At 49.2% G+C, this 41,156-nt stretch carries 42 protein-coding genes and 1 pseudogene (1 of these 43 only partly in view); 24 read left to right on the top strand and 19 right to left on the bottom strand.

The genetic code is table 11. The annotated features are described in order from the left end of the window. Positions 1-1,510, top strand: a pseudogene (locus AACT35_RS05590) (mannose-1-phosphate guanylyltransferase); the annotation flags it as partial. Here AACT35_RS05590 and AACT35_RS05585 read toward each other — a convergent pair. From AACT35_RS05585 to pyrH, 3 genes are all read right to left on the bottom strand, one after another. After that, positions 1,507-1,782 (bottom strand): DUF6439 family protein, encoded by a 276-nt coding sequence (locus AACT35_RS05585; protein WP_065716154.1) that lies wholly within the window; start codon positions 1,780-1,782, stop codon positions 1,507-1,509. The pseudogene AACT35_RS05590 and the gene AACT35_RS05585 sit on opposite strands and share 4 nt — an antisense overlap. A 65-nt stretch (positions 1,783-1,847) precedes the next feature. Further along, complete coding sequence (gene frr / locus AACT35_RS05580) at positions 1,848-2,396, bottom strand: ribosome recycling factor (protein ID WP_012306579.1); 549 nt, start codon at positions 2,394-2,396, stop codon at positions 1,848-1,850. Then, complete coding sequence (pyrH, locus tag AACT35_RS05575) at positions 2,383-3,105, bottom strand: UMP kinase (protein ID WP_012306580.1); 723 nt, start codon at positions 3,103-3,105, stop codon at positions 2,383-2,385. The genes frr and pyrH overlap by 14 nt, the downstream gene beginning before the upstream one ends. 173 nt (positions 3,106-3,278) lie before the next feature. On the opposite strand from pyrH, the gene pgeF reads away from it, so the two are divergent. Next, a complete protein-coding gene (pgeF, locus tag AACT35_RS05570) occupies positions 3,279-4,067 on the top strand; it encodes a peptidoglycan editing factor PgeF (RefSeq protein WP_099241136.1) in 789 nt (262 codons plus the stop codon). A 141-nt stretch (positions 4,068-4,208) separates the two neighbouring features. Here the strand turns inward: pgeF and AACT35_RS05565 are convergent, their stop codons facing one another. The 3 genes from AACT35_RS05565 to AACT35_RS05555 form a co-directional block, all read right to left on the bottom strand. Continuing rightward, positions 4,209-5,189: a 30S ribosomal protein S1 gene (locus AACT35_RS05565; RefSeq protein WP_012306582.1), complete on the bottom strand. Its 981-nt coding sequence runs from the start codon at positions 5,187-5,189 to the stop codon at positions 4,209-4,211. A 433-nt stretch (positions 5,190-5,622) separates the two neighbouring features. Then, positions 5,623-6,168, bottom strand: a complete 546-nt coding sequence (gene nrdR / locus AACT35_RS05560) for a transcriptional regulator NrdR (RefSeq protein WP_099241154.1) — start codon at positions 6,166-6,168, stop codon at positions 5,623-5,625. 182 nt (positions 6,169-6,350) lie between these two features. Next, complete coding sequence (locus AACT35_RS05555) at positions 6,351-6,446, bottom strand: photosystem II reaction center protein T (RefSeq protein ID WP_012306584.1); 96 nt, start codon at positions 6,444-6,446, stop codon at positions 6,351-6,353. A gap of 192 nt (positions 6,447-6,638) precedes the next feature. Here AACT35_RS05555 and AACT35_RS05550 point away from each other — a divergent pair, with 192 nt between their 5' ends. Further along, positions 6,639-7,562, top strand: coding sequence for an RluA family pseudouridine synthase (locus AACT35_RS05550; protein ID WP_099241135.1), 924 nt, complete (start codon positions 6,639-6,641; stop codon positions 7,560-7,562). Between the two features lie 476 nt (positions 7,563-8,038). Here the strand turns inward: AACT35_RS05550 and AACT35_RS05545 are convergent, their stop codons facing one another. Then, positions 8,039-9,451 carry a hypothetical protein gene (locus tag AACT35_RS05545; RefSeq protein WP_099241133.1) on the bottom strand — a complete coding sequence of 471 codons (1,413 nt, stop codon included), beginning with the start codon at positions 9,449-9,451 and terminating at the stop codon, positions 8,039-8,041. A 5-nt stretch (positions 9,452-9,456) separates the two neighbouring features. Here AACT35_RS05545 and AACT35_RS05540 point away from each other — a divergent pair, with 5 nt between their 5' ends. The 3 genes from AACT35_RS05540 to AACT35_RS05530 all read left to right on the top strand — a co-directional run bounded on the left by AACT35_RS05540 (position 9,457) and on the right by AACT35_RS05530 (position 12,691). Then, positions 9,457-11,250, top strand: coding sequence for an RNA-directed DNA polymerase (locus tag AACT35_RS05540; protein WP_216820583.1), 1,794 nt, complete (start codon positions 9,457-9,459; stop codon positions 11,248-11,250). Between the two features lie 31 nt (positions 11,251-11,281). After that, complete coding sequence (locus tag AACT35_RS05535; protein ID WP_099241131.1) at positions 11,282-11,998, top strand: 3'-5' exonuclease; 717 nt, start codon at positions 11,282-11,284, stop codon at positions 11,996-11,998. Positions 11,999-12,289: 291 nt separating this feature from the next. Continuing rightward, complete coding sequence (locus tag AACT35_RS05530; RefSeq protein WP_071932317.1) at positions 12,290-12,691, top strand: GFA family protein; 402 nt, start codon at positions 12,290-12,292, stop codon at positions 12,689-12,691. Between the two features lie 70 nt (positions 12,692-12,761). On the opposite strand, the gene AACT35_RS05525 is transcribed toward AACT35_RS05530, so the two are convergent. Further along, on the bottom strand, positions 12,762-14,375 hold the full coding sequence (locus AACT35_RS05525; RefSeq protein ID WP_099241130.1) for a S8 family serine peptidase: 1,614 nt from the start codon (positions 14,373-14,375) through the stop codon (positions 12,762-12,764). 119 nt (positions 14,376-14,494) lie between these two features. On the opposite strand from AACT35_RS05525, the gene AACT35_RS05520 reads away from it, so the two are divergent. Then, on the top strand, positions 14,495-16,081 hold the full coding sequence (locus AACT35_RS05520; RefSeq protein ID WP_099241129.1) for a glucose-6-phosphate isomerase: 1,587 nt from the start codon (positions 14,495-14,497) through the stop codon (positions 16,079-16,081). A gap of 23 nt (positions 16,082-16,104) precedes the next feature. Here AACT35_RS05520 and AACT35_RS05515 read toward each other — a convergent pair whose 3' ends face one another. After that, positions 16,105-16,695, bottom strand: coding sequence for a DUF4334 domain-containing protein (locus AACT35_RS05515; RefSeq protein WP_254048094.1), 591 nt, complete (start codon positions 16,693-16,695; stop codon positions 16,105-16,107). 111 nt (positions 16,696-16,806) lie between these two features. Between AACT35_RS05515 and AACT35_RS05510 the strand changes: the two genes are divergently transcribed. After that, on the top strand, positions 16,807-17,445 hold the full coding sequence (locus AACT35_RS05510) for a Uma2 family endonuclease (protein ID WP_339374591.1): 639 nt from the start codon (positions 16,807-16,809) through the stop codon (positions 17,443-17,445). Here AACT35_RS05510 and AACT35_RS05505 read toward each other — a convergent pair. Next, positions 17,442-18,500, bottom strand: coding sequence for a M42 family metallopeptidase (locus AACT35_RS05505; RefSeq protein WP_099241152.1), 1,059 nt, complete (start codon positions 18,498-18,500; stop codon positions 17,442-17,444). The genes AACT35_RS05510 and AACT35_RS05505 overlap by 4 nt on opposite strands. Before the next feature lie 148 nt (positions 18,501-18,648). Then, positions 18,649-19,113 carry a glutathione peroxidase gene (locus AACT35_RS05500; protein WP_065710384.1) on the bottom strand — a complete coding sequence of 155 codons (465 nt, stop codon included), beginning with the start codon at positions 19,111-19,113 and terminating at the stop codon, positions 18,649-18,651. Between the two features lie 141 nt (positions 19,114-19,254). On the opposite strand from AACT35_RS05500, the gene AACT35_RS05495 reads away from it, so the two are divergent. Then, positions 19,255-20,244, top strand: a complete 990-nt coding sequence (locus AACT35_RS05495) for an NAD-dependent epimerase/dehydratase family protein (RefSeq protein ID WP_065710385.1) — start codon at positions 19,255-19,257, stop codon at positions 20,242-20,244. Here AACT35_RS05495 and AACT35_RS05490 read toward each other — a convergent pair. Next, positions 20,241-21,614: an SGNH/GDSL hydrolase family protein gene (locus AACT35_RS05490; RefSeq protein WP_099241127.1), complete on the bottom strand. Its 1,374-nt coding sequence runs from the start codon at positions 21,612-21,614 to the stop codon at positions 20,241-20,243. The two genes, AACT35_RS05495 and AACT35_RS05490, sit on opposite strands and share 4 nt — an antisense overlap. Positions 21,615-21,756: 142 nt before the next feature. Between AACT35_RS05490 and AACT35_RS05485 the strand changes: the two genes are divergently transcribed. Both AACT35_RS05485 and AACT35_RS05480 read left to right on the top strand, forming a co-directional pair. Then, entirely contained in the window at positions 21,757-22,230 is a 474-nt protein-coding gene (locus AACT35_RS05485; RefSeq protein WP_065716169.1) for a low molecular weight protein-tyrosine-phosphatase, read from the top strand. 32 nt (positions 22,231-22,262) lie between these two features. Further along, positions 22,263-23,225, top strand: coding sequence for a CAP domain-containing protein (locus tag AACT35_RS05480; protein ID WP_099241126.1), 963 nt, complete (start codon positions 22,263-22,265; stop codon positions 23,223-23,225). Positions 23,226-23,344: 119 nt separating this feature from the next. Here AACT35_RS05480 and btpA read toward each other — a convergent pair whose 3' ends face one another. After that, a complete protein-coding gene (btpA, locus tag AACT35_RS05475; RefSeq protein ID WP_012306602.1) occupies positions 23,345-24,178 on the bottom strand; it encodes a photosystem I biogenesis protein BtpA in 834 nt (277 codons plus the stop codon). A gap of 237 nt (positions 24,179-24,415) precedes the next feature. On the opposite strand from btpA, the gene AACT35_RS05470 reads away from it, so the two are divergent. After that, positions 24,416-25,393 (top strand): cysteine synthase A, encoded by a 978-nt coding sequence (locus AACT35_RS05470; RefSeq protein ID WP_099241125.1) that lies wholly within the window; start codon positions 24,416-24,418, stop codon positions 25,391-25,393. 279 nt (positions 25,394-25,672) lie between these two features. Continuing rightward, positions 25,673-26,929 (top strand): hypothetical protein, encoded by a 1,257-nt coding sequence (locus AACT35_RS05465; RefSeq protein ID WP_099241124.1) that lies wholly within the window; start codon positions 25,673-25,675, stop codon positions 26,927-26,929. A gap of 7 nt (positions 26,930-26,936) precedes the next feature. Here AACT35_RS05465 and radA read toward each other — a convergent pair whose 3' ends face one another. Next, a complete protein-coding gene (radA, locus tag AACT35_RS05460; RefSeq protein ID WP_099241123.1) occupies positions 26,937-28,358 on the bottom strand; it encodes a DNA repair protein RadA in 1,422 nt (473 codons plus the stop codon). 221 nt (positions 28,359-28,579) lie between these two features. On the opposite strand from radA, the gene rpaB reads away from it, so the two are divergent. Both rpaB and recJ read left to right on the top strand, forming a co-directional pair. Next, complete coding sequence (gene rpaB, locus AACT35_RS05455) at positions 28,580-29,308, top strand: response regulator transcription factor RpaB (protein WP_012306606.1); 729 nt, start codon at positions 28,580-28,582, stop codon at positions 29,306-29,308. A 163-nt stretch (positions 29,309-29,471) separates the two neighbouring features. Beyond that, complete coding sequence (gene recJ / locus AACT35_RS05450) at positions 29,472-31,472, top strand: single-stranded-DNA-specific exonuclease RecJ (protein ID WP_099241122.1); 2,001 nt, start codon at positions 29,472-29,474, stop codon at positions 31,470-31,472. 70 nt (positions 31,473-31,542) lie between these two features. Here the strand turns inward: recJ and psb30 are convergent, their stop codons facing one another. Then, on the bottom strand, positions 31,543-31,674 hold the full coding sequence (psb30, locus tag AACT35_RS05445) for a photosystem II reaction center protein Ycf12/Psb30 (RefSeq protein ID WP_012306608.1): 132 nt from the start codon (positions 31,672-31,674) through the stop codon (positions 31,543-31,545). 150 nt (positions 31,675-31,824) lie between these two features. Here psb30 and AACT35_RS05440 point away from each other — a divergent pair, with 150 nt between their 5' ends. Next, on the top strand, positions 31,825-32,184 hold the full coding sequence (locus tag AACT35_RS05440; RefSeq protein WP_099241121.1) for a YkgJ family cysteine cluster protein: 360 nt from the start codon (positions 31,825-31,827) through the stop codon (positions 32,182-32,184). A 178-nt stretch (positions 32,185-32,362) separates the two neighbouring features. On the opposite strand, the gene AACT35_RS05435 is transcribed toward AACT35_RS05440, so the two are convergent. The 4 genes from AACT35_RS05435 to AACT35_RS05420 all read right to left on the bottom strand — a co-directional run bounded on the left by AACT35_RS05435 (position 32,363) and on the right by AACT35_RS05420 (position 35,748). Further along, the gene (locus tag AACT35_RS05435) at positions 32,363-32,503 is read right to left on the bottom strand and encodes a hypothetical protein (RefSeq protein ID WP_168191139.1); all 141 of its coding nucleotides are present in this window, start codon (positions 32,501-32,503) and stop codon (positions 32,363-32,365) included. Between the two features lie 337 nt (positions 32,504-32,840). After that, the gene (locus AACT35_RS05430; RefSeq protein WP_099241120.1) at positions 32,841-34,241 is read right to left on the bottom strand and encodes an NAD(P)(+) transhydrogenase (Re/Si-specific) subunit beta; all 1,401 of its coding nucleotides are present in this window, start codon (positions 34,239-34,241) and stop codon (positions 32,841-32,843) included. A 3-nt stretch (positions 34,242-34,244) separates the two neighbouring features. After that, entirely contained in the window at positions 34,245-34,535 is a 291-nt protein-coding gene (locus tag AACT35_RS05425; protein ID WP_012306612.1) for an NAD(P) transhydrogenase subunit alpha, read from the bottom strand. Positions 34,536-34,602: 67 nt separating this feature from the next. Beyond that, positions 34,603-35,748 carry a Re/Si-specific NAD(P)(+) transhydrogenase subunit alpha gene (locus AACT35_RS05420; protein ID WP_099241119.1) on the bottom strand — a complete coding sequence of 382 codons (1,146 nt, stop codon included), beginning with the start codon at positions 35,746-35,748 and terminating at the stop codon, positions 34,603-34,605. A 290-nt stretch (positions 35,749-36,038) separates the two neighbouring features. On the opposite strand from AACT35_RS05420, the gene AACT35_RS05415 reads away from it, so the two are divergent. The 8 genes from AACT35_RS05415 to AACT35_RS05380 all read left to right on the top strand — a co-directional run. After that, complete coding sequence (locus AACT35_RS05415) at positions 36,039-36,818, top strand: DUF2808 domain-containing protein (protein WP_099241118.1); 780 nt, start codon at positions 36,039-36,041, stop codon at positions 36,816-36,818. A 184-nt stretch (positions 36,819-37,002) separates the two neighbouring features. Then, a complete protein-coding gene (rpmH, locus tag AACT35_RS05410) occupies positions 37,003-37,140 on the top strand; it encodes a 50S ribosomal protein L34 (protein ID WP_012306615.1) in 138 nt (45 codons plus the stop codon). A 63-nt stretch (positions 37,141-37,203) separates the two neighbouring features. Continuing rightward, positions 37,204-37,554, top strand: coding sequence for a ribonuclease P protein component (gene rnpA / locus AACT35_RS05405; protein WP_012306616.1), 351 nt, complete (start codon positions 37,204-37,206; stop codon positions 37,552-37,554). Further along, the gene (locus tag AACT35_RS05400; protein WP_065710394.1) at positions 37,544-37,936 is read left to right on the top strand and encodes a PH domain-containing protein; all 393 of its coding nucleotides are present in this window, start codon (positions 37,544-37,546) and stop codon (positions 37,934-37,936) included. Before rnpA ends, AACT35_RS05400 begins: the two co-directional genes overlap by 11 nt. A gap of 179 nt (positions 37,937-38,115) precedes the next feature. Continuing rightward, entirely contained in the window at positions 38,116-39,282 is a 1,167-nt protein-coding gene (yidC, locus tag AACT35_RS05395; protein WP_012306618.1) for a membrane protein insertase YidC, read from the top strand. Positions 39,283-39,288: 6 nt separating this feature from the next. After that, complete coding sequence (locus AACT35_RS05390; RefSeq protein ID WP_099241117.1) at positions 39,289-39,780, top strand: Jag family protein; 492 nt, start codon at positions 39,289-39,291, stop codon at positions 39,778-39,780. A gap of 112 nt (positions 39,781-39,892) precedes the next feature. Next, a complete protein-coding gene (locus AACT35_RS05385) occupies positions 39,893-40,393 on the top strand; it encodes a YceD family protein (protein WP_065716173.1) in 501 nt (166 codons plus the stop codon). A gap of 103 nt (positions 40,394-40,496) precedes the next feature. Then, positions 40,497-41,156, top strand: partial view of an AAA family ATPase gene (locus AACT35_RS05380; protein ID WP_062433204.1) — the 5' portion only. It continues 837 nt past the right edge of the window; the window shows 660 of its 1,497 coding nt (coding positions 1-660); the start codon lies at positions 40,497-40,499; its stop codon lies off the right edge, out of view.

Raw genomic sequence — 41,156 nt, 5'->3', positions numbered from 1 at the left:
GGGGGCATTATCCACCGTGGAAGAAGAAGCCCACATTGGTACTGGCGTGCGGATCTGGCCCAATAAACGGATTGAGGCGGGGGCAATTGTGAATATCAACCTCATCTGGGGCAGCACGGCCCAGCGGAATCTGTTTGGTCAGCGGGGGGTTTCTGGCCTCGCCAATATTGATATCACCCCCGAATTTGCCGTCAAGCTGGGGGCGGCCTACGGTTCGACCTTAAAAATTGGCTCGATGGTGCTAGTTTCACGGGATCAGCGCAGTGTCTCGCGGATGGTGAGTCGTTCCTTGATTGCGGGGTTAATGTCGGCGGGCATTGGCGTGCAAAATCTCCAGGCCACAGCGATTCCCATCGCCCGGACCATGGCGAATATTTTAGATGTGGAAGGGGGAATTCATGTGCGGCTCCACCCGGAACGGTCGGATCATCTGCTAATTGAATTTCTCGACAGCCAAGGAATCAATATTTCTAAGGCGAAGGAAAAGAAAATCGAGGGGGTTTATTTTAAAGAGGATTTAAGACGGGTGGCGATCGCCGAAATTGGCGAAATGTCCTGTCCGGCGCAAATTATTGAGCAATATAGTCAGCGCTTTGAAGATCACCTCAATATTGGTGCCTTGATGAATAGCGGCTCGAAGGTGGTCATTGACTACGCTTATGCTGTTTCTGGTGCTGTTTTGCCGACTATTTTGAATAAATTTAGCTGTGATGCCGTTGTCCTAAACGCTAGCCTCAAGCAAAATTCCCCCGTGGGCCAAGAGAAAGAATCCCTACTGTTGCAGTTGGGTCATGTGGTAGAAGCCCTACGCGCCAGCATGGGAGTACAGGTTGCCGCCAACGGAGAACAACTCACCCTCGTCGATGAATCGGGACTATCTATCTATGGGGAACGCCTCACGGCCTTGCTGACGAGCATTCTCTTCACGGCCAGTCCACGCAGTTCCGTCGTGGTGCCCATCTATGCGTCGAGTGCTGTAGAACAAATTGCCCGCCGCCATGATGGCCATGTGATCCGCACCAAGGCCAACCCCACAGCCCTCATGGAAGCCTGCCGGAATAATCCCCATGTGGTGTTGGGGGGAAGCGGAGACATGGGTTTTATTTTTCCGGAGCTGCACCCTGGCTTTGATGCGATGTTCACAATTGCCAAATTAATTGAGATGTTGACCATCCAAGAGCGATCGCTCGGTCAAATTCGGGCAGAATTACCAATCGTTTTCCACAAGTCTTACACGATGCGCTGTCCCTGGCGAGTGAAGGGAGCTTTAATGCGGCACTTAGTCGAAATCCATGAGAGCGATCGCCTGGTGTTGATCGATGGCGTCAAAATTATTGATCCGGTTTCGGATAACTGGGTGCTGGTGCTGCCCGACGCTGGGGAACCATTAGTACATATTTACGTCAACAGTGAAAGCCGGGAATGGGTCGAAGAATCCTTGCGGGATTATCGCCACAAGGTGCAGAGTTTCATCGAACGGGAACAAAACGGCGATATGCCAGAATTTTAGGACGCGGTTTTACGACCATGGTCGGGACAAGGGGGCGCGGAGATTGTCCGGTCTAACCATCCTTGGGCCTGTTCTAGATGTTGCAGGGCGGCGGCGGGATTGTCATTCAACAAAAAAACCAGAGCCGCAGATAAATGTTGTTGGGCTTGGACTTTACGGTTGCCTTTTAATCTGTGCCAATCATTAGGGGCGATCGCCAACTTTGCCGCCAGTGCCTGTGCCAATTCAAGGCTATCGATTTGAGTTAAATCAGACGTTAAAACATTACCCATCACAAAAACCCATTGATTGCGAATATATAAAAATGTCGGGGTTTACCACGGTAAACCCCGATACCCTAGACCGTCATAATGTCTTTTTCTTTGATCTTGAGCAGGTCATCGATTTTTGTCGTAAACTCGTCCGTCACCTTCTGGATATCGTCCTGTAAGCTACGGGATTCATCCTCGGAAATGTCGCTATTTTTCTCCTGTTTGCGCACATCATCAATGGCATCACGGCGAATATTGCGGAGGGCAACTTTTCCTTCTTCAGCTAATTTTCCAGCCGTTTTGACCAATTCTTGACGGCGCTCCTTCGTTAACGGCGGAATATTTAAGCGGATATTTGTCCCATCATTGTTGGGGGTCAGACCCAAATCAGACATGGAAATGGCCCGCTCCACATCACTCAAACTACCCCGATCAAAGGGTTGGATCATGATAGTGCTGGAGTCGGGTGTCGAAATACTCGCCAACGATTTTAGGGGAGTTTCTGCACCGTAATATTCCACCGTAATCCGGTCGAGGAGGGAGGCACTGGCTCTCCCTGTCCGGAGGGTATTAAAAGACCGCTGGGTTGCCTCAATGGTCTTTTGCATATTTTCTCTAAGTTCACTTAACTGCACAGGAACCTCCCACGATTGTTCCAACTGGTTCACCTTTAACGGCACGGACAATGTTGCCTTTCTCAAATAGATTAAACACCATAATCGGGATGTCGTTTTCTTTGCAAAGGGCGATCGCCGTCCCATCCATTACCCTTAAATCATTGGCGAGAACGTGGGCATAGGTCAAGCTTTCATAGCGTTTTGCTGCGGGATTTTTCGCTGGATCGCTATCGTAAACCCCATCAACTTTGGTGGCTTTGAAGATCACTTCAGCGTCAATTTCGGCGGCCCTCAGGGCAGCGGTGGTATCGGTGGTAAAGAATGGATTCCCGGAGCCTGCGCCAAAAATTACTACCCGGCCTTTTTCTAAATGCCGGATAGCCCGTCGCCGGATATAGGGTTCTGCGACCTCTTGCATGGCGATCGCCGTTTGGACTCGGGTCGGAATATCGATTTGTTCGAGGGCATCCTGGAGGGTCATCGCATTCATCACCGTCGCGATCATGCCAATATAATCCGCCGTGGCCCGATCCATCCCTTTAGCCGAAGCCTGTACCCCACGGAAAATATTGCCACCGCCAACCACGATCACAATTTGCACACCGCTGGAGACAACTTCCGCAATTTCTTTGGCGATGTCTGATACGATTTGCGGGTCAATCCCGTAACCGAGATCCCCCATCAGAGCCTCACCACTCAGCTTTAAAAGAACACGTTGGTACGCCATCGGTTGTCCCGTTCCTATCTAACTCGCGTTTTGCCTCCATTAAAATAGCAGCTTTTCGGAAATTGCGGCCCGACCCAAGAAAACTTTGCGCCCTGAAAAAGTATTTTATTTTTTATTACCATTTAGATTATTAAAGTGAATCTAAATCAAAAATTATCACTGGAGAAACGGCAATGGGCGCAGTCACCGCCGCAGATCAATGGCATTGGCAAGAATGGGAAGGGCGGCCCTATTTAACCTGTGAGCTGTTAGAGCCTTGGCACCATGGCTTTTTCACCCAAGCTTTTGCGCCGGAACTGCCAGAAAATCTTGTGAGAATTTTCCATCCGGAAATCCCGGCCTACCGTGTCAAACAGGTTCATGGGAATACCGTCCTCACGCCCCACGAAATTAATTGGGAAGGGGAGCATTTTTCGCCAGCGGATGGGATTGTTTCAACGGCTTCCCAACAGGCTGTTTTTGTCGCCACAGCAGATTGTACGCCAGCACTCATTGGCGATCGCCGCACCGGACAAGTGGCAGCCATCCATGCCGGCTGGCGTGGCACAGCAAAACGAATTATCCCCGAAGCGATTCAAAAGTTTCTCGATGCGGGTTCTGAAATAAAAGATTTGCTAGTTGCCCTTGGCCCGGCTATCAGTGGCGAAGTTTACCAAGTCTCCACCGATGTTGCCGTCGAGATGGGAGTCAGTTTAGGCTTGCAGGATCTTGCAGATGATCTCGATGGGATGCTCCTCGCCCTGGAAAATCTCCTGGATTCGCCGATCCTGCCCGATGATGAACATGAAAAAGTGCGCCTTGATGTTCGTCGCGTCAATCAATTACAGCTTGAGCAGTTGGGTCTAGATCTTGAGCAAATGGCGATCGCCCCCCACTGCACCTACCAACAGCCCGAACATTTCTTTTCCTATCGCCGCAGTAACCAAAAAAACGTGCAATGGTCAGGAATTGTCTCTCGCTAACCCCAGGCGAAAGTTTCGATAAAAAAGAGAGGCCTTCGCAGTACCTCCCTTCATCATTAAAATTTGCAATCAATTGTGCAGTTTATAGAAAAAGCTTGTGGAACCCAAAGGAAAATACTTGGTTTCCGCAACTCCTTCACCCTACTCTGTTGCACTCATGTATTCATCATCAGTATCGAGATCTTCACTCTCGTCCACTTGATCTTCAACGGTCAGACCAGCCGCTTCAGCCCGGAGCTTTTCACGGTACTTCTCTGCCATCTCCTCGGCCTTTTCAAACACAAGGTCGCGGTTCTTGAGCATATCGCCCGGTTCGGGTTCAAGCTGCTTCGTCGACAAGGAGATCCGACCCCGTTCCGCATCGAGATCAATGATCATCACCTTCAGTTCGTCGTTCACCTGGAAGACGCTGTGGGGCGTATCAATGTGGTCGTGGGAGATTTCAGAAATGTGGAGCAGGCCGCTGACACCACCGATATCAATAAACGCACCATAGGGTTTGATCCCACGGACAGAACCCACAACGACTTCGCCGACTTCCAGGCCATTCATCTTCCGTTCAACCAGTGCCCGACGGTGGCTGAGGACGAGGCGATTGCGGTCTTCATCGACTTCGAGGAATTTGAGGGGCAGTTCCTGGCCGACGAGATCTTCTTTCGCTTGGCGAGTGCTGATGTGAGAACCGGGAATAAAACCGCGCAACCCTTCAATACGCACCAAAGCACCACCACGGTTGGTGGCAAACACCAAAGAGCGAACCGTCGCATCTTCTGCTTGGAGTTGACGGACACGTTCCCACGCTCTCATGTATTCAATGCGGCGGATGGAGAGGGTAAGCTGACCATCTTCGTTCTCATCGGTGAGAATGAAAAACTCACGGGTTTCGTCAGATTGAAGAACCTCATCGGGAGTATCCACACGGTTAATGGACATCTCCTGGATGGGAATATATGCTGCGGTTTTCGCGCCGATGTCGATCAATGCACCTCTTGGCTCCATGCTAAATACGGTGCCGGGAACGATATCTCCAGGGCTGAAGTGATAATCGTATTTGTCTAAGAGAGCGGCAAAATCGTCATGGGTAAAACCAATATCTACTGTAGCTGTGTTCTGACTGACCATGTGTGTTTCTATTCCTAGTGTTTAATCTCCTGAACTTTTGTTGCTGACCTCCAACCTCGATACGCGACCGACCTTTGGGATTTAAGGCACAACCCAAAATGGCTTTTTCATAACATATGTTTGGTGGGAGAAATAGTCTAGGGATGGGAAAGCATCGCCTCGACTAGCTTTGGGTAAATTACGGGAGCCTTGGATGTCTTCAAATTTGAATGCTTGATGACATCTTGATAAGTAATTTACAGCAGCAAGAAAAACCGTACTACGATCAAGGCAGTATGGCAGGGTACATATCTTAAAATGTAAAAGTTAAATATATTAAGATACAGGATATCAATAGTATCTCAAAAAATGGCGCAGATCCATAAGTTCCCAGGCTTATTTTTTCGGCTGTCACTGCAGGGGAACGGGATCAACAAAATAAATCTCGTTTAATCTAGTTTGCAGAGGGCGTTAGGACTGAGGGAGAAGTCAGATCTTCTGATTCTTCGTCTCCATTGAGGGTCTGAATCCAGAGGTTGGCTTGCTCGGCATTGTCCTGGAGATGACTGAGGGTTTCGATAAAGTCATCGACTCCTTGGAACTGACGGTACACGGAAGCAAAACGCACGTAAGCGACTTCACTTTCTTGGCGGAGCCGATGCAATACCAAATCCCCAATTTGGGCTGTGGTAATGCTGCGCTTGGGTTTCTGTTGGAGTTGGGCTTCGATTTCTTCGGCGATCGCCTCTAGGGTCGAGGGTAAAACGGTTGTTTTTTCGCAGGCCCGCACCATACCCCGCAAAATTTTAGAGCGATCAAAGGCTTCACTTTGACCATTGCGCTTGATCACAGAGATGGGCACAAATTCGATCCGCTCGTAGGTGGTGAAACGGTGTTTGCAACTGAGGCATTCCCGACGACGGCGGATACTCCGTCCAGCGCCAGTGGATCTTGACTCTAAAACGCGACTATCAGTATGTTGACAATAGGGGCATTGCATAACGATTGGAACAGAAAAAAGTTGGCCGATCTGAGCGAAATATGGCAGCCGTTGATCGGTGCATCTTAATGATTGGGGGAAAATGGAGAAAGCCTGAACCAAGAAAAAATCTGCCCCAAAAGACAAACTTTTCGCTTTAGTTCAGGGATGATCTTCAAAGGTTGGTATGAGAAAATCAAAGTTTATTTTTCGATACGGGGGGGTTCGCGGAAGGCGATCGCGAAAAAGAGAACCGATAACGCCATCGCTAGCACAATAATGTAAGCAACACTATCCATGTTTTTAAAAAATCCTTGGGTTTTGAACTTTTACTTCACTTTAACATTTTTTTGTTCGGATCCTCAGTTGGGGTTTTGTTGATAATTGAGATTTTAAGTTTTTTAACGTTTTCTGCCCCGTTTGGGAAAAATATGAGGTCTTGGGGGCTTGGGGAAAAGATTTTTGCAGACTATTCGAGGCACAGCTAGGGGATGACGGAACAAATTTTAGAATTAAAAGTTGAAGGAGCAGGGGAACGCCTGGATCAATGGTTGGCCCAGCAGCTCCCAGAGTTGTCACGGTCTCGTTTGCAACGGTTGATTGAGCAGGGTCAAGTGCAGCTCAATGAAGCCCTTTGCCAATCGAAAAAGACAAAATTAAAAGTGGGCGATCGCCTAATACTCAAGATTCCCGCCCCAGCAACCATGGCCCTCGCACCGGAGGCAATGGATCTGGATATTTTGTTTGAAGATGAGCATTTTTTAATCGTTAATAAACCCGCTGGGATGGTGGTACATCCGGCACCGGGAAACTATACCGGCACCCTTGTCCATGGGTTGTTGGCCCACTGCGGCGAGAATTTAGCAGGCATTGGTGGGGTACAGCGGCCTGGCATTGTGCACCGCTTGGATAAGGACACGACCGGGGCGATCGCCATTGCAAAAACAGACCAAGCCCACCAACATCTACAGGCGCAAATCAAGGCCAAAACAGCGAGACGGGAATACATGGGGATTGTCTACGGTTGCCCCCGGAACGATGCTGGGACAATTGAGGCACCGATTGCACGGCATAAAGGCGATCGCAAAAAAATGGCCGTCGATGAAACGGGGCGTCCGGCGGTGACCCACTGGGAGATCATGGAACGCCTGGGTAATTATTCCTTGCTCTATTACAAACTAGAAACGGGGCGCACCCACCAAATCCGCGTTCACAGTGCCCACATGGGAAATCCGATCATCGGGGATCCCCTCTATACCAGCAATAAATTCGATAAGGTCAAACTCACGGGCCAAGCACTCCACGCCCGCAAGCTCATGGTCGAACATCCAGTGACCGGAGAAACGATCGAGGCGATCGCCCCTTTACCTCCAGAATTTGAAAAGTTATTGCGGTTTTTGCGGCAACGACATTAGGTCGTTCAAGTGGGCAAAATACTTATTCTGTACCTAAGATCAGGATTAAGATGTAGTTTTTATGAACTGAGTTTTCTTGGATTTGAGAGAAATATTGCCTTCAGTTGTAAATAGATCAAAACTTTCAAGCATATGAGAGTAATTACGGAGAAATCGGGGAAAGTAAGACCAATGGGAATGAGTCACGAGCAAGATGGTATCTACATTTTAGAGATTTATCATCAGTCAGGGAAAGTCAGTGAGAAGCGGTATACCAACAAGGAGCTGGCTTGGCAAGGATATCAAACACAATGCAAGCATTATGGGAGACGCAAGCTCAAGCTCTATGTAGCAGCTTCTTATTCGTATACAAGTGGGACATTATTAGCAGCACATAATTTCTCTGGACTGAAAGGCGTATTGCAGAAATAAGACTATTTGGCTGCAAAAAAACTCTAGGCGCAAATAACAATCACCTTCACTTTTCCCCTAATGATTTAAGGTAAGCCACCGCGCCATTGGATTACCTGCTGAGTCTGATGTTCTCCGAAACGCCTCTCGGCTGTAATTTCTAAATCCACCACCATTCCGCTCTGGAGATACTCTTGATCCAAGGGGAGATCGCCTAAGCGCAGTTGATATTCTGAACCAATTTGCTGCACTGCTTCTGGGGAGAGGCATCCGCTATAACGGGTTTCGTAGGTGTAGCCCTCCCGAAATTGGGGTGTGGGATTACGGGTGCGGTAGGTGACAATAAATTGTGTGTCTAACCAATCGCTCCGAGACCCTAGATCGAGGATGCTGAAAGTTAGATCGCGGCCAGTTCCCCGCAAACCCTGGCGGATCAATTGGGTGGCCTCATCTGCCTGCATTGCCCGGTTAACTTGGATTTGGAAACCGTTACCCTGGGGTTGAACGGTGTAATCTAACCAAGCTTCCCCCGATTGTTGTACTGCTAACTGCCGACTGTCTCCCAGGCTGAGGCTAAATTGTGCTTGGTTAAAAGCAGTTTGGGGTTGATCAGCGGCCCAAACCAGTTGAATCGGCGCAGTGAAAAGTTCGACATATTCACGATAGGTATCAGGAACCTGGGAACCGCTGGCTAATTTGCTGCGTAATCCCGTGGGCGATCGCCAAATATTTTTGCTGAGGGTCGTCCCCGATCGTTCCAATGCGGCGAGAGAAATGGTGGTGTTGGGATTGTCGGTGGGGATAGCGGTTAAATTTTGAATGAGGGTCACGGTGCCAGGAGTTCCATTTCTGCCAGGGTTACCATCGGGAGCGTTACGACCATTGCGACCGGGGGTGCAGTAATAGCGTTGTTGAGTACATCGCTCTTCTTTTCTAGGTTTTTCTTCGGGATTATTGCTGGCCACTTCTTCCAAACGGCAAGTTTCGACGACCCAAGAGGAATAGGGGCAACCACAGCCGCGCCCCCCGTAACCGCCTCGCCCCTCTAGTCCACCTTCGCCACCGCGATTGTCGATAAAAATGAAGCTGAGATCCTGGGGCTGTTGATAGAAAATTGTCACATCCGCGCCATCGCCCCCATTACCACCGTTGCCGCCTCGACCGCCATCGCCCCCATCAGCGCCCCGAATATTGTGTTCTGGTCGTCGCCAATAGCTAGAACAGCGGGCCGCTTCGCCATATTCGCCGTCGGTGCCTGGTTCGCCGTCGCCACCCTTTAGGTCAAACGTGCGGGCGGTGCCATCGGTAATGATCGTTTGATCTTGGGCACTGCTACCGGAGCGACCATCGCGGCCAGGACGACCATCGCGCCCCGTCTGTCCCCACGAGAAGGAGTTATTGTAATAGGGATAATGCTGGGAAACCCCAGGGGCGATCGCCCCGACCATAATTACCCCGACCACAACGCTGCCAATTCCCACCCAATGGTGCCACTTCATCGCGTTTGACCCCTGATTTATCCGCCCGGATATTACTCCGTGACGGGCTAGAAACCTCTTTAGTTTCTAGTTTACCCAGCAGTCCACCAGGCAAAAGGCGATCGCCTAATCTTGGACGGATTTTTCTGCGCAACACTCCACATTTAGCTGTTTATGGAGAAATTTTCTATATAAAAATAACAGAGGAAGCATTGTACGAAAATCATCAGCATAATAGTTATGTGTTCCGCTCAAAAATTATTCAAATAAGTTGGAGAAAGCCTTATTTTCTTTATATCTATTACCTAGGAGATTCTCAATTCATGAAGCGACTGGTCGAATTGTCAAATGAAGAGGCAAAACAGCACTTCTTAAAGGGGAGTAGCTACTTTAATGGAGATATGCCAAGCTACATCAGCTTTGATACGCTTCTGAGTGACGTTGATGCTGTCTTAGCAGGGCAAAACTATCCTGCATTCAAGAGTGCTAATCCGTGTAATTTTCAAAACGTAAACTATAACTTCATCGCAAATAAAGATGGCAGGTTTGCTTGGAGACCTTTAGAGCTAATGCACCCAGCTATCTATGTTTCATTAATAAATGTGATTTGTGAGTCCTCCAATTGGGAGCACATTACTCAGCGTTTTTCTGAATTTGAAGGAGGAGCCGTTGATTGTTGTAGTGCTCCAGTAATGTCAATTGACAATCAAACAGATGTAGCAACACAGATTAAGAGTTGGTGGCAAAGAGTTGAGCAGCAATCACTTTGCTACTCCTTAGAATTTAGTCACGTTCTCCATACTGATGTAACTGATTGCTACGGGTCCCTCTACACGCATAGTATTTCTTGGGCTCTTCATGGTGTAGAAGAAGCCAAACAGAACAGAAGAAAAAATAGCCTACTTGGAAACAAGATCGATTCACACATACAAGCAGGTCGCTATGGACAGACAAACGGCATCTCACAAGGCTCGGTTCTGATGGATTTCATAGCAGAAATTCTGCTTGGTTTTGTAGACCAACAAATTACAAGAAGTCTTGGTGAGTCAGAGGATTTTCAAATCCTGAGATATCGTGATGATTATAGAATATTTGCTAATAGTGATGATCGAGCTGAAGAAATATTGAAAATCATAAGTGACGAATTGCGGTCGGTCGGCATGAAGTTGGGTGTTTCAAAGACTTTCATGAGCAAGAACGTTATTGAGGGATCGATCAAGCCAGATAAGTTAGCTGGAATTGATTTAAATGATCTTGGAATCACTAATGCAAAAACAATTCAGAAGCAGCTCCTACGACTACATTCATTTGGTCAACGATTTCCAAATAGTGGTGCATTACGTCGTTTGGTGAGTGATTTTCACATAAAATTATCGGAGCAAATAGAGAGACCAGATGATTTAGAAGTACAAGTTGCGGTTGCTACTGATATTGCTGTCGTTTCACCCAATACTTTCCCAGTCATTGCGGCGATCTTAAGTTATCTAATTTCGCTTGCTTCTAGTGAGGAAAAAAATCGTTTATGGAAAAAGGTACTAAAGAAAGTGAAGCGTGTGCCTTACAATGGCTACCTTGAAATATGGCTACAGCGGGTAACGCAGCCCCAATCGGTAGGCATAAGTTTTTCTAGCGAGGAAGCAATTTGTCAAATCGTGAACGGGGAGTCTCCGGACTTATGGGAAAACAATTGGATTGCCAGCAGTGATCTAAAAGCAGCATTGGACGTTTCAAAAATTGTTGTTGGTTCAGCGAGTGACGCTGAAGAAGTTGTCAGCCCAGAAGAAGTCGCATTGTTTCAGCAAAGCGCATGGGCATACTGATTCATCTTTACTTCATATAGGTGATCATCTTATGGAAATTTTAGTCGTTGATACGGAAACAACAGGGCTTGATCCTGAAAATGATAAGCCAATAGAAGTTGCAGCAATTCTTTGGTCAACACGTCACAAAAGTACACTTATTCAAGTAAGTACTTTGATTGGTTATAAGCAGGAAGTTCCTAATCCTGTAGAGTCAATAAACAAAATTTCATCTGAACTGCTAGGAAAAAGCTTTCCATACCAACCCGCCTTAGAGCTTATCAATCAGATGTCTCACTCCGTGAAATATATTTGTGCTCACAATGCTGATTTTGACAAAGAGTTTTGTAAAAGAGTTGTTGGATTAAATATTCCTCTCTCTAACTGGGTTGATACTCAAGATATACGTTATCCAAACTCAAAGTATTGCCAAGGAACCAGTCTAAATAATTTGGCTATCATACATGGAATTCCCATTGTGGATGCTCATAGAGCTTTAGATGATTGTAAAACCTTAACTAAGCTCTTATCACTGGTACCAAATCTTGAAGAAGAACTCAAAAGAGCTTCACGACCAAAAGTTTTAGTCAAAAGCCTTGAAGAAAAGCCGGGAACCTTGAGTAAAATGCATGGATTTAAGTGGCATTCTATAATTCCATATTCATGGGCCAAATATATGCCGAAAGAGGATATTTCGTCTTTGCCTTTTAGTGCAGTGCAAGTCTCTTTAGAAGAGAGCATTAATGCTCAGGACAATAATAGAAGTTAAAATATTAGGCTATAGTAAACACATAACGTTATCGTTACACAAGAAAAAACCTGTTTGACAGAAAAATTAGGGCATTTTCGCTGTCCACCAGGCGATAGGTGATCGTATCATCCTGCGTTGGTAAGTTTTGGCGATCGCCAAATTTTGGACAGATTTTTTTTGCATAACACCCCATATTTAGCGGAGGAAAAAGTTTCTATATAAAAATAACAGAGAGGGCACTATACAAAATTTTTTTGCATAATACATAGTCTATGTGTGCATCACCTAGAGGTCATAGAAAAAAGAAAGATGACTGATTACTTTGGTTCTTGTCTGTGTGGAACCACGAAATTTCAAGTACAAGGGGAGTTCGACAGCTTTTACCTGTGTCATTGTCAGCATTGCCAAAAAGATACAGGGTCGGCTCACTCGGCAAATTTATTTTCGCGGTCTGCTAAATTGATTTGGCTGGCTGGTGTGGATGCAGTGACTACATTTACGCTTCCAGGTACTCGCCACAACAAAAGCTTTTGTAAATTCTGTGGTTCAGCATTGCCAAGCACTCAGATCGCTGATTTTCTCGTCATTCCCGCAGGGTGTTTGGACACAGAAGTTTCTATGTCGCCAACTGCCCACATCTTTACATCGAGCAAAGCTGCTTGGGATAGAGCGTTAGGGGAACTGCCAAAATTCAAAGGGTTGCCAAGTTGAGCGACCATCACATAACAATTCAAAGCACGCTAACTTCAGCATCCTGAAATACAGTATTTGACGAAAAAAATCAGGGTGCTGTCGCTGTCCACCAGGCGATCGCATAATCCTGGGTTGCTTGATTGGCTTGCTCGGCATAGACAACCCGCACTTTATACTTTCCCGTTTGTGGTATGGGGCAAAAAATATGTTCAACGCTATCAACGGGGCTGGTAGAGCGACATACCGCCTCGCCTAAGTTGTCAGCATCCGCTGGCAAGAGATAAAGATTGAGATCATTCAAGCCGCGATCCGTAAAACTTTCTCCCACATCATACAGACCATTATTGTTCTGGTCATTCAAGTCCACCCAACGATCCCAGATGAGGGTCAGGGCTACAAAAGAATCCCGTTGCAGGGGCATGGCGAAAGGATAGTCCTGAAACTCTTGGGCGCTAATTTTGTCATAATTCCAACCCCGACTCGGTACAGGCGCTGTTGTTGACCATTGTCCGGCGGCCAATTGTTGGTAGGCGCGCTGGGCGTTGAGTTGTCCTGTGCCCATTTCAATATCCAGAGGAATATCGGGATTTTTGTAAGCGTCCCCTTCGAGCCAGGTACGATTTTGTTTACTGAGAATCGTGCGGGTCATTTCCAGAGACTTCCCGTCCCCAGTATCGGCAATTTTATCGGCACTGTTGAGCAATACCGCTTTCATCACTTCATGGCGACGGGCAGCGAGGCTCCATTGGTCGGCCTGGGTTTTTAGTTGGCGATCGCCAAATTCCTGTAACAAGGCAACGGTGCCAGTGATGTGGGGGGCCGCGAAACTCGTACCGCTCACCCGGTCGATTTTATTAAAGGTGGTGATCAGATTGAGCTGACTACCGGGGGCACTGAGGCTAATGGCCCGGCGGGAACCCGTATTAATTTCCTGGCGAATCAAACGACTGCCACTGCCCACAGGTAGGGAACTGAGATTAGCAAAATCAATTTTATTAAACACCTCCCCTTGGAACTGCGTGGTGTAGGCGGTGGTGATGCCGTTGTAATGATCCGTCGGAATGGGGATGCCACCAGTGCCTTGGTTTCCGGCTACCACATGGAGGACATCATAAACCCGCGCTGTCCAGTCTAAACATTGGGTCAAAAGGGCATTGCCATCTAAGGCTGGATTCGGCCGGGGATCGCGACTGAGGGATTCCCCAAAACTGAAATTGATCGCCCGCACGTCGCCGCCATTTTGTCGGGCAATGTGTTGGGTCGCGAGACATTCCTCTGGTTGGGCCGAATCGTCAGTGGAACCGATCGCCGAGGAAAACAGACGGGCTTCCGGGGCGACTCCCAGTTGGCGTTTATCTTGTCCGACCATAATTCCCGCCACCATGCCCGCGTGGTCATCGACATGATCATCGGGGGTCGCCTTTTCGTTGAGGAAAAACAGTTGGGAAAGTCCCAGTTGCGGTTGCCAGACGGCCCGTTTATCGAGACCAAATTTACCGGGGCGACCAATTTCTACTTGGCCAATGGCGATTTTGCGGCCCAGTAGATCGTAGGGTTCACGGTGGAGGGCGGTGGCTTGAATCCCGTTGTCGCCGATAGAGGTATTAAAGTCCTGGGCGATCGCCCCCTCAAATCCCCCAAAAACCGTCAAACCGAGGGTGAATATCCCAAAAAGCGACCGTTTTTGCCTAAATCTTCCCATGATCTTCCGCTATTAACCCAAAACTGAATGCTAAACAATGTGAATTGCTACATAAATCGGCGCCAGCCTCTAGTTAAACTTAACGTAAATCATCAAAAAACAGGTTGAGAAGTTTATATATGGATACCGCCGCACTCTGGCAACGTTACCAAGCTTGGCTCTACTACCATCCGGAACTCGAATTTTACGTCGATATCAGTCGGATGGGCTTTGATGAGGCGTTTGTACAAGGTTTACAACCGAAGTTTGCAAAGGCATTTCAAGATTTAAAAGCGATCGAAGCCGGGGCGATCGCCAACCCCGATGAAGGCAGAATGGTGGGTCACTATTGGTTACGTAACCCTGATCTCGCCCCCAATGCGGAACTAAAAGCAGATATTGTTGACACCCTCGAAAAAGTCGAAAAATTTGCCAAGGCAGTGCATGCGGGAGAAATTACGGCTCCCGGTGGTGTGCCGTTTACCGATATTCTCTCCATTGGCATTGGCGGGTCTGCCCTCGGCCCCCAATTTGTCGCGGAAGCCCTCGCCGATGTGGATGCGCCGTTAAAGATCCATTTCATCGATAACACCGATCCCGACGGCATTGACCGCACCCTCGCCCAGGTCAAAGATCGACTGAATACCACCTTGGCGATCATCATTTCTAAATCTGGCGGTACCCCCGAAACCCGGAACGGCATGGTTGAGGTGAAAAATTTCTACAAAGCCCACAAAATTGATTTCTCTTCCCATGCAGTAGCGATTACCGGAATTGGCTCCAAACTCGAAAATGTGGCGAAATCCGAGCATTGGCTGACAACTTTTCCGATGCATGACTGGGTGGGCGGTCGGACTTCCGAATTATCAGCCGTGGGTTTAGTTGCCGCCGCGTTACAGGGCATTGATATTCGGGCAATGCTCGACGGCGCAAAAATTATGGACGATGCCACCCGCATTCCTGAACTGAAACAAAATCCGGCGGCATTATTGGCTCTGGCTTGGTATTACTCCGGTAATGGCAGGGGCGAAAAGGATATGGTGATTTTGCCCTACAAAGACCGTTTATTGCTCTTTAGCCGCTATTTGCAGCAACTGATCATGGAATCCCTCGGGAAAGAGGAGGATCTTGACGGCAATAAGGTCTACCAAGGGATCGCCGTCTACGGAAACAAGGGTTCCACTGACCAGCACGCCTATGTGCAACAACTGCGGGAAGGGGTTCCCAATTTCTTCGCGACCTTTATCGAAGTGTTAGGCGATCGCCAAGGGACATCCATCGATATCGAAAATGGCGCAACCAGCGGTGATTTTCTGTCTGGCTTTTTGCTCGGCACCCGCGAAGCCCTCTACGACAATGGCAGGGACTCGATCACCATTACCGTTCCCGATGTCGATGCCCGTACTGTCGGTGCCCTGATTGCCCTCTATGAACGGGCTGTCACGATCTATGCGTCTTTGGTCAATATCAACGCTTACCACCAACCTGGCGTCGAAGCTGGGAAAAAAGCAGCAGCATCAGTGCTCGATCTCCAGAAAAAAGTGGTGGATGCGGTAACGACGAGTGAGTCCCCTCTGACCCTCGATAGCCTAGCGATTAAAGTCGGGGCGGTTGAACAAATTGAGGTGATTTACAAAATTGTCCGTCATCTGGCTGCCAATGGTCGCGCCTTGAAATTAGAGGGCAATCCGGCTCAACCTAGTGCGCTAAAGATTAGTCGTCTCTAAGTTCAGAATGTCTCACATTCAAGCTATGGCTGACCTGTCACGCGCTCCAGGATAAAGAAAAATGGCTGGGTAGATTGCTTGAAATCCATCACACCAAACACCTGATTTTCGTTGATTTTCCTAAAGGAATCGTTGATGGGCAGGCAGTCATAGATCATGGTGGCGCTGACTTTGCCGCGATATTCCATCATTCGGAGTCTGGCTTGGCTTTTTTCGGTTTTAAATAGGCCATTGAGCAACCCCAGAAACGGTTTAAAGGCCGGGTTTTGGGGCATGGGCAATTTCAAGACCATCTCCATGGTTTTGAGGTTGGGAGCTACTTTAAAAATTTCTCCCTGACGACCAGAAAAAAGTAGGGGATGTACGGTTTCCGGGTCGATAAATTCTTTGCCGTACCAGTTACCTAACTCCAGCAGACCATCCATTGGGTGCCCTGTATAAATTCCCCGGCCTCGCCACCGTCCCCACATAAAGTCCAGATCAACAGTTTCGAGGCGGTCAAAGAGTTCAAGGGCTTCCTGGGTCGTACCTTGGCCTGTTTGCAAAATGCTTGGTAACTCAGCTGTGGTCGTCATCGGCGATCGCTTTCCATCAATGTTTGGGGTCATTTCCATAGGCTAACAAGAAATTCAGGCAGTGATAGATCTTGAGAAAAGCGAGTTTTTTAGATGGGAGCCTGGCGACATCGCAAATCTTGATTTAGAGATTATTGGCCCTATTGCGTTTTGGGGGGCTGGCAATGGGCGATCGCCCCAGAAGACATCGACTACACTAAAAATATCAATACTCCCAAAAAAACCATGGTTGCCAATGCAGTTCGCTGGACAGTACAGGATCTCGAAGCCATGCCCGACGATGGCGGCTGGAAACGCTATGAAATTATTGATGGAGAATTAATCGTGACCCGTGCGCCCCATATTTTTCATCAAGATGCGGCTGGTAATCTCTATTTTGAGTTAACCCAATGGTCGCGAAAATCTCAGCTAGGCAAAGCTTTTAATACACCAGGTGTAATATTTTCCCCGAATGATGGCGTGATTCCAGATGTGGTGTGGGTGAGCAATGCCCGTCTTGAAACGGGTGTGGATGAGTCGGGGCATTTTACCGTTGCGCCAGAACTGATGATCGAAATTCTCTCAGCGGGCAAACTGAATGAGCAGCGGGATAAAGAGGCAAAGCGTAAATTGTATTCACTCTATGGGGTGCAGGAATATTGGGTAGTGGATTGGCGACTGAAAACCATTGAGGTTTATCGACGACATCAAGCGCAATTGGAATTAGTCTGTACGCTGTTGGGTGATGATGCGCTCACTTCACCGTTGCTGCCCGATTTTGCGATCGCCATTGATCAAGTCTTTCGTTAAGCTCGACTTTTCGGATGTTGGCAATAGGCGAACAAAATATCAATGCAGTGGGCGATCGCCCCAAGGTGAGCAATTTCATAACCGTGGGTATTTTCCGTGGGGAAACTAAGACAAGCGCCTCGGCACACATGGCCAAATTTCATCGCAATGGAGGCATCACTACCAAACCCCTGAATAATCGCTTGTTGGAGCGGTCGGTGAATGCCAGCGGCGGCAGTGATAATTTCTTGATTCAGGCCTTCGTCGTAGATCCCGTAACCATCCTGGGACAGTAACACGGGCCGATCCCCAGCGGCGATCGCATATTCCCGCGCCAGGGGACAAATTTCCAGGGCAACCAAAGCATCCAGTTGAGTATTTTGACTGAAGTAGAGCGCTCCCACAGCACCCACTTCCTCCTTCGCTGAGGCGACTAGATAAACATCTTGGGGTGGATTTTTGAGCCGTTGGGCCAGTTCAATCAGAATGACGAGGGAAGCTTTGTTATCGAGGGTATAGCTGGCGATGTAATTTTTCAGGCGGAACGGTTTTTTGCGGTGTTTCCCGACTACGACCCGACTCCCCGGACGCACCCCAGCGGCGAGGAGTTCACTACTATGACACTTCGTTTCCAGCCAAGCCTGGTGCCACTGGACGGGTTTTTCCGTTTGCAGTAGTTTCTGGGGAGATTCGTGGGAAACGTGGCGCGAGCCAAAACTGAGAATCCCGGAAATCGTTGTGTTATCACCGAGGATATCCATAACCCCTTCGCCGTAGATCCAGGGATAAGCCCCACCTAAAGCTCGAATTTCCACGCGACCCGTGCGTTCATCCACCTGTTTAACGATCGCCCCGATTTCATCTTTGTGGGCGGTGATGGCGATCGCCCCTGCTTCCGGATTCTGACCAGGAATTTTGACAATGATATTGCCAGCTCGGTCTTGCCAATGGTTCATCCCAAGTTTGGCGAACAGAGCGAGGAGATAATGGTCAATTGCTGTTTCTTGGCCACTGGGGGAATGGTGCATGACTAAAGTAGAAATTTGCTCAAAAAGCAGGTCAAAATCGTGGCTCATGGTCAAAAAAGTTGTGGAGAATGGAGGAAAAAATAAGGAAAATCGCCCCCAGAATTCTCGCAACTTTATCTGAAGAAAAACAGAAGTGCGGGAAGGGGCGATCGCCAATTTCAAGTCCCCCTTCCAAAGGGGGATTTAGGGAGATGTATTAACCCAAAGCTTTTTCAATGGCCGCTTTCAGGTTTGCATCATCGGGGGCCGTCTGGGGCTCAAAGCGTTCGATGACTTCACCGTCACGGCCGACGAGGAATTTGCCGAAGTTCCAGGCGATATCGGGGCCATTTCCCACGAGGAACTGGTACAGAGGGCTGCGGTTTGCGCCGTTGACATCCTGCTTTTCAAGGAGCGTAAAATCTACGTCATATTTGGTCTTGGTGAAATCTTTGATTTCGTCAGGGGTGCCGGGTTCCTGGGCGCCGAACTGATTACAAGGAACGCCGACAATCACCAAACCGCGATCGCCATATTCTTGATCGAGGGCAACCAGGCCACTGTACTGGGGCGTCAAGCCGCATTTGCTCGCTACATTCACGAATAAAACGACTTTATTTTCGAGGGTTTCCGGGCTGAGGGGCGCGCCGTCTAGGGTTTTTAACACTGTGGGTAAAGCCATGGTGATGATTACGAATTATTACGACAGTTCCCATTATCGGGGATCGACGGGGAGCAGGGGTAGGCTCGGTCAAAATTTTTCGGGACAGGCCCCCACATACTAAACTAAGGGGCAACTTTCCATCGCGCATCCCGCCCACCCATGACGAAAAAGGTCTTTATCACTGGCGCTAGTGGCTGCATTGGCCATTACCTTGCTGAAACGTTTATTTACCACACCGATTACGAGCTTTATCTGTTGGTGCGATCGCCCGAAAAATTACGCTTCAACACCGAAGCCCGGGGCGGCATTCATGTGGTGCAGGGGGATTTATTAGATATTGAGCAGCAGGCAGATCTCCTAAAAACGATTAACGTGGCGATCTTGGCGGCCACAGCCTGGGGTGGTGCCCAGGAATCCTTTGAAACCAACGTGGTAAAAACCGCCCAGCTTATTGATCTGCTCGATCCAGAAATTTGCGAACAGGTAATTTATTTTTCTACGGCGAGTATTCTGGGGCGCAACAATGAAGTGCTCACGGAGGCCCGGGACTTTGGCACCGACTACATCCGCACGAAATACGAGTGTTACCAAAAGCTCGGCACCTTAAAATTAGCACCGAAAATTTCCGTGGTTTTCCCCACCCTGGTGGCAGGGGGCGGTGAAAATAAACCCTTTTCCCATCTGTCGGGGGGCCTGCGGGATCACATTAAATGGCTATCCATCGCCAAGTTCCTCAGTGCTGACGGCAGTTTCCACTTTATCCACGGTGAAGATATTGCGCGGGTCGTGCGCCATCTGGCAGAAAATCCACCAACCATCCACTTTGATTTGCCCCCCGGAGAATTAGACCCCGATCGCCAGTTTGTGTTGGGCAATGAACCGTTAACCGCCGACAGGGCGATCGCCGAATTGTGTGAGCACATGGGCCAAAAAATTTACTTTAAAATCCCCCTGTCCCTGTGGTTGGCGAATTTCATCATCAAAGTTTTTCGGATTCAGTTGGCGGCCTGGGATCGCTTTTGCATCGACTACCGCCATTTCACCTACGGCAAAACCTACAATCCTCGCAGCTTCGGTTTAGAATCCGCTTGCCCAAAACTGAGTGATGTCCTCACCAGTGCTGGCATTCCCCCCCGACGTCGTCCTTAATCCAGGAAGAAATTTTCCGGGATAATCTGCATCTTTGGTAAATTGGCGATCGCCCCGTAAAGTTGCTCAGCCATCACCTCATTTGCAGCAGCATTAATGTGGATCGGGTCGATAAAAGTCGGCGTGGGGAACTGATTATCGAGGCGATAAAAATCAATAAACTCCAGATTATTCGGAAAGTCCTGGGCCAGTTGTTGCAGTGTCTCAGCAAACTGGGGGTAATAGGTGGTCATTTTTTCTGTGTAGTTATCCCCAAGCTGCTGGCGAATCGCTGCTTCCGTCGGATCAAGTTGAGCTTCAGGGCGTCCAGTGATTTCTGGTTGGAGGGCCACCAACAACGGAATTTGGGCCGCACCACACAGCCCCACCATCTGCGCCAGATTGTCCTGGTAGCGCCCTAGGCGTTCCTGAAATTCTGCATCGGAGTTAGGGAGTTGTTGTGCCAAGCCCGTTGTGTTGCGTTCACGAATGCTAAACACTTCGCCCCCCTGGTTCGCTTTGCGGGGGGAAGTCAGGGCAAAAATGGCCCGCATTAAAGCACTTTGTTCGGCCTTATTTCGGAAGGATTCCTTGAGGTATTGGTGGAAGTAGGCATCGGGATTTTTGGCAAATTCTGCTAATTTTGGAATCTCCGTCGCCGCTTGGTCACTGGGGAGGAGAAGATCTTCATAGCCGTTGAGAAGAACAATTAAATCCGGCTGGTAGGGCAAAATCTTCAGGGCAAGCTGGGCCAACTCATTGCCAGAGCTATAGCCAGGTACGGCCACATTCACCACACGGTAGTTTCCCTCTCGAATTTTGGCGGGCAGTTGGGCCAAGCGATTGCGGGTCGGCGGAAAGAAAGGGAAAACGTCCGGGCGATAGGTGCCGGGGGATTGTCGTTGGTCTTGGACACGGTTTTGGAGACGTTGTTCGAGGAAAGCGGCGATCGTCTCTTGGTTTGTCTGGGCACCCCGACCAAAGGCGGTGGAATTGCCAAGGATAAACACACGAATTTCATCTTGGGGTTTGGCGACAGGCAGCGGTTCTTCGTCCCGGAAACCTTGTTCGTTGAGGCTAAAAAATTCACTCTCTTGGCTGCCGACCAGTTCGTAGCCCGTGGCAATGGCTTTCTGGGCGAGAAGTTCGCCGCGATTGTCTAACCCTTGGTAGACGTTTTGATCGTCATCGACAAATTTTAGGCTGTAGGCGATCGCCTCCTGGGAGAGCTGATCATCCTGTCCTTCAAAATAGCCAGACCCAAGCCGAGCCACGACTTCGAGGCCGAGCAGTACCACCGGTACAGCCACCAGGATCGTCCAGGGAGAAACGGATTTTTTCTTTTTTCTTCGACCGAGGGACGAGTAACGACGGCGACCGCGACTAAACATGTACGCTTTCCTTTTACGAGAGAATTTCCAACTATTTTCAAGGGAGATGGCCCATTTGTCATGGGGAATTTGTGCTTTTCCGGGGAGGAATTTGGGGTACACTGCAAAATTGCGATCGCCCCTTAGCTGAAAAAAATTGACAATGGCCTATAAATTATTATTCGTTTGCCTCGGTAACATCTGCCGTTCCCCCTCCGCCGAAAATATTATGCGGCATCTCCTGGAACAAGAAGGTTTAAGCAATAAAATTCTCTGCGACTCGGCCGGGACTTCTAGCTATCACATAGGAGCCGCCCCAGACCGACGGATGCAGGCAGCGGCCCAAAAGCGCGATATTCGTCTGGTGGGTAGCGCCCGGCAATTTTCCCGCGCTGATTTTGAAGCATTTGACCTGATCCTGGCAATGGATCGCGCTAATTATCGTGACATTTTGTCCCTAGACCGGGCAGATATCTATGGCGAAAAAGTTAAAATGATGTGTGACTACGCCACGAATTTTCCCGACAGCGAAGTGCCAGATCCCTACTACGGCGGCCAATCGGGTTTTGACTATGTGATTGATTTGCTCCTCGATGCCTGCCAAGGACTCCTCCAGGAGATTAAACAGGAAATGTGATGGTGTAGGCAGTTTATTTCCTCGGTCACACCATGTTTATCCGCAATGCAACGGCGATCGCCTTGTTGGGCCTCTTTTGGTTCCAGGGGGCAGCTAGTCACAGTCATCCAGTTCCCCAGGGGCCAACCCCAATTCTCCTGGCCCAGCCGACTATCTTTGAAGTGGGCGATAAAGTTGATATTGAGCGGCAAGGGAGTTGGCGGCCCGGTGAAATCCTTGCTATCCAAAGTGCTCCCGAAGCAGCCGTGCGTTATCAAGTGCGGTATTTGGACGTGGGATTCGTGGAGGACAATATCAGCCCAGAAAGATTACGGCCAACCGTTGCTACTCAACCTGTAGCGGGCCGCTTACCCCAAATCAATAGCGTTAGTGAACCCATTTATGTCGAACGGGATGGCGTTTGGGTCGAAGCCAGTATTCGGAGTTATAGCTACAGCTCCCGCACGGGAAATCGCTTTACGGTGCAATATCGCGACAATGGCCGCCTTGAAACAGATGTTGTGGCTCAACGGGTGCGTTCAGTGGCAGAGGCAAAAGCCGCCGGGATTGAAGTGAGTGAATTTGATCTCTCCACCCAGGCTGGCATTGAACAGGTGTTAGCGGCCCATAATGAGTGGCGATCGCCCCACAATTTGCCAGATTTGGTTTGGTCAGAAACCCTCGCCAACCATGCCCAAACTTGGGCCGAACGTTTAGCCGCCCAGGAAAGGGTAGAACACAATACCAGCGATGACTATGGTGAAAATATCGCAAAGTCTAATAATTTAGTGCTCTCGCCAACGGCGGTGGTTAATCTCTGGGGAAACGAAATTCAAAACTATGACTACGGCACTAACCGCTGCCAACCAGGTAAAGTGTGTGGCCACTATACCCAAATCGTGTGGCGTGATACGGAGAAAGTCGGTTGTGGTATGGTGCGTAAGGATAATGGCTGGGAAGTTTGGGTCTGCAACTATGATCCCCCCGGTAATTACCGGGGTCAGCGACCCTACTAAGCCCTGGGGATTGGACAATATTTTTCAGGTAAAAAACAGCAAGCACCACACTGTCAGCAAAGCATCAGCATCAAGCCAGAACTTTTAAAAAAATACAGCACCCGTGCCCGCACACAGGATTAGGCAAATTGTTTCTGGCGCATCTGGCGAATTTTAATCCCCTGTTGGGCTGATTCCATAAACTGCGACACCCGCAACGGATCAATGGGTTCACTGAGCTTGCCATGACGTTTGAGGGAACTGGCGACAATGGCCCCGTCTGCCACCTGGAGGAGGTTGCCGATATTCTCCCAGGTTGCACCACTACCAATCAAAATCGGCGTATCCCCTGCATTGGCACGGGCATCTTTCAAGTCGTCCATTTTCGGCACTTGACCCGTCGCCCAACCGGAGAGAATTACCGCATCAGCTAAACCCCGCTCTACGGTGTCGTGGATGGCGGCGGTGAGGTTAGGCGTACTGATGGGGTGGGCGTGTTTTACTAAGACATCTGCCAAGATTGCTACGTCTGCATCGAGTTCGCGGCGGTATTTCAGCAGTTCGTAGGCATTGCCTTCAATTAAGCCTTGATCGGTGGCCATTACCCCGGTGAGCACATTCACACGAATAAACTGGGCGCCAGTACAGGCGGCGATCGCCATCGCACTTTTGGCATCATTGCGGAGGACATTAAGCCCCAGGGGGACAGTCACCAACCCCGCAAGACGATCCATGATCAGGGTCATGGCGCTGATCGTGGCGGGATCAACCCGGTCTTTTGTGAAGGGGGCATCAAAGAAGTTTTCGATAATAATGCCGTCAATCCCCCCCGCAGCGAGGGCCGTTGCCTCCTGTTCCGCGCGGTCCATCACCTGACGAAAGTCACCTCCCCAACGGGCAGAGGTGGGCAAAGGCAACAGGTGAACAACGCCAAGGATGGGATTTTCGGTCTGGAAAAGATGTTTGAGATCCACTGATTTTCTTTACGTTCGTTTGTACAGGGTCACTCCCACAGGAGCGATGCCTCGTCACCTTTGCAGGCTTGGGATAGGGCGTAAATTAGTATATCAGGGGCAGGCCTCCCCAAAATTTTGTTTCCCCGAAGAAAAGGCGATCGCCTCCATAATTCACCACAGGAATCGAACCAGCCCATGTCACAATAGGGGGATTGCAACCCACAGTGCAAAAGACAGAAGAAACAGAATCAACCTATGGATATCAAAGACGGTTTTGTTGGTGCAGTTGGCAACACCCCCCTCATTCGCCTAAACAGTTTTAGTGAAGCAACGGGCTGTGAAATTTTAGGCAAAGCAGAATTTCTCAATCCCGGTGGTTCCGTCAAAGACCGGGCCGCCCTCTACATCATCAAAGACGCCGAAGAACGGGGCCTGCTCAAACCTGGTGGCACCGTTGTTGAAGGCACCGCAGGGAACACAGGCATTGGTCTGGTTCATATCTGCAATGCCAAGGGTTACAAATGCATCATTGTGATCCCCGAAACTCAATCCCAGGAAAAAATTGATCTGCTCCGCACTCTGGGGGCCGAAGTGATTACGGTTCCGGCGGTGCCCTATGCCGACCCTAACAATTACGTGAAATATTCCCAACGGCTCGCCGCAGAAACAGAAAACGCGATCTGGGCGAATCAGTTTGATAATCTGGCCAACCGCCGCGCCCACTACGAAACCACTGGCCCGGAAATTTGGGCTCAAACCGACGGCAAAATTGATGCTTGGACCGCTGCCACGGGCACTGGGGGCACCTATGCTGGCACTGCCCTCTACCTCAAGGAAAAAAATCCTGACGTTAAATGTGTTGTGGCCGATCCCATGGGCAGTGTGCTTTATAGCTATGTGAAAACGGGCAAACTCGACCGGGAAGGCGGCTCAATTACAGAAGGCATTGGTCAAGGACGCATTACCGCCAATATGGAAGGGGTGCCCATGGACGACGCCATTCGGGTTGATGACCAAGAAGCGGTGCGGGTTGTGTATCAACTCCTAAAAAAAGACGGCCTGTTTATGGGAGGCTCCGTAGGAATTAATGTCGGTGCTGCCTATGCCCTCGCGAAGGAAATGGGGCCGGGTCATACGATTGTGACGGTGTTGTGTGACAGTGGCGCTCGTTATCAATCTCGCCTCTTTAACCCAGAATGGCTTGCCAGCAAGGGCTTGTCAGTGCCAGATTAGCGATACATTTTGAAGGCGATCGCCTACTTTTTTTAAATTATGGAAACCCAAACTTTAGATATTGTGATGGGCGTCTTGGCGTTTTTGATCGTCGCCAGCGGTTTATTCATGCTGATCAAAGGCACTACAGCGATGAACGACAAAAGGGACTAGATGTCTATTCCTCTCAAATTCATCAAGTGGTCTTTTAAAAATCCCACTAAGTCAAAAGTCTTACTGAATGGGATAAAGCTTTGTTATTAAAATTCAGCTCTTCTATAAATTGAAGAATATTATCCCATGGCCTATCGCATCCTTCATTGTAGTAAGTCGCTGATTAATTATCATCTGTGTATTGATCATTCCATAGCTGGCTTCAATAACAGAGGAGCAGAGCTAAATGACATCATTTTTCTTGTTGTCAAATATAAAAAGAAGACTTTGTGTGGATTGCGCGGAAAAATTGGTGAGCCGACGGATCAGCAACCTTGGCCTGATTCAGAACGTTATGTATCTGCTTATAAACTAATTGATGTCGAATATGCACAACCCTTTGATATTCGATTTCTTGCTAAATATGGAGGAAAATACTGGCCTCTCAAATATTTACAAGGAGCTAAACCCATAAAAGATCAACAAGCAATTGATGCATTATGCTCTTTTTTCAACAAACATCGCGTTAATCATCCCGTATACTTACCCAGCTTAAGTGATAGTGTGCGAGACGAAGATAATGAAGATGAATCTTTGACAATAGATTCTGGGGAACTTCCTGAAGTATTATCTGAAGTTCCAGATGCCAAAATCAATATTATGGGTACCTTTCAAACCATTCCTTTCAAAAACGAAATGGATGTCCTGAGAGGTTTAGAAAGTCTCGTAAATGAAAATTTTTACAGTTTGTTTACACGCTACAATATTCGTCAGTCTCTACTTATTCCAGAAAACAGGTTATTTTTATCATCTGGAACCGAAGCACGTGGAGAAAAAAATATCAAAGGTATTAGGGGAATCCCTGATGCCCTATTAATCATTCATAGTGAACAAGAAAAAGAACCTTTTAAAATTGCACTAATTGAATATGAATGTTTCGGTGAAAATAAAACTCGTTCTCAAGAAAAATCCAATTATCTTAATGGTCAAATCATTCCTCAGCTGATGCGATTTGCTGCTGCCTTTAGTATTGTTACCGATAAGCAGATTCGAGATCAAACAATTAAGGTTTGGGTAGATAAAATAATACAATATATTTACGGAAAATCAGAGCATATAGAAAAGGTTTCTGGGTGGATTAAACAAGCATACCCTGACATTTCAGATCAGTTAGTTGGCAGGGAAATTGACCGGGTATTGACTGAAGCCTTTCAGAAATCGATACAAATTGTTTTAATTATTGACGATCTCAGCGACGAACAAAAAGACACAATCACAAATGTCGTACGAGCTTTTAAGTTAGAAAGTGGGGAAAGCATAGATTTTATTTCTTACATTGTTCGCTTGGAACAACGTATTTGTATTTCAAATAATGATGCAGAGTATGCATTGTCAGTTCAATAATTTGAATTTATTCTTTGCCATCGGCAGGCAGGGCAGCGACGATTGCATCCAGCACGCGAGCCACAGGAATAATATCGAGGTCTAAACAGTCTGGTAACTTTTGGCCTTTGGGCACAATGGCACGGGTAAAGCCTAATTTCATTGCTTCCTTCAGGCGAGTTTCCAAGTGAGAAACAGGTCGAATTTGTCCCCCCAAACCCACTTCTCCGATCAGCACAGTCTGGGGTGAAACAAGGCGATCGCGGAAGCTGGCCACCAAAGAAATTGCGATCCCCAAATCCACCGCCGGTTCAGAAACTGTCAGACCGCCCGCCGAAGCAACATAGGCGTCTAACTTAGAAAGGGGAATGCCCACTCGCTTTTCTAACACCGCCAAAATTTGCTGGAGACGGGAATAATCAACGCCCGTGGTGGAACGCCGAGGGGAAGAATAGCTGGTGGGACTGACTAGGGCTTGCAATTCTACTAAAAGGGGTCGGGTGCCTTCGCAGGCGACAACGGTGGCAGTGCCGGGGGTAGCCTCTTCGCGGTTGCCGAGAAAAAGTTCTGATGGGTTAAGCACTTCCTCTAAACCCTGTTCGCCCATTTCAAAAATGCCGACTTCATGGGTGGCCCCAAAGCGGTTTTTCACCGACCGCAATAACCGATGGGAGGCATATCTATCTCCCTCGAAATAAAGCACCGTATCAACGAGGTGTTCCAAAACCCGTGGCCCGGCGATCGCCCCTTCCTTAGTGACATGACCGACGATAAACAGCGTAATGTTTTCCCGCTTCGCCACTTGCATCAAAGCCGAGGTACATTCCCGCACCTGGGACACCGAACCGGGGGCCGAACCCAAGGCAGAATAGTACAAGGTCTGAATACTATCGATCACTGCCACCTGGGGCTGGAGAGTTTCCAACTCAGCCAAAATCGTTTCGAGGCCCGTTTCCGTTAGTACATATAAATTTTCTTCTGGGGGGTGGGCTGCATCCCGGAGGCGATCGCCCCGAAGCTTGATTTGCTGGCCCGATTCCTCCGCCGACACATACAAAATTCTTGGTAAACTTGTGCTGAGTTGATAGGCTACCTGGAGTAACAAAGTTGATTTCCCAATGCCCGGATCGCCCCCAATCAACACCAAAGAGCCTGGGACTAACCCTCCGCCAAGCACCCGGTCTAACTCCCCAAACCCAGACCCAAAGCGCATCCGTTGGCGAGTATCAATATCTGTAAATTTCACCGCAGTGCGGGAGACTGGGCTGGCGGCTTTTCTGGTTGTTTTCGGCTTATGGTGCCAGGTACGACTCACACCAGTACTGCTTTCCTTTTCGCGGATCTCTTCTTGCAGCGACCCATAGACCCCACAATCTGGGCATTTACCGAGCCATTGCCGCGCCTCTGCCCCACATTCACGACACACATAAACCGTTTTTGCCTTAGCCATGACTTGTCATCTCCCCATCACAATGAATTTCCCTCGGTGGCAGCATCACCCCGAAAAACCGCACACTTTCCAAAATAAATCTTAAAAAACTTCTCATTTTCCCGAAAACCCGACCTCAGACTCCCATCAGATTTCAGGAAAGCGATATTCTTATATCTAGATAACCCTACTTAATAAACTTCAACAACACTTACCGAAAGTCAACAGGAGCGTGAAGGAACTTGGAAAATCATAAAGAAAGAATTCTTGTCGTTGACGACGAAGCCAGCATCCGCCGCATCCTCGAAACCCGCCTTTCCATGATTGGTTACGAGGTTGTGACCGCCGCTGATGGTGAAGAAGCCCTCGCCACATTTGATGAAGCAGACCCCGATCTTGTAGTTCTTGATGTGATGATGCCCAAGCTCGATGGCTATGGCGTTTGCCAAGAACTCCGCAAAGAATCCGATGTGCCGATTATTATGCTCACAGCCCTTGGGGATGTGGCGGACCGCATCACAGGTTTGGAGCTTGGGGCCGATGATTACGTCGTAAAACCATTCTCCCCCAAAGAACTAGAAGCGCGCATCCGTTCTGTCCTGCGGCGTGTTGAAAAAAATGGTGGTACGGGCATTCCTAGCTCTGGGGTTATCCATGTGGGTTCAATCCGCATTGATACCAATAAGCGCCAGGTCTACAAAGGCGATGAACGTATTCGACTCACAGGGATGGAGTTTAGCCTGTTGGAATTACTGGTGAGCCGTTCTGGGGAACCCTTTTCTCGCTCAGAAATCCTCCAAGAAGTTTGGGGCTACACCCCAGAGCGCCATGTGGATACCCGCGTTGTGGATGTGCATATTTCCCGGTTGCGCGCCAAACTAGAAGATGACCCCAGCAATCCCGAACTTATTTTGACAGCCAGAGGTACAGGTTATCTGTTTCAGCGGATCCTCGAACCGGGTGATGAATAACCCCAAGAATTGTACGGATAAACTTTTAAGATCATGGTTGGGATGAATGTTTGACCGTGGTCTTAAATTTTGACTGGGGATGCTAGATCTGACGCAAGGTCTCTAAACGACGAACCGTCTTCTGTACCTACTAACTTTTTTGCTGCAAACTATCTCCTTTGCCATGAATTTTCGCCTCCCCCAACAGCGCTGGCACATTGCCGATCGCCAACCGGACATCACCCAATCATTGGTTGAAGCGATGGGCCTTAATCCGCTTGTGGCCCAGGTTTTAGTGAATCGCAATATTTGCACGCCAGAGCAGGCGAAGATCTACATCCAGCCGGAATCCCAGCGATTACCTGCACCCTTGGTGGAATTTGAGGATCTGGCCCTCAGTGTGGAACTTCTCCAGGAGGCGATCGCCGAAGAAACTCTCATTGGCATTTGCGGCGATTATGATGCTGATGGGATGACCAGTACCGCGTTGTTGTTACGGGCCTTGGGTCATGTGGGAGCGCAGGTCACCTACGCGATCCCCAGTCGCATGAAAGATGGCTACGGGATCAATGAGCGCATCGTCACCGAGCTCGCCGAGGAAGGGGTGGGCTTAATTCTCACGGTGGACAACGGCATTTCCGCCTACGAGCCGATCAATTTGGCGCGGGATCTGGGCCTGGATGTGATTATCACTGACCACCATGACTTGCCGGATCAATTGCCGCCCGCCAATGCGATTTTGAATCCAAAGTTATTGCCGACCATGTCTCCTTATGCTGGTTTAGCCGGAGTTGGCGTGGCCTATGTGCTGGCGGTGTCCTTGGCTCAGGCTGTAGACAAGCTAGAAGGGCTCACCAGCCAAATTTTAGAATTATTTACCCTGGGGACCATCGCCGATCTCGCTCCCTTGACCGGGGTGAATCGTCGCTGGTTAAAGCGCGGCCTCAAGCTTTTACCCCAGTCGGAGTTGGCAGGGGTGCAGGCCCTCATGCAAATTGCTGGGGTCGATGACCAAAAGAAACAACTCAAACCCGATGATATTGGCTTTCGCCTTGGCCCCCGCATTAATGCCGTTGGTCGCATTGATGATCCCCAAAAAGTAATTGAATTGCTAACTACCGACGAACCTGGTTTGGCCCTAGAGCGGGCGATGCAATGTGAGCAGATCAATAAGCAGCGCCAGGAGATGTGCACCCAGATCGAAGCAGAGGCGATCGCCCTAGTAGAAGAAACCCCCATCGATTACCAAGGACAGCGGGTGTTGGTGGTTTGCAAAGAAGAATGGCACCATGGCGTGATTGGCATTGTCGCTTCCCGGTTGGTCGAACGCTATGGTGTGCCCGTTTTTATCTGTACCGCTGAGGAAGATGGCAAAATTCGCGGTTCAGCCCGGGGCATCGAAGAATTTAATGTGTTTGAGGCGCTGAACTATTGCCAAGATCTCCTGGGTAAATTTGGGGGCCACAAAGCCGCCGGGGGATTTTCCCTCGCCCAGGATAACCTGAGCGCGTTTACCGAAAAGCTCAGTGAATTTGCCCACCAATTGCTCAAACCCGAACATCTAAAACCCTTGGTGAAAATTGATGGGGCGGTGAATTTCACGGATTTAACCCCAGAGTTTTACCAACAGATTGATCAACTCCATCCCTGGGGCATCGGCAATCCAGAACCGATTTTCTGGACAAAAAATGTACAAATTCTAGAACAACGTACCATTGGTAAAAATCACCTAAAATTCAGCCTCGGCCAAACCATCGCCGGTCAAACATTCACCATTAAGGCGATCGCCTGGCAATGGGGAGACTATCTGCCACTTCCCCCAACCCTGGACATTGCCTACAAACTCAAAGAAAATCGCTGGAATGGTGAGGTGAACCTAGAGCTAGAATTGGTCGGGGCGCGTCCCAGTGAAACCCCACGTCCTGCGGTTCCAGACCGAGAAATGTCTCCCCAAGCTCAACCTCAGCACTCAGAAAAGACTTTTCTGTTTAATGACCGGACGTATTTCTGTACCCTCGCGGATCAGGGATTGACCCTCAGAATTCGCAATGATCAAGGTAAGTTATTGGCGATTAAAAAAGGTCAACGGCAGGGCAAACTCGGTGAGCAAACCGTTGATGTTACCCAACCCCCATTTTTTCAGATGATCAAAACGGCGATCGCCACCCTCGAACAAGCCAACTAAATCAACACAAAAAAGGACAACTCCCCCGTCGGTTTGTTGCCCCTGCACACAATTTGTTTTTGAGAAAAAATTACATATCGCCGCCACGAATGGCCAACAAAAAGATAACAACAGGCCCCGAAATGAGGATCAAAGAGACAAAAGTCAACTGAAAAATCACTTCAAAGTTGAGGCTACCAAAAAAACCTGTGATAAAATCCATATTTCTCCTATTCCTGAGTTAATGCAAAAAACAGGGTAAATTTTTTTTTCCTAAAAATCAATGTCTATCATACCCCGTCAGGCCTGCCTTGCTTTGCTGAGAATAGGCAAAAATCAATGAAGTTTTGTAACGCCCCGGAGACGGATCCCGATGCCCACTTGGCAATGTATTGAAAATTGTGGTGCCTGCTGCCACCTCGAACCCGGCGATCGCCCCGACCTTGAGGACTACCTCACCCCCGCTCAACTGGAGCAATATCTCGCTATGGTCGGCCCCGACGGCTGGTGCATCAACTATGACCAAGCCCATCGCAAATGCACGATCTACACCGAACGTCCCCGCTTTTGCCGTGTTCTCCCAGAAACGTTTACCGAAATGTTTGATGTGCCCGCCGAAGAGTTACAACAATTTGCCATTGATTGCTGCCTCGAGCACATCGATAGCATCTATGGCGACGAAAGCCCAGAAATGGAGCGCTATGTTGCCAAGGTCGTGAATGTTGGACTGTAAACGGTTTTCCTTTCCCGAAAAAGACTGTTGATCCCCATCCTTGGAGCAAGTTTCTCAGGGACGAAACAAGACTTGCCCAAAAAGAAAGAGTACCAGCCCAAGGACTCTGGTACCCATCGATACTTGCAATACTGTTTAGTTGTTGATGCCCACAACCTAAAACCAAGTTGCCAACTAACTAATCTAAATCTGATGATCCATCATAGGGATCCCCATCAAAGGGTTGTACCCCTACCTCTGGCACAGGTTCTTCATTCGGTGAAAAAATCCGATTGATGCCCTGTAAAACATACTGAAAAAGCTTTTCTAACGTTTTCATGGTTGCTGTGCCTCGTCACGTCTAATCAATTGAAATACAATGGTTAGAACCACGAAACAAACCGGGTTTACCACTGCACTTTAAGCTTGTCTATCGCTGAGATTTGTCATTCAGCTCTATATGACTATTATTAGGGGTCAGTCCCCTTGGGGGATCACTTAGTTGCGATTCTTGAAATTGCGTTAGGGTTCTGAAAGTCGAAAAAAGTAAATACTCCTGTATATGTAAAAAAAGACAAAGCCAAATCAATCAAAAGCCCTAATCGCTTAACAATTAGGGCCCAATCATAAATACAATCTTTAATTCACTAACAACTTCAAAAAATACTGTTAGTTTCCTAAAGCTCTTTTACTTCAGAAGAAATTTTTTCCACCATGTCTTTGGCACTACCAAACAGCATCATTGTTTTGTCTTTGAAGAACAGCTCATTTTGTACCCCAGAAAAGCCTGTACTCATACTCCGTTTGATCACAATGGTGGTTTTGGCTTTATCTACTTCCAAAATTGGCATTCCATAAATGGGGCTACCTTTGTCGTGGCGCGCCGCTGGATTAACCACATCGTTGGCACCAATCACTAGGGCCACATCCGTATTATCAAACTGGGGATTGATATCGTCCATGTCATAAAGCTGGGTGTAAGGGACATTGGCCTCCGCGAGGAGCACATTCATATGCCCCGGCATTCGACCAGCCACAGGGTGAATCGCGTATTTGACTTCTACGCCTTTTTTCTCCAGCATATCGGCCAGCTCTTTGACGGAATGTTGCGCCTGGGCTACAGCCATCCCATAACCCGGAATAATGACAACACTGCGGGCATAGCCAAGCATCATGGCGCTTTCTTCAGGATCTACGCTTTTAATGGCGCCATCAATGGCCGCACCACCGTCTCCTTCTGGGGCACCGCCATCACTGCCAAAGCCCGCAAACAAGACGTTAGTAATGGAGCGGTTCATGGCTTTACACATGATCTGGGTGAGGATAATCCCCGATGCGCCCACCAAAGCTCCGGCAATAATGAGCATATTGTTGCCCACCACGAACCCGGCGGCACTGGCAGCTAGACCAGAGTAGGAATTGAGAAGAGAGATCACCACGGGCATATCGCCGCCACCGATGGGGATCACAAAGAGAACGCCCAGCACAAGGGAGATCCCCACTAAGCCGAGAAAAATATTCGGATCAGGATTCACGAACAGATAGATACTGCCGCTGAGGAATCCTGCCAGAATGGCGAAATTAATGATCTGTTGGGCCGGGAAAATTACCGGACGACCGGGCATGATCCCTTGTAATTTGCCAAAGGCAATGAGGCTTCCTGTTAGGGTGACGCCGCCAATGAGTACCCCCAAAATAATCGTGAGGCTAGTGGTGATAGAGAGGGTTTCTCCGAGGGATAGGAGTCGCCAAAATTCGGCGATCGCCACCAGGGCCGAAGCAGCCCCCCCCAGACCATTAAAGAGGCCGACCAATTGAGGCATATCGGTCATTTCGACTTTTTTCGCGGTGATCACACCGATGATACTGCCGATGACGATCCCCCCAGCGATCAAGCCATAGTTTAAAACCTGTTGATTGAGCAGAGTGGCCACCACTGCCAGTAACATGCCCACCGCTGCAATGAAATTGCCTTGACGGGCCGTTGCAGGAGAGCCTAATTTCTTTAAGCCCAGAATAAACAGACAGGCCGCCACGAGATAACTCAGTTCGATGCCATTGGTAAGTAAGCTATCCATCACTTAGGCCTCCTTCTTCTTAAACATTTGCAGCATCCGGTCTGTGACCAAAAAACCGCCGACAACATTGATCGTGGCGCAGACCACCGCGATGAGACCGAGGATGACCGTTAAATTCCAGTGTTCTTCGCCAGAAACTAAAAGGGCACCAATTAAGGCTATGCCAGAGATGGCGTTGGCACCGGACATGAGTGGTGTGTGTAGCGTGGGTGGGACTTTATTAATTACTTCAAAGCCCACAAAGGAAGCCAATACGAATACGAATAGGCTACTGAGCAGTGTTGCTGTTGTCATGAACAGTCAAAACTCCTTTAGATAAGATGAATAGATTTAGGTTCAAAACTGAGAAAATGTCTGTTTCTTAGGCAGTAACAGCCATTTGTTGCAGGGCGTCTTTGACCCGTTGATTGCGAATTTCCCCTTGGTGGGTTACACAAACAGAATCCAGGATGTCGTCGGCAAAATCGAGATTAATCGCGCCTTCGGGAATGAGCAGTTGTAGCAAGGTCGCCATATTCTTGGCAAACATTTGGCTCGCATGGACAGGCACCGTGGAAGGAAGATTAATGGGAGCAATGATCGTGGCTCCGTGGACTTGGACTTCGCGGCCTGCCTCACAGCCTTCACAGTTACCCCCTTGTTCGCCGGCGAGATCGATCAAAACCGATCCGGTTTGCATCCGGGCAATCATGTCATCGGTCACGAGCAGGGGCGCACGGCGACCAGGAACTTGGGCGGTGGTGATCACCACATCGGCGGTGGCCACATGGTCTGAAATGAGGGCTTGGCTTTTCTTTTTCGAGTCTTCGGAAACTTCCTTGGCGTAGCCCCCAGCCGTGGCGGTTTCTTCTTCTAGTTGCACTTCGACAAATTTAGCGCCGAGACTTTGGACTTCTTCTTTGACGGCGGGCCGGATGTCAAAGGCCTCGACTACCGCGCCGAGTCTTCTGGCTGTGGCGATCGCCTGGAGACCCGCTACCCCAGCCCCAATTACAAACACCTTAGCTGGACGAATGGTGCCAGCGGCTGTGGTCAACATCGGGAAAAACTTGGGTAGGGCAGCGGCAGCAAGTAAAACCGCTTTGTAGCCAGCCACCCCAGCCTGGGAAGACAGCACATCCATACTTTGGGCGCGACTGGTGCGGGGGATCAACTCCATGCCCAAGGCGGTGATCTTTTTATCTGCTAATTTTTGAATAATCTCTGGTTGTCCCAGGGGATTCAGCAAACTCGCCACCATTGACCCTTCCGGCAGGAGGGCAACCTCTTCTTCTGTGGGTACAGCCACCTTGACGAGGAGATCAGCCTCTTTCCAGAGGGATTGGCGATCGCCAACGACTTTTGCCCCAGCTTCCTCGTAGGCAGCATCGGGAAGGAGAGATGCCTCACCAGCCCCGGCCTCCACATGGATTTCCCAGCCTTTTTTAACAAGACGAGAAACCTGATCCGGTGTCAGGGCTACCCGACGTTCTCCGGCAACGGTTTCCCGAGCAACAGCAATTTTCATAGAAACTCCTTAACGAAACAATAGCAACAGACTGAACGGTAGATGTAGAGCAATTCAGTGGCAAAACCTTGAGAACCCAGGGCCGTCGGCCATCCCCATAAGGCTGTTACGGCGTCTTTTCGCAGTGTAGTGCTATCTTTTCCTTGGCGGACACCCTCTGTAATGTGTCTTATCAGTTTTTGTAAATCTCTGTTGCGTTGGCACTTCTTCGTCAGGATTTCGTCAGGGGAGTTGCTGAAAACGCAAACTTTAGTCACAATCGGTTACAGACTTTGAAGGCGCCTGTGAATATGCAACTCTTCCGTTCTCCCCTTTCCCGTTTGGCGATCGCCACCACCCTGTTAAGCAGTAGCCTGACTTTCATGCCCCAAATGGCTGAAGCCCGCCAACCCTGTGGGTCTTTTACGATCAACTGGGGGGGAACGATTCCCCAAGGGGACATTCTCAAGTGTGCCGTTGAATATAATTCCGGTGCCCGCCGCCGCGATCGCTACTACTTAGAAATCAAAAAAAGTAAAATTGTTGACCGCTTCCAAACCTTTGAACTGAGCTTCCCGGAAGACTTTGACGGTCGGGTCGATGACGCAAAAATTCGGGTCCGAGTCAATGGCCGAGAAGTTGCCCTCAACGAAGCCGCTACCGCCTGGGATCCCGATAGCTTACCCACCGATCCAGCCCAACAGAGCCAAACCATCCTCGGTAACATTGCCGCCAGTACAACCACACCGGATCGTGGGGGCGAATTAGTCCTGGTCAACGGCGAATTGGTGTTCCTCGATTCAGAAACCCTCGCTGCCCAACAGGCCAGCCAAAGTAACAACACCAACAACAATAGTCCTGCTCCGGAACCAGAGATTGCCGAAGAGCCAGAAGATGAAGGCCCCCGCAGTCGTTCCCTGGTGATTACCCTTGCTGAACCCCTCAGCCCCGAAAGCGACGTCGAGATCATCCTCGATAGTGTCAACAATCCTTCCCGTGGGGGAATGTACTTGATAACGGCCTTTGCTCGTAGCCAAGGGGCGCCTCTCCCCAGCCGTTTGGGCTCTTGGTTATTGGATGTGGATTTTTAGGGATTGCCAGTTTCTTTACTTCCTGGGTACTGACCGGGGTAAATGCGATCAATTTCGCCGGAGCCCTTGGTTAACTTGACGGACACGGTATAATTAAAGACTGTCATTTTCTAATTTTTTCGGCAAGGCGGCGATCGCCTCCGGAGAGAGCATCTATTTTCAAAGGAATATAAGGAGGACTTCCATGACTAAACGGACCCTAGGCGGCACCGTCCGCAAGCAAAAACGCACTTCTGGTTTTCGGGCTCGTATGCGCAGCCACACTGGCCAGAATGTTATCCGCGCCCGCAGAAAAAAAGGCCGTCATCGCCTTACTGTCTAACCCAGCGCGCAAACCATTATTTTGGTGAGGGGACTTGCCGTCTACCTCACTCTCATTTTCTTTGTGGGACTGCCAAAAGAACACCGTCTAAAACACTGGCGCGATTTTAAAACGATCTACAGTCAAGGGAAACGCTTCCGGGGAGATGCCCTAGCAATCATTCTCTTACCCCAGCCAGCGGCTCCAACCAAAATTGGCATCAGCATCAGCCGCAAAGTCAGTAAAAAAGCAGTGGTTCGGAATTTAATCAAACGCCGTATTCGCCACGCCTGTCGCACGCTACTGCCCCAGATTCAACCCGGTTGGCACATCGTCATTGCTGTGCGGTACAACGCCAGAGAATGCGAATATGAGCATTTTTTGCAAGAATTAAAAAGATTACTCATACAAGCCGAGGTATTCCATGGGCATTAAAGAAGACGTGATTTATGAGGGCGGCCCCCACATTGGGGATCTGATCCTCAATATCTTGCTGGGGTTCACGGTGATCTGTCTGCCGCTGACCGTCGGGGCGATTGTCCGAGCATTGTGGCTCCGCTATCGCATTACCAGTCGGCGTATCTCGATTACTGGGGGCTGGCAGGGGCGCGATCGCACCGATATTATTTACAGCGAAGTTAGAAAAATCGTCAAGATTCCCCGGGGATTTGGCCTTTGGGGGGATCTAGTTGTGACTCTCCAGGATGGTAGCCGCCTAGAGTTGCGCTCCATGCCCAACTTCCGTGATATCTACAGTCACATCGCCGAAAAGGCAGCCGACCGCACCGGGGTTCCCCTAGAGGCGATCGCCGCCTAAGCGCCAATAAAAATTATTTATCGATTATTTTCTGGGTGAAATCCCAGTGGTTAGTCGGGAGAAACGCGACCCCTAATCCCATTTCTCCCATCGCTTTTTTAAAAGAAACCATTAAAAATAAGAACTAAACCCGATAAACTAACCCTTAAACAACTCATAGCTAGACGAACTTCAGACGCATGGATTTTGGGATCGGATTTTTATCAAACAACGTGATGTTGCCAATCCTAGATTTTTTCTATGGCATTGTGCCGAGCTACGGCTTTGCAATCATCGCCCTGACCCTTGTGATTCGATTTGCCGTTTATCCCCTAAGCGCCAAATCGATCCGCAGCATGAGACGCACAAAGATTACCCAACCCCTAATGCAAAAACGGGTCAAGGAAATCCAAGAGCGCTACAAAAATGACCCGGCAAAGCAACAAGCTGCGATGTCAGAGGTCTACAAAGAATTTGGGAATCCCCTCGCCGGTTGTTTACCGATTCTGTTGCAGATGCCCATCCTCTTTGCCCTCTTCGCCACCCTGCGGGGATCGCCATTTGCCAACATCAACTACACCGCTAATCTGCAAATTCTCCCCAGCGAGAAAATGGAGCAGGTACAGCCCCAGGCGGTCGATGTTAAAACCCAAAATGTTTATTTTGATAGCGGTATCCATTACCCAATCACCTTGTCTTTACCCGCTGGGAATAAAGTCGGTGTTGGAGAAACTACCCAATTTGTTCTCCAGAGTGACTCCGGGAAGGACTTTGCGGCCCTGGCTGCCGAATATCCAGACAGTAACATCAAGCCCAGCTTTGAAGTTACCAAAGGTCAAGAACGGGTAGAGATTCAACCCGATGGTTCCCTCGTGGCCCTTGCGCCTGGGGATGTCAGCATCCAGGTAACTGTGCCGGGGATCGCCGCTGATAAAGGATTTCTCTTCATTGAAGCCCTAGGCCGCATTGGGGTCAATGGTGACGATGGTATCCACTGGGATATTCTCGGCATGGTGCTGTTCTTTGGGGTGAGCCTTTACATTAACCAGACTATTTCTGGGGGCGCTCCTAGCAGCAATAACAACAGCGGCGGCGATCAACAGCAGCAGGCCCAACAGACGGTGAACAAAATTACGCCGTTGATTTTCTCAGGGATGTTTTTGTTTTTCCCGTTACCGGCTGGGGTGTTGATGTATATGACGATCGCCAACGCGTTCCAAACGGTACAGACGTTCATCCTTACGAAGGAACCTTTACCAGAAAATCTCCAGAAACTGGTGGATGAACAGGAGAAGTCGGAGAAAGGGCGCGACAAGCTTCCCTTTGAGCGCAAAGGTAGCAAGAAAAAAGAGAAAACTTCAGGTTAAGAGCAGATGAACGAGACCAAAATCCAACGGGGTGAAACCTGGCTGGCGACACTGCTTGAGTTGATGGCGCTTCCGGCTCCGGTCACTGCGGCGGTGAAACAAGGCCTTGATGGGGAAGATTCTCTCTGGTTGACCATTGAGCACCAAGCACTATCTGAGGCCCAGCGGGAAAAATTAATTGGCGATCGCGGTCACTTAATCGATGCGATGCAATATTTAGCCAACATCACCCTGAACCATGATCTGCCGAAGGAGGAGCAATATCCCCTCACCGTTGATCTAGGGGGCTACCGCGAGAACCGCCTCAATGAACTTAAGGCGATCGCCACTGAAATTGCCCTCCGGGTGCAAGCCACGGGGGAGGCAGAAGCGATTGGCGATTTATCCTCGGCGGAACGGCGGCAAATGCACGGCTTCTTTAAGGAATTTCCGCTCCTAAAAACCGAAAGCCAAGGTCAAGAACCCCACCGTCAACTCATTGTGCAATTGGCTCAATAACGGGGCTTCACCCTGAATATTTCCCAAGAGGCGGGCTTTGTCCCGTCTTTTTTGTGGGAGTTTTACGGTAGGATGGGGCTGATAAATGCCGCGTCATCGGAGGTTTGAGGTGATGGATCGGATTTTTATTCCCCGACTATTAAAGGCCCCCCAGCAACAGGAGCAATTTGCTTTTGCGGAAACCCTCGCGGATTTGGAGACCTTGACCCCGGTGCGGGGCGAAATGGCGATCGCCCACCGTCAAACTTACCTCGAAGTCACGGCCCAGGCTGAAACGATTGTGACCCTCACCTGCGATCGCTGCCTCCAGCATTACAATACCCGCCTCACCATAGACCGCACCGAACTGATTTGGCTCCAGAGTAACCTTGGCGAAGATCTCCCCGCAGAACGGGAAGTCAGCCTAGAAGATTTGGATGAGTCTTTAGATCCCCATGGCTACTTTGAACCAGAAACCTGGCTCTATGAACAATTTTGTTTAGAAATGCCCCTGCGGAAAGTCTGCGATCCCCAACGTTGTCCTGGGGCAGAAACGAACCCAGACGATGCGACGCCCCAAATCGATGCCCGTTGGGCCAAGCTGGCTGACCTCAAACAACAGCTCTCTTCCTAGTAAAAGAGGCAGTCGCACAAGGATGATGACCCTTGGTTTTGGGGAAATTTCCCCCTAAGCTTAAACATTAATTGAGTTGCCCTGTGCTGAAAGCGCTTTACCTATGACCTTCCGCGAAGAATTTAGCCTCCTTCTCCGTGCCTGCTATCCGCTGCTGTATATCCCCACCCTCGAAGAAGAGCGGGTTGAAGGGGCGATCGCCCAATGTGCCGCGACCCTAGGACAGCGGACGGTCTACACCTGGGATTTTGTCGATGGCTACCAGGACAACCCCAATAACACCGGCTTTGGTAAACGGAATCCACTCCAAGCCCTCGAATTTATCGAAAAACTCCCCCCCAATATCGGTGGCATTTTTATCCTGCGAGATTTTCAGCGATTTCTCGAAGACATTGCGATCGCCCGGAAATTGCGCAACCTTGCCCGTCGTCTCAAAGCAGAACCGAAAAATATTGTGATTGTGGCCCCAGAGGTAAAAATTCCGGCAGATCTGGCGGAGGTACTCACCATCGTGAAATTTCCCCTGCCTACCGCGAATGAAATCCGTACCGAAATTGAACGCCTCCTCCAGGGCGTCGGCCAAACTCCCGAAGCCCAACTCCTGAATGAATTAGTCCGGGCCGCCCAGGGACTTTCTCTCGAACGGATTCGCCGTGTGCTGACCCTCAGTCTGGCGAACCATGGCCAAATCCAAGCAGAAGACGTAGAACTTATCCTCGCTGAAAAGCGCCAGTCTATTCGCCAAACCCAAATTTTGGACTTC

Origin of the sequence: Synechococcus sp. BDU 130192, from assembly GCF_963876085.1 — a bacterium.
Taxonomy (GTDB): Bacteria; Cyanobacteriota; Cyanobacteriia; order Cyanobacteriales; family MRBY01; genus MRBY01.
Note: the sequence above shows the minus strand (reverse complement) of the source record. Positions and strands in the feature narration are given on the sequence as shown.

What these genes read in the sequence shown, in the direction of transcription:
- AACT35_RS05585 (WP_065716154.1), bottom strand. Translation starts at nt 1,782, where the DNA reads ATGGGTAATGTTTTAACGTCTGATTTAACTCAAATCGATAGCCTTGAA.
- pyrH (WP_012306580.1), bottom strand. Translation starts at nt 3,105, where the DNA reads ATGGCGTACCAACGTGTTCTTTTAAAGCTGAGTGGTGAGGCTCTGATG.
- pgeF (WP_099241136.1), top strand. Translation starts at nt 3,279, where the DNA reads ATGGGCGCAGTCACCGCCGCAGATCAATGGCATTGGCAAGAATGGGAA.
- AACT35_RS05565 (WP_012306582.1), bottom strand. Translation starts at nt 5,189, where the DNA reads ATGGTCAGTCAGAACACAGCTACAGTAGATATTGGTTTTACCCATGAC.
- nrdR (WP_099241154.1), bottom strand. Translation starts at nt 6,168, where the DNA reads ATGCAATGCCCCTATTGTCAACATACTGATAGTCGCGTTTTAGAGTCA.
- AACT35_RS05555 (WP_012306584.1), bottom strand. Translation starts at nt 6,446, where the DNA reads ATGGATAGTGTTGCTTACATTATTGTGCTAGCGATGGCGTTATCGGTT.
- AACT35_RS05550 (WP_099241135.1), top strand. Translation starts at nt 6,639, where the DNA reads ATGACGGAACAAATTTTAGAATTAAAAGTTGAAGGAGCAGGGGAACGC.
- AACT35_RS05545 (WP_099241133.1), bottom strand. Translation starts at nt 9,451, where the DNA reads ATGAAGTGGCACCATTGGGTGGGAATTGGCAGCGTTGTGGTCGGGGTA.
- AACT35_RS05535 (WP_099241131.1), top strand. Translation starts at nt 11,282, where the DNA reads ATGGAAATTTTAGTCGTTGATACGGAAACAACAGGGCTTGATCCTGAA.
- AACT35_RS05530 (WP_071932317.1), top strand. Translation starts at nt 12,290, where the DNA reads ATGACTGATTACTTTGGTTCTTGTCTGTGTGGAACCACGAAATTTCAA.
- AACT35_RS05525 (WP_099241130.1), bottom strand. Translation starts at nt 14,375, where the DNA reads ATGGGAAGATTTAGGCAAAAACGGTCGCTTTTTGGGATATTCACCCTC.
- AACT35_RS05520 (WP_099241129.1), top strand. Translation starts at nt 14,495, where the DNA reads ATGGATACCGCCGCACTCTGGCAACGTTACCAAGCTTGGCTCTACTAC.
- AACT35_RS05515 (WP_254048094.1), bottom strand. Translation starts at nt 16,695, where the DNA reads ATGGAAATGACCCCAAACATTGATGGAAAGCGATCGCCGATGACGACC.
- AACT35_RS05505 (WP_099241152.1), bottom strand. Translation starts at nt 18,500, where the DNA reads ATGAGCCACGATTTTGACCTGCTTTTTGAGCAAATTTCTACTTTAGTC.
- AACT35_RS05500 (WP_065710384.1), bottom strand. Translation starts at nt 19,113, where the DNA reads ATGGCTTTACCCACAGTGTTAAAAACCCTAGACGGCGCGCCCCTCAGC.
- AACT35_RS05495 (WP_065710385.1), top strand. Translation starts at nt 19,255, where the DNA reads ATGACGAAAAAGGTCTTTATCACTGGCGCTAGTGGCTGCATTGGCCAT.
- AACT35_RS05490 (WP_099241127.1), bottom strand. Translation starts at nt 21,614, where the DNA reads ATGTTTAGTCGCGGTCGCCGTCGTTACTCGTCCCTCGGTCGAAGAAAA.
- AACT35_RS05485 (WP_065716169.1), top strand. Translation starts at nt 21,757, where the DNA reads ATGGCCTATAAATTATTATTCGTTTGCCTCGGTAACATCTGCCGTTCC.
- AACT35_RS05480 (WP_099241126.1), top strand. Translation starts at nt 22,263, where the DNA reads ATGTTTATCCGCAATGCAACGGCGATCGCCTTGTTGGGCCTCTTTTGG.
- AACT35_RS05470 (WP_099241125.1), top strand. Translation starts at nt 24,416, where the DNA reads ATGGATATCAAAGACGGTTTTGTTGGTGCAGTTGGCAACACCCCCCTC.
- AACT35_RS05465 (WP_099241124.1), top strand. Translation starts at nt 25,673, where the DNA reads ATGGCCTATCGCATCCTTCATTGTAGTAAGTCGCTGATTAATTATCAT.
- radA (WP_099241123.1), bottom strand. Translation starts at nt 28,358, where the DNA reads ATGGCTAAGGCAAAAACGGTTTATGTGTGTCGTGAATGTGGGGCAGAG.
- recJ (WP_099241122.1), top strand. Translation starts at nt 29,472, where the DNA reads ATGAATTTTCGCCTCCCCCAACAGCGCTGGCACATTGCCGATCGCCAA.
- psb30 (WP_012306608.1), bottom strand. Translation starts at nt 31,674, where the DNA reads ATGGATTTTATCACAGGTTTTTTTGGTAGCCTCAACTTTGAAGTGATT.
- AACT35_RS05440 (WP_099241121.1), top strand. Translation starts at nt 31,825, where the DNA reads ATGCCCACTTGGCAATGTATTGAAAATTGTGGTGCCTGCTGCCACCTC.
- AACT35_RS05435 (WP_168191139.1), bottom strand. Translation starts at nt 32,503, where the DNA reads ATGAAAACGTTAGAAAAGCTTTTTCAGTATGTTTTACAGGGCATCAAT.
- AACT35_RS05430 (WP_099241120.1), bottom strand. Translation starts at nt 34,241, where the DNA reads ATGGATAGCTTACTTACCAATGGCATCGAACTGAGTTATCTCGTGGCG.
- AACT35_RS05425 (WP_012306612.1), bottom strand. Translation starts at nt 34,535, where the DNA reads ATGACAACAGCAACACTGCTCAGTAGCCTATTCGTATTCGTATTGGCT.
- AACT35_RS05420 (WP_099241119.1), bottom strand. Translation starts at nt 35,748, where the DNA reads ATGAAAATTGCTGTTGCTCGGGAAACCGTTGCCGGAGAACGTCGGGTA.
- AACT35_RS05415 (WP_099241118.1), top strand. Translation starts at nt 36,039, where the DNA reads ATGCAACTCTTCCGTTCTCCCCTTTCCCGTTTGGCGATCGCCACCACC.
- rpmH (WP_012306615.1), top strand. Translation starts at nt 37,003, where the DNA reads ATGACTAAACGGACCCTAGGCGGCACCGTCCGCAAGCAAAAACGCACT.
- AACT35_RS05400 (WP_065710394.1), top strand. Translation starts at nt 37,544, where the DNA reads ATGGGCATTAAAGAAGACGTGATTTATGAGGGCGGCCCCCACATTGGG.
- yidC (WP_012306618.1), top strand. Translation starts at nt 38,116, where the DNA reads ATGGATTTTGGGATCGGATTTTTATCAAACAACGTGATGTTGCCAATC.
- AACT35_RS05390 (WP_099241117.1), top strand. Translation starts at nt 39,289, where the DNA reads ATGAACGAGACCAAAATCCAACGGGGTGAAACCTGGCTGGCGACACTG.
- AACT35_RS05385 (WP_065716173.1), top strand. Translation starts at nt 39,893, where the DNA reads ATGGATCGGATTTTTATTCCCCGACTATTAAAGGCCCCCCAGCAACAG.